This window comes from Streptomyces sp. NPDC033180, assembly GCF_055577645.1.
The window spans coordinates 37,309-94,979 of sequence record NZ_JBVIPU010000017.1; the positions used below are offsets into that span (position 1 = coordinate 37,309).

Genomic DNA, 57,671 nt, shown 5'->3' on the forward strand with positions numbered 1-57,671 from the left:
AAGGCGGGCGCCTCGCTGGAGGCGGGCGCCTCGCTGGAGGCGGGCGCCTCGCTGGAGGCGGGCGCCTCGCTGGAGGCGGGCGCCTCGCTGGAGGCGGGCGCCTCGCTGGAGGCGGGTGCCTCGCTGGTGGCGAAACGCCGCATCACGCGATGCGGTGTTCTCGCCCTCACTGTTTGCCCTCCACAGCCACGCAGGCCATGTCCGAGGCGCCCGAGGGCTGTTGACCCCCATCCGTGGGGCGGAACGCTGTGGAATCCATGGGTGCTGTGAAGTGCTTGCAGAACGGGAGGCCGACGGCGTCTGCGCCACGGAAGTGCGCCAGGAGCAGTTGGCAGTACTCGCGGTCGCGCTCAAGGTGGACGAGGTGGTCAGCTTCGCTGATCGTCACGAACGTTCCTTTGGGGTAGGTGGAAGCCAAGCGGTACCCCTGCGCAGGCGGGGTGAAGGTGTCGTGTTCACCGGTGAAGACCATGGTCGGTACGTCTGAAGCGGCGTCAGTGTGGATCACCTCAGTCGTCCACAGCCTGCGGGTGTTGTGGATGATCTTCTCCCGGGTGTCTGCCGTCGCTTGGGACAGCTGATCGGTCAGCATGCGTCGTACAGTGCGGAGCCGCTGTACCCGGCTACCTTCCTCCGAGCAAGTGAGTCGATCGGTGGCAACCCGTGCGAAATGATGGATATCGCCGCGGGCGAGCGCGGCGGTCATCTCCTGGAGGTCCAGCCTGTCCGTACGAGTCAGGGCAGCCGCGCCACCCAGCGCCATACGAACGATGGCCTGCGACCGGCGTTGCCCCAAGCGGTGGGCGACAAGCGAGCCGTAGGAGCAGCCGACCACGTTCACACGGGCGACTCCGAGGTGGTGGAGTGCGCGCTCCACGGCTTGCGCCAGAAAATCGACGCCAAAGCGATCCGGCAGAGTATCGGCGCGACCCCACCCCGGCAGATCCAGCGTGATCACGCTCGCATGCGGCAGGAACGCCCTCTCGTGTCTCAGCCATGCATGCATGTCCTGGAAGGCGCCCCCAAGGAAGACCACGGGGTCCAGCGATGGGTTTTCCGACATCACTGTGCGGCAGTAGTACGAGAACCCTGCGTAGCGCAGATGATGAAGAATCTCCTGGGGCACGGGACCTCACTGTCGTCTTTCGTCGAAGTCGCATGGGTGCATGGGCGCATGCAGTTCTGGGAGCGGGCCAAACCCGGCAGTTCTGCAACGACATGGCCCACCTGAGGGCACGGCGGATGTGCGCCGGCACGGTGGCGTAGACGAGAGCGCCATCGTGTACGACGTGTGGGCGCAGGTGTTGATCAGCGAGTTCGAAATCGACGCCGACAGGAGGTGGAGGACGTGGAGGTCGCGCACTCGGCCGCCGGCGTTGGCGTATCAGGGACAAATAGGGGGCTCAGAGGCTGGTCAGTGGTTCGAGCCGACGGGATGCTGAGGAGCAGCATCCCAACCAGGGGGACCCATGAAGGCCATCGCCCAGGACTCGTACGGCACCGTCAGCGGTCTGGAACTGCGCGACTTCGACCGCCCCGATCCCCGTGACGACGAAGTGCTGGTCCAGGTGCGGGCCGCTGGGGTGGACCCGAGCATCCTGCACCTCATGACGGGCAAGCCCTACATCGCCCGTCTCGCCCTGGGACTCCGCAAGCCGAGGAACCCGGTGCGCGGCTGGGACCTCGCCGGAGTGGTCGAGGCGGTCGGTGCGAAGGTGACGAGTTTCGAGCCGGGTGAGGAGGTCTTCGGCAGCGGAGACGGTTCGTTGGCCGAGTACGCCAGCGCCAGGGCCGACAAGCTCGCTCCCAAGCCCGACAACCTCACCTTCGAACAAGCCGCGGCACTCCCCGTCTCCGGCGTCACCGCCTATCAGGCCCTCAGTGGCAGGGCACGCCCGAAACGGGGGCAGAAGGTCCTCGTCATCGGCGCCTCCGGCGGCATCGGAACATACGCCATCCAGCTCGCCGTCTCCTACGGAGCCGAGGTCACCGCCGTCTGCGGCCCTGGCAAGGCAGATTTCGTCCGGGTCCTGGGCGCCACCGACATCCTCGACTACACCAGCCAGGAAATCACCGACGGCAAGCAGCTGTTCGACATCATCCTCGACGCCGCCGGCAACCGCCCACTGTCCCTGCTGCGCCGCGCACTCGCCCCGAAAGGTGTTCTGGTCATGGCCGGAGGCGAAGGCGGCGGTGACTTGGTGGGCGGCCTGGGCCGCCAGCTCCGCGGCTACGCACTCTCACCGTTCCTCGGCCAGACGCTGAGCAGCCTGATCGCGACCGTGCGCCACAAGGACCTGCTGATCCTCAAGAAGCTCACCGAGGAGGGCACGATCGCACCGGCCATCGACCGCACCTACCCGCTCTCCGAAGCCGTCGCCGCGATCAGGCACCTGGAGACGGGGCACCCCCGGGGCAAGATCGTCGTGACCATATGAGGTGAGGTGAGGCGAGCGCGGCGAGGGCCGGGCCCCCCGTGGCGCCGCTCGGCACGCCGCCCTTGTCGCTGGACCGTCCGCCTCGCCCCTGCGTCTCTGTGCTCAGGTGGATCGCGCGGCAGCGGACCTACGCATCTTCCACGCTCGCGACAGCACCCGTCCCGTTGTCGGCTGCACACCGGTACACCGCCTTCGGGGGCTCCCTGCGCGGCGACCTGACGGCCCTCAACCTGAGATCCAGCAGTCCTTGGTCGTACAGCCGTTGTTCGCCGTCGCCCTGATGGCAGCCTCGTTCCACTCCGAACAGGCCGTGCGGGGCCGAGCGCAAAGCGCGCCGCGGGCGTCAGCGACCGAACTCTGTGGCGCCGTCCTTGCCCGTGGGCGGATATGTGCCAGAGGTCTTGACAACTTGATTGGTCTGGACCAGCTTTGCGCACAGTAGCGGTGGCCACCGGCTCTCACCTTCGTCCTTCGTTTCTCCCTGGAGGCATTCCGTGGACCGTGTACGTAAGGGCAGATCCGGCGTTCGCCAGAGAATCGGTGCGGCCATCGCCGTCGGTGCGGCCGCCTCGCTCGCCGTCACCTCGCTCGCCGCGCCCGCGCAGTCGGCGGACGCCAGGGCGGCGGACGCCAGGGCGGCGGACGTCAACGTCGCCAAGAACGCAGGGTTCGAGTCGGACCTGAGCAACTGGACATGCACCGCGAACAGCGGCGTCACCGTCACCTCCCCCGTGCACGGCGGCGCGAAGGCGCTCAAGGCCACGCCGGCGGGCCAGAGCAACGCCGAGTGTTCCCAGATCGTCGCAGTCAAGCCCAACTCCGCGTACAAGCTGAGCAGTTGGGTGCAGGGCAGCTACGTCTATCTGGGCGCCCGCGGTACGGGCACCACCGACGTATCGACCTGGACGCCGGGCAACTCGTCCTGGCAGCAGCTCTCCACCAGCTTCACCACTGGCGCGAACACCACGTCGGTCACCGTGTACACACACGGCTGGTACGGGCAGAGCGCGTACTACGTGGACGATGTGAGCGTCCTCGGGCCCGACGGGGGCGGCGGCACCGACCCGGTGGAGATACCCGCTGTGCCGGTCGGCCTCAAGGCAGGCACGACGACGTCCACTTCGCTGGACCTGTCCTGGACCCCGGTGTCCACCGCCACCGGCTACACCGTCTACCGCGACGGTACGAAGGTCGCCGCGGTCGGCGGCGCCTCCACGACCGTCACCGGACTCACGCCGGACACCGCGTACAGCTTCCAGGTGAGTGCCACGAACGCGGCGGGGGAGTCCGCGAAGTCGACGGCGGTCTCCGCACGGACCGCCAAGGACGGCGGGGGAGACGGTGGCACCGTGCCCAAGCACGCGCTGACCGGCTACTGGCAGAACTTCGACAACGGTGCGACCGTGCAGAAGCTGCGGGACGTGTCCTCGCAGTACGACATCATCGCCGTCTCCTTCGCCGACGCCACCACCACGCCGGGCCAGATCACCTTCAACCTCGACCCGGCCGTCGGCTACTCCTCCACCGCCGACTTCAAGGCGGACATCGCCGCGAAACACGCCGCGGGCAAGACCGTGATCCTTTCGGTCGGCGGCGAGAAGGGCACCATCTCGGTCAACAGCGACGCCTCCGCGACGGCATTCGCCAACAGCGCCTACGCGCTGATGCAGGAGTACGGATTCGACGGCGTCGACATCGACCTGGAGAACGGTCTCAACCCCACCTACATGACCAAGGCATTGCGCCAGCTCTCCGCGAAGGCAGGCTCGAAGCTGGTGCTCACGATGGCGCCGCAGACCATCGACATGCAGTCGACATCGGGCGGGTACTTCCAGACGGCGCTCAACGTGAAGGACATCCTCACGGTCGTCAACATGCAGTACTACAACAGTGGTTCGATGCTGGGCTGCGACGGCAAGGTCTACAGCCAGGGCAGCGTGGACTTCCTGACCGCGCTCGCCTGCATCCAGCTGGAGGGCGGTCTCGATCCCTCGCAGGTCGGGATCGGCGTCCCGGCGTCGACGCGCGGCGCGGGCAGCGGTTACGTGGCCCCGTCGGTCGTGAACAACGCCCTCGACTGCCTGACCCGCGGCACCGGCTGCGGCTCCTTCAAGCCGTCGAAGACCTACCCGGGGCTGCGCGGCGCCATGACGTGGTCCACGAACTGGGACGCGACGGCGGGCAACGCGTGGTCGAACTCCGTTGGCCCGAAGGTGCACAGCCTTCCGTAGCGAACGGCCCGGCGGGACGGACAGACCACCCATCCGTCCCGCCCATCGACCACACCGTCTCCCGCGTCCCGCGGTGAACCGCTCCCAGTAGCTCGGGAATCAACTTGCCGCGGCGTGAGGCTGGCCCTCACCAGGTACCGCAGTTCGTGGTGCAGGCTCGTTCCGTGTGTCAGGCCACCGAAAAGCGTCTCGGGCATGGAGGCGTCGGTACCGGCCGGCACGTCCGCGAGCTACAGGGCCAGTACGCTGACGGGGCGAGCGCGGCCAGGAGGTCATTCTTGGTCCTGGGGGCATTCGTACTGACGATCGGGGCCCCAGTGGTCTACCGGGCCTTTGGCGTTCTGTTTGAACGCGCCGCAGTGCAGGACCATCCGTTGCCCCTCTGGCGTGTGGTTGAGCATCACGAGCGCTTTGTCCAAGGGTGGGTTGGAACCGTGCCGCCGAGGAATTCTGATCTCTCCGCTGACACCTTCGAAGCGAATACCCTCGTCGAGCTTTGACTTGACCCCCTCGGCGTCCACAGCGTCCACGCTCGTGTACTGCCTGTCCGCCGCCGATGACAGTGCTTTGAGCGCGTCGTGTGCCAGAGCCACGTGTCCGTCGTTGATCCATGGGTCGCGGTCCGTGTACCGGCGGACGTAGCGCGTGATGAACGCCTTGGCCTCGTTGTTCTCGTCAGCGTGCCCGTTGGGCAGCACATGCACGGTGTGGTACAGCCGCAGCCACTGCTCGTCCAGGTATTGGCCGCCGAGTGCGGCATTGGTGAGTTCGTTGCTGCCTATGACCGTCAGCGGTAGCCCGGCACAACCGGAATCGGGCCCATAGGTGTTGACGAACTTGGTGAAGCTTTCGACGCGAGAGGCCCAGTAGACGACTGTGCGGCGGTCCTTCTTGATGACGTCGCACACGTGCTGGGCGGTGTCCTGGGCGGAGACATCCGTGCCTTCCCCGCCGGGGAACTCCCAGGTCTCCGTGCCCGCGCCGAAGTTGTGGACGAACTTCCCGCCCAGTTCGCGGGTGTAGAGATCGTTGGGGTCCTTGATGACCAGGGCACGCGTGGAGGTGGCGCAGTTCCCTGGCTGTGTCTCGATGATGTTCCCCTTCCGCGCGAACTGCGCGGCGATGGCCGTCTCACGGCTGTTGTCCGGGGACATCGGCCGGTAGTACGCGCCGGCCTCCTGCATCGCGTCGGCCGTGGCCGTCGTGCCGATCACCGGGACCTTCCCGTTGCTGAGGATCCGCGCGGCCTGCTTTGTCAGCTCCCGGCTCTCCCTGAACCCGATCACACCTACGATCGTCCGGCTGTCCTGCCGCTCCTCGTTCGCCTCGGTATCCCGAACGACGTCGTGTGCGTGCCGGACGACGTTCTTGAACTTCCTTCCGGTATCCCTGACTTCGACATACAGCCGCACCCGGTCCTCGTCCTGCGACGCCAGACGGTTCAGCTCTTCCTGGGCCAAGAGGATCCCCCGTAGCTCGGGGATCATGCCGTTCATGACCACCTGATCCGGGTCGGGGTCCACTCCCGCCCCCAGGAAGACCACCCTGCGCACCGGCTTGTGGAACTTCCTCTCGGCGGTCAGCGCCTTGGCGTTGAGGGCTTTGATCGCGCCGAGGACCTCCTCGTACTGCTCCTGAGGCGTCTTGCCCTCGTCCGCGGCCTCGGGCACCGCACCGGGTGCGCCTTGCCCCGGCACAATCTCTCCGTCCAGGCATGCCTGGGCCGCCGGCGGAGTGATCCCGCAGTACACGGCCGTGGACAGCATGGCGAGTACCACGCTGCCGATCGCCAGTTCGCCGGTCAGCTCCGTCCGCGGTCCCCAGCGGAACTTCTTCACCGGCGCCGGATGCAGACGTTCTCCTTGTTCGGGCTCGGCCCCGGTGGCGGAGTACGGCCGTCGCGCCGACACCAGTAGCGGCAGCGGGGGGTGCGCACGATCGGCGGGCGGGGAGAGCCTGTCCGCCGCTTCGTTCAGGTTCCGGCACTTCGGCCAGCCCTCGTCCGCGTAGGCGGCGGCATGCCCCGCGCCGACAAGGAGCAGCGAGGCACTGCCCGCCTCGGCCGCCACCTTCAGATACGTACTGAGGAACCGTCGGGTCAGCTCCGTGCCGGGCGAGCCCTCCGCGGGCAGGTCGAACAGCACCACATGCCGCGACCTGCGGCGGCGTGCCCAGGCGCCGAACCAGCCCGGCCCGGCGCGGGCCAGGTCCGCGAGCAGGGCGCGAAACATGAGTTCCTCGAAGATCTCCAACTGTCCCTGGTCGCCGTCCCGCAGTGTGAGCAGGTTGCTCACTCGCTCGAAGAGCCGGCCCGAAGAATCAATCCCTCGCCAGGATACGAACCAGCTGTTCTTGGTCCTGATGAGCCGTCGGCTCCACCAACTCGCCCAGCACCACCGTGGGAAGGTATGGAGAAGCGGCCCGGCCACCAGCCATACCTTGTCGACCCAACCACCCACCTGTGCGGATTCCGCACAGCTCAGCTTCGTCAGCACGCCAAGAAAACCGCTCTTGGCACGCAGCGAGTAGATGTGGTCGCGCAGCGGCTTCTCATCGAGGACCCTCTGGCCTGCCGGGGTCTGCTGTGTTTGGGCCAGCTCTGCCCGAGCCTGCTCCGTCTGGGTCCGCTCCACGAGCTCCTTCATCAGCTGGAAAGTCCGCAGCCGCAGCTTCCCGACTCGGGGAGGACTGGCTCCGTTGAGGCCGTTGCCTGCCCGTAGGGTCAAAGAGACCTGCGGTGCCTGATGGGCAGGGGCAACCGGCAGGCGGCGTACCCTGGCGTATGCGACCAGTTTCTCCTCGGGGCCCAGAATGAAGGCGAATTTGTTCAGGAGCTCGTCCGAGAAGCCTTCATCGCCCGTGTCCAGCAGCATCGCCGGTAGGACCGTGTCCCGCAGACATTTCCACTCGGCCCGGGGAGGGACCACCGCCTTCCTGAAGGCGGGCAGGAAATCACGTGAACCGGGAAAGGCCGGAAACCTCTCCTCATGCCTTGGACGATCTGTGTGCACGAGCGTGGGATCGTGCCGGTTCGGCGGTACTGGATGGTTCATGGAAAGCCTCCAGCTCTCCTCCATGAGCAATGAGTTGCGGGTCGCGTTGCGGCTTCGTGCGGCTGGCTGAGCGCGACTCGACGTAGTGCGCCTGGTTCAGCGCAGTTCGATACCGCGGGTCTCGGGAAGCCCCAGCAGCGAGACGTAGGCCAGCGCATAGCCGGCGGCGGCGAAGCCGAGCGCACCGCCCACGCCCCAGCTGTCGGACAGGAACCCGACGAGGGTGGGGAAGACGGCTCCCACGGCCCGGCCAGTGTTGTACGTGAACCCCTGTCCGGATCCGCGCACTTCGGTGGGGTAGAGCTCGGCGAGGAAGGAGCCGAAGCTGGAGAAGATCGCCGACATGCAGAACCCGAGCGGGAAGCCGAGCAGCAGAGAGGCCGCCTCCCAGCCTGCGGGGACCTGGGAATAGCACAGCACGCACAGGGCCGAAAGGACGGCGAAGATCTGAATGGTGAGCCGACGTCCCAGCCGGTCGGCCAGGTGAGCGCCCGTCACGTAACCGGAGAACGCACCGATGATCTGCACGACGAGGAACCCACCGACACCGGTGACCGAGAGGCCCCGCTCGTCATTGAGATACTTGGGAATCCAGGTGGCCAGCGTGTAGTAACCACCCTGCACCCCCGTGGACAGCAGGCAGGCCAGCAGGGTCGTACGCAGCAGAGGCCCACGGAAGATGTCCGCGAACGAGCGCGAGCGTGCTGCGGCCTTCAACCGCTTGGTCGCGGCGGGCGCGTCCTGCACATTGCGCCGGACGTAGAACACGAGCAGGGCGGGCAGCGCGCCGGTGAAGAACAGTACTCGCCATGCGATGTCATCGTCGACGAGGTTGTACACGAGGGTGTACGTGACGACCGCCAGTCCCCAGCCGACGGCCCAGGCCGACTGGATCCATCCGAGGGTGCGCCCGCGGTGACGACTGGCGGCGTATTCGGCCACCAGGACCGCGCCGACCGCCCACTCCCCGCCGAACCCCACTCCCTGCAGCGCCCGGAAGGCCAACAGGGTGCCGAAGTTGGGTGCGAAGCCGCAGGCGACCGTGAAGATGGCGTACACACTCACGGTCCACATGAGCGCGCGTACGCGGCCGATACGGTCGGCGAGGACTCCGGCCAAGGCACCGCCCACAGCGGACATCAGCAGAGTCACCGTGGCCAGCAGGCCCGTCTGACCGTTGTCGAGCCCGAAGTAGACGCCGATGGCGGCCAGGCTCAGCGGTAGCACGTAGAAGTCGTAGGAGTCCAGGCCGTAGCCGCCGTACGCGCCGAGGAAGGCGCGGCGCCCATCAGGGCCGAGCTCGTGGAACCAGGCGAACCGGCGTTCGCCGTGCGGCGCCGGCCCCGCTTCCTGCGGTCGTGAGGTCCGCCGATCCGTCGCGGTGGCCTGGTCCGGGGCGGTGGTCGCGTCCGTGGAGGTGGCCTTGTCCGGTGAGGGAGAACTCATGCTCATGGCCGTGCACCTCTCAAGGGGCTTGCTGGGGCCGCGAGTTGGTGGATCGTCACCGTAGGGGATTAGTGAACAATCCGACAAGAGGATGCGTCATTGTTCCGCTCCGAGGGGTGTCATATGGTCAGCCCTGAGGTCTGAGGAAGGAGCATCCATGAGCCGTCAAGCGGATCAACTCGCAGGTGACAAATACCTGTTGGGGCGCTCGAGCATCTCCGAACGGGTCGCGGATCTGCTGCGCATACGCATCGGTGAGGGCCAGTTCAAGCCTGGCGCGAAACTGTCCGAGGACGAGATCTGCACGGCCCTCGCAGTCTCCCGCAACACCCTGCGCGAAGCCTTCCGCCTGCTGACCCATGAACGTCTGCTGGTCCACGAGCTCAATCGGGGGGTCTTCGTGCGCAGGCCAAGCGCCGCGGACGTCGCGGACATCTACCGAGTGCGGCTCTTGGTGGAGTGTGCCGTGGTCCGCTCACTCGGCCGGCCGCCATACCCACTGGAGGGCCTGGCGGCGGCCGTTGCCGACGGCGAGCGGGCCACCGCGGCGGAGGACTGGGACGCGCTGGGGACGGCGAACTTCCACTTCCACCGAGAACTCGTCGCCCTGGCCGACAGCCCCCGCATCGACGAATGCATGCGCACTGTCCTGGCCGAACTCCGGCTGGCCTTCCATGCGTTGAAAGATCCGCAGGCTCTGCACTCGCCGTACCTGGAACGGAATCGCGCCCTGCTCGATACGCTGAGGAAGGGCGACACGGCCCTGGCAGAGCAACTGCTCCAGGGCTACCTCGCCCACTCCAGCGAAAACTTGACGCGCGCCACGAGCGGCCACGAGTAGAGCGCCCGCTCGGACCGCGGTGTCATTCGCCGTGTGTGGACGTGCCGGGCATCGGTCAGGCCTGTTCGAAGTGGAACGCCTTGATGAAGCAGTCGCGGGGCTGGGCGACGGCGAAGAGTACGCACTCCACGAGTGACTGCGCGGTGAGGGCGTCCTGGGCCTCGCGCGGTGTGGTCTCCCACTCCTCGGAGAGCGGGTCGGGGTTGTCGAAGTCGGGCGGGTAGAGGGATATCACCCGAACCCCCTGGGGCCGCAGGCGCTTGGAGAGGATCTCGGCGAACCCTGCCTGGGCGCTCTTGGCCGCGTAGAAGGCGTCGTGCGCGTCCGAGCGGTGATGACCGGCCGTACCGCAGGCGGAGACCATGGTCACCACATCCGGCTTGTCCGAGTTGAGCAGGAGGGGGAGGAAGTTCTTCACGGTCAGGACGGTGCCGGTGGCGCCGGATGCGATGGTGTCGACGACGTCGGCGTCGGAGACGGATTGGAGGTCTGGTCCTTCGAGGTAGCGGGAGCCGTTGTTGATCAGCACGTCGATGCGGTCGGTGTGCCGGGCGACGCCGGCAGCGAAGTCGCGGATCGAGGCCGGATCCGTCAGGTCGCAGGCGAAGGCGTGGACCCGCTGGTGCCCTCGGTCGCGGACCTCGTCGCGGACGCGCTCCGCGGCGGCGAGAGTGCGCGCGGAGAGGAAGACCTCGGCGCCGAGGTCCGCGAGACGGATGGCCAAAGTGCGTCCGAAATCGCGGCCGGCTGCGGTAATGACGACGCGGTGATCGTCGAGTCTCATGTCGGTGCTCCTGGTTCGCAGGCGGAGATTGGGTGAAGTGCGGCGGCTTACCTCGGCGTGGGCGGCCCGGTCTCCAGCGGCGGCTCGCCGCCTTTGGGGTCCGGACTGCCTGCGTCGTCCCGGTCGGGCGTCAGCAGGGCGGCCGGCCCATCGGACGGGTGGGGGGCCGACGCCGCGGTTCGTCGGCGACGGGAGGCAGTTGCGGGTGCGCAGGCGGCGGCTACGAGCATCAGCAGCAGGACAGGAACCATCGCGGAGCGCAGCCCATGGCGCTCGCCGAGAAATCCCAGGGCGGGCGGCCCGGCCAGGAGAGCGACGTAGCCGATCCGGGAGGTCAGCGCGACGCGGCCGGTCGTGTCCGGTCCGGACTCGCCTGCCGCGGAGAGAGCCAGCGGAAAGCCGAGGGAAGTGCCGAGCCCCCACAGCAGCACGGCACAGCTGGCCGCGACGGGAGAGTCCACGAAGGAGACGAGGGCGATACCGGCGGTCGATATCAGCGCACCGCCGCCGAGCATCGCGGGCCGGCCGATCCGGGTGACCAGGCGGCCCCCGGCGAAGCGGCCAACCGCCATGGCCGCGGCGAAGGCGCCGTACACCAATGAGCCAAGACTGGTGGGCATGTGGTGGCCGTCGACCATGAGGAGGGGTAGCCAGTCGGTGGCCGAGCCCTCGGCCAGCGCCATGCCCAGCACCACGCCACCGATCAGCAACAGCCGCGGGTCGAGGTACAGGCGTCGTTCCCGGACCTGGTCGCCGGTGTCGTCGGCGTCGGCCCCGGTGCCGGAGTATCCGACGCTGCGGCCGACACCGGTCCGCAGTCTCGGCACCACGAAGGCGAACAACGCGACCACGAGGACCAGCACCACCGTGAGATGCCAGGACACCGGGAAACCGGCAGCGGCGCCGACCACACCAAGGCCTGCCCCGACCACCGTGCCGAGGCTGTAGCAACCGTGCAGGGCCGGGAGCACGGGTCGCCCGAGCTCCTGCTCCACCCCGGCGCCGTCCACATTGCTGGCCACCTCGGAGAGACCCATCCCGGCGCCCAGAAGAAGCAGGCCGAAGGTCACCACCGGCGCCGAGGACGCGGCCGTGCCAAGGGCCATCGTGGCCACGCTGGCCAGCACGAGGGACATGCCGCAGAGAATCACGGGCCGGGTGGAAAACCGCGCCACCAGGGCACCGGCCACCAGGATGCCCATCATCGACCCGACCGACATGCCGAAGAGCACCAACCCCATCTCAGCGGTGGAGGCATCGAGCTCGTCCCGGACATCGGGGGTCCGGGTGACCCATGTCGCGAGCGACAGGCCAGGGATGGCAAAGCACAGCTGCAGTGCGACTCGGTGACGGCGGATCACCGGGCCCAGACTGTTGAGGTCCATGAAGGCGCGGGTCTTTCGGAGCGGGATGGCGGGCGGTATCCACGTACCCTAACCTCGCCCCGGAACCGTCCGGTTGGTGTGATCCCCGGGCCGGCGGCGCAGGGATCGGACTTGTCCGTATCGGCGTGATTGCGTCTGTGCGCGTGGCCGGGTGGACGGGGCAGCCACGCTGTTTCTTCGAGAAGTCCGCCCGCAACCTCAACCCCTTGGCCGCCATGACCGGTCGCCTGACCATCGCCGAGGTCGAGGAACTCGTGGAACCGGGCGCACTGAGTCAAGACGAGATCGACCTGCCCGGCGTGGTCGTCCAGCGAGTTGTGGCTCTCAGCTCTCACCCCGCAACAGGCGGCTGACAAACACATCGAGACGAGGACGGTGTTCCGGCTGATGTCCTGGACCAGGATCGAGATGGCCTCCCGGGCGGCAGCGGAACTCAGTGAGCCTTTTCAGCGTGGCCACCGATCGGGTGTCGATGGCAGGGTGAGGGTGAGTCCGCAACGGACAAGCCCCCCGGCGCCATTGAGCTGTCCGGCAGAACGCGGAGGCTGTTCAGCCACTACGGCAGCGTGCTGGGCCAGCATCTTTCCGGCCGACCACGGCGGCGGATCTCACGGGTCACCGGTCTCCCAGCGGCTTCTACTGTGGCCTTCAGCGGGCGGCCAGTTCCGTGAAAGCCAGCAGGTCCGGTCCAGGTGGCGGACGGAGGGTGTCGCCTACCAGCGGGTGCAGCAGCGTGACCGGCAACGAGTCCAGCCCGGCCGGAGTGCCAGGTCAACTCGACACTTCCTCCCGTCAGCGGTTGTGGCCCGCAGTGGCGGGGAGAGCGTTGTCGATGAGGACGGCGGCGATGGCGGCGGCGGTGGGGAAGGCATCGGCATCGAGGACCCAGGTGCGGGCCGCGGCGCCATCGATGAGTAGCGCGAGCTGCTCGCCGAGCTGCTCGGGGTCGGCGGCGCCAGCCTCGCGGGCGGTGTCGGCGAGCCGCGCGGCAACGGCCTTCTTGTAGTCACGTGCGCACTGGGACGCGGGGTGCTGCGGGTCGTGGAGCTCCACGGCGGCAGCGATGTACGGGCACAGGGGAGTGGTGGGGGAGACGTCGAAGGCGGCGAGGAGCCGTTCGCGGGGCGTGAGGTCGGCGCGGTCGAACACGCCCGACAGAACGGAGGGGTCGAATCTGCGCAGGTACTCGGCGACGAGCTCGTCCTTGCCGTGTCCTCACCTGGTTACCCGTCGGGAACGCGGCCATCGGAGCCTTCCATGTTCGGCTCGGCACGTCACTTCAGGAAGGTAAATGGGTACGCGCGAACATCGCTTGGCCTTTCGATTCGGGTCTCCCGACGAGTGCTCTCCGCGGGTGGGCCCCGGGCTCGTATTCGGTTAGGTGATCACTGAGCGTTCTCGACGAGGCCACTGATTGGACGAGACTGACAGCATCGACCGGAAGGCCGCAACGGGCAGGGCTCCCGTGCCGTTGGAGGACGTGTTCGAAGTCCCAACTCATCAGCAGAAGAGCCCTGTTGGTCCCCTACCCTGCCGCACTCGACCTTCCGCATGCCCTGGTCGAGTGGGTCGCGATGCTCATCGTCACCCGCGAGGGTGACCGGTGGTGCAAACTCCCGGCCGACAACTGGCGTTCCTCGACCCGCTGTTCCTGTCGATACACAAACCACTTAAGGAAAGCGGCATGCACCAGCATCCGTTTCTCCGGTCCGAAGCGAAGCCACGGTCACGGTCACGGTTGGCAGTTGGCCGGCATACTGAGGCTACGTGTCAGGACGGCGGTCTCCAGCCCAAGTGCCTTCTCGTATTTGTGCGCTTGTCGCAAGGGTGGAGAGTTGTGCCGGCGACACGTACCGATAGCCCGTGATCTAATCGCTGCGGCCATCGCGAGAAGGGCGGTTCGTGTCTACACGTGATGCACGCGAAGGCGTGACGCCGGCTGAGAACAGGAGGGCACAAAACTCTCCCGGCTTATGGGCCAATACCAACTACCGGATATTCCTGGTCATCCAGACGCTCTCGGCACTCGGGGATTCCTTCTCATACGTAGCGATCCCGCTCCTGGTCCTGCAAAGCACCGGCTCGGTCGTGCAGATGGGCCTCGTCACCGGCTTGACCGGCGTGGCCTCAATCGCCACCGGAGTGTTCGCCGGCGTGATCGTCGACCGGGTTGACCGGCGCAGACTCCTCATGACGGCCGACTGGGCGCGATGTCTGCTGTTCGCTCTGATTCCGCTGGTCTGGCTCTTTGCTACGCCGATGTGGCTGATCTACGCGGTAGTCCCGGCCGCAGGCGCGTTCATGATGCTGTTCCGGGTGACCTATGTGACCGTCGTCCCCGCCATCGTCGAGTCCAGTCAGATCACCAAGGCCAACGGTCATCTGTTCGGTACTTACGCGGCTGCCAGCGCGGGAGGCCCAGCGTTGGCAGGCTTCATAGCCTCTGCCTTCAGCCCAGCCGCGGCCATTGGCTTCGACTCTGCCACCTTCGCCTTGTCCGCCATCGGCATTCTCTTCGTAAAGATCCGGTCTGCCCAGCAGAACACCACCTCTGGCGGGACCGCACGAGCCAGTGTGCCTGGCGAATTCCTCGCCGGAGTACGGTTTTTGTGGGCCCACCCGGTACTGCGCCCGTTGACTGCGCTGCTCTCACTGCTGACCTTTCTCACGTACGGGCTCACCGACCTCATCATCTTCCTCATCAAGGAAGATCTTGGGCACCCCGACAGCACCGTCGGCTTCGTTCTGAGCGCCGGCACTCTCGGCAGCTGTCTGGCGTCCTTCGCCGTCGCGCGAGTTCGCGAGCGCTTTGGCTTCGGCGTCAGCTGGATCGGGGCCTTCGTGCTGTGCGGTACCGCCGTGCTGTGCCTGGGCCTGTCGGAGAGCGTCGTCGTGGTCGGCGTGCTCGCTGCCGCGATGCTGTTCTGCACCAGCATCGCGGGCACTTGCTCCATGTCCCTGCGCCAGGAGGTCACCCCCGGCCACCTCCTGGGACGGGTGACTGCTGCGTTCTGGACGACCCACTCCGCACTCGGCCCGCTGGGGGCTGCCACAGCCACCGCCGCGGCAGCCGGGGTAGGTGTCACCGCAACGTGCCTGGGTATCGGCGTCACCGTGGTGTGTGTCGCTCTGTCCGGAGGCCTGACGGGAATCGGGAAGAGTCGTCCGGGCTACTCGGCTGTGCAGCACGCGTGACATCGGCAGGCCACCGTGGCGTGGCCGTTTCGCGAGCCTTCAAGCCAATACCCGCACCAAACGGATGCCTGCTGCAGAGTGCGCGGACGATGAGGGCGGAGAGGATCGGCCGCCGCTGCAAGCTCCTGCATTCTGGTGATGAGGCGCGTGTCGGGCGACCAGTCGCGTCGTATTCCCGGTGCCAGTTCTATGTTGCCCGCACAGCGCAGAAGTTCGGGCTCCTTCGACAAGCCCGGCGCGTCACCAAGGAGAAGCGAAATCATGGTTCGTAGTGCTGTGAGCGGATGTGCGATGGTGGCTCTCGCCTCTGTGGCGTTCACTGGTGTCGCGCCGGCATCGGCGTCTGATGCTTCGAGAGCGGAGCCGAGGGTCACGGTCACCCCGGCCTCGGTCAAGCAGAGGGCTGCGGTGACGGTGCGGGTTGTGGGCGTTCCCAAGACATGCCGTTCGGTGCAGGCGAAGTCCGACGCCTTCGCCAAACCGGTGGTGCTGACGAAGAAGACCAAGCCGCTGGTGTACACGGGTCGGGCCGCGGTGAAGGCGAACGCCACTCCTGGCGGTCACCAGGTCGTGGTGGGGGGAATCGGTTGCGGCAAGTGGGTGGCGAAGGGCCAGTTCACTGTGCCTGCGGCGCCCAACTCGAAGGTGGTCAAGGGAACCGTCACCTCGAAGGCCGGGCTGTTCGTGCGCCGGCAGCCGACCTCCAACTCGACTGCAACCGGGACCTACCGCTACCGGCAGACCATCGCCTTGACCTGCAAGAAGGCCGGTCAGTCGGTCGGCGGTAACCGGACCTGGTACCGGGTCAACGTGCCCCAGGGATGGGTCACCGCTCGCTACGTCAAGGCGCAGGGCTTCGTACCCAACTGCAAGTAAATCCAAGGGGCTTGGGCCTCGGGAGAGCCTTGCAGAGTCCGGCCACCGCGCGAGTGCGCGGTGGCCGGAGCTGTGATGTGAAGGTCTGCGCCCCAGGGGCTGGGGGACGCCGCAGCCCTGGCTGCGGCAACTCGTCGAGCACTGGCTGCATCGCTGTGAATGGCGCCGCACCGAGGCGGAACTGAAGGCCCGCGCTCTATCCACGGGAGAGGACCCGGGCTCCGCGCCGGTGGAGCGAACGCCAGTGGAACGTGGTGCACTGGGCGGAACAGCCCCGCGGCGGGCATTTCGCCGCCTTCGAGCAGCCCGACCTCTTCACCGCCGACCTGCGGGACTCCACCCGAAAGCTGCGCAGACGCCTGCGCGCCGACAGGTCAGCAGACGCTGTCGGTCGGCTTCGGGTTGCCCAGGCCGAACAGCGGACGCAGGCGCAGGCCGGCCCAGGTGCCAAGGATCGCTACGGCGGCCCAGATCCAGCCGTGCAGCGACCCGGAAGCGATGCCGGCCAGGTAGGCGCCGATGTTGCAGCCGCCGGCGAGACGGGCGCCGACACCCATCAGGATGCCGCCGATGACGGCGGCGAGCGCGGTGCGGGCCGGGATGTTGCGGTGTAGCTGCCATACGCCGCCGGCGGCCGCGGCGACGGCGGCGCCGACCATGATGCCGATGTCGGTGAGGCTGGTCTTGTCGGCCAGTACCGGTCCCGACAACTGGGCCGCGCTGCCGGGCTGTTGCCAGAACGCCCAGGTCTCCGGTGCGCCGCCGAGTGCGCCCACGACCTTCGAGCCCCACAGGGCGAACGCGCTGGTGACGCCCCAGGCGCCGCCCGAGACGAGCAGTACGCCGGCGCCGAGCAACGCGAGGACCACGGCGCCCGCGGCCAGCGGCCAGGAGCCCCGCACCGTACGGCGAAGGACGCCGCGCGCGGAGGGCGGGGTGCCGACCGGCGGGGGAGTGCGGCGGGCCTGCACGGTACGGGCGATGAACCAGATCCCGGCGAGCACCGCGATCGTCGCGGCCCAGGAGCCGAACCAGCCGATGTGGTCGGACAGCACATACGGGTCGAGTGCGGGCAGGTCGCTCCAGAGGCCGAACTGCCAGGCGGCGAGGGTGGAGCCGGTGATGAAGCCGAAGAGAGTGAGCACGATGGTGCCCTGGCCGGAACCGACGGCGAAAAGAGTCCCGGAGGCGCAGGCGCCGCCGAGCTGCATGCCGATGGCAAAGAGGAAGGCGCCGACGAGCAGTGCCACTCCGATCGGCCCGGCGCTGGGGGCGGGCACTGAACCGAACAGGCCGCTGCCGGTGCCGATGACCAGGGCGAAAAGCGTCGCGGTGGTGCCGAGCAGCAGGGTGTGGGCCCGTAACCCGGTGCCGTTGCCGACAGCCACCAGCTGCCGCCAGGCGGAGGTGAAGCCGAAGCGGGAGTGGAAAAGGGCGAACCCCAGCCCGAGGCCGAGCAGCAGCAGGACGCCCGGCTTGGCCCCGTGCTCCGCGAAGACGTAACCGGCGAGTGCGACACCGATGGTGCCGGCGACCGTCAGCGGCACCCGCCGGACCGGCGGCGCGGCCTCGGCCGGAGGGACGGGGGAGGAGGTGGGGGCAGGAGTGAGCAAGGCGGTCCGGGGCGGCGCCCCGGCATCGGCAGCGGTGGTCAAGGGGGTCTCCGGGAACGGGAGGGGGATCGGACGGGCGGGGCTCGCGCGAGCGCGGAGCGAGGCGTCAGCGGTGACAGAGCGCGTCGTCGACGCTCCACGGCGTGGCCGCGAAGAGCGCGAGAGCGAGCTGACGGGCGGGTCCGAACATGCGCACCACCATAAGCATCCTGCGGAGATCCCGAAATGCCGTCTCACATAGAGAACACCTGAATGAGACGGGTGGGATGGATCGGCTCTCGCAGATCAGAACCTGTGCAAGGCCCAGCCTTACCGAATGCCCGGCGAGGACGGCGTGGTCGTGCTACTCCGCGCAGCGGTTGGACTCGTCTCCGGGACGGCCGGACCCTGCCCATGGACAGAGTCCTCGGCGGAGCCTGGCCAGGGCGCTCTGGGCCGCAGAGGGACGGGCACGCGAGTGCCGCCCTACCGGGCGACGGTTTCGCGCGAAACGCTGTCTGAGGGGCCGTATCGGGGGAAACCGTGGGGCATGGCTGTTCTCAGGAAATTCGCACGCCCCTTGCTCGCCTCCGTCTTCCTGTCGGGAGGCCTCAGTGCCCTCCGGGATCCCAAGCGCGTGGCGTCCACCGCGGAGCCCGTCGCGGTTCCGCTGAGTTCCCGGATTCCCCGTCTGACGGAGGACCCCGAACGCCTGGTCCGCCTCAACGGTGCGGTGCAGGTGGGGGCCGGGGTGATGCTCGCCACTGGGCGGGTTCCGCGTTTCGCCGCGCTCGCGCTGGCCGGCTCCCTTGTGCCGACGACCCTGGCCGGCCACGCCTGGTGGAAGGAGGAGGACCCGGATCGCCGAGCCGCGCAGCGTACCCAGTTCATCAAGAATCTCTCGCTGCTCGGTGGCCTGCTCATCGCGGCGGCCGACACGCACGGCAAGCCGTCCCTGACCTACCGCGGCCGCACCACCGCCACCCGCGGTCGTGCCGCCGCCAAGTCCAGTGCGACCCGCGGTCGTGCCGCCGTGAAGTCCGGCGCTCACCGGGGCCGTACTGCCGCGAGGTCCGGTGGCCGGACAGCCCGCCTTGCCGGGCGCGATGCAGCGGGCGCGCTGAGCAGAGCGGCAGGGTCCGTCCGGTAGCCACGGGTCTCGGTGAGTCCACAGGGTCTGATCGGCACCGTTGGAACCCCGAATGGAACCCCCCGTACGCAGACGGGCACAGTCAGGCTCCCGAGCCCCTTCCCGGAACCAGCCCGGATCCGCGGTGAACGAGTAAATCCTGTGAGTTTCCTGACGGATGAGGAAGGACCCGGAAGACTGGGACCGGCAACTCGTCGAGGAAAGGGCGGTCCGTGGGATCCACCATCGAGATCGTCGGCGGGCGGTTGTCGCCCGCCGATCTGAAAGACGCGCTGACCCCTCTCATCGACGGTGTTGAGATACGGCTCGACGTCGACGAACGTGCCAGCCCGCATCGCGGCGGGCCCGGGACGGAGTTACTGGTGGCGTACATCGGGGGCGGGGCGGCGGCTTTCTCCGCCCTGATCACCGGGGTGTTCGCGCTGCTGACCGCGCGGCAGGGCCAGGACGCCACGGCTGACGCCAATGGCGACGGCGCGAAGATCGTTCTCCATGGCGCCGACGGCAGCAGCATCGAGTGTCCGGCCGACGCCACGCGCGAGGAACTCGACCACCTGGTTGAGCTGACCCGCAGGCTCGGCAGTTCGACCATCGAACTCCCGTGACCGGCGTCGCGCCCAGCCCGCTCTGGGCCGACGAGGCGGCTGTACGCCGTTCTGCGCCCCGCCTCGATCCGGTGCTCGGGCAGGCCGAGTGTCCGGCAGACCCACCGGATCCCGGGCAGATCCGCCAGTTGTTGGACCGCCTTTTCGCCGCGCGGGACGGCGAGACGCTGGAGCTGCTCGGTGACCGGCTGACGGAGTGGCTGCACCGGACCGAAGTCCTGCGCGAACGTCCGGGCGAACGGCGCGAGTTTGCGTCCCTGACCCAGTCCGCGTACATGGAGGCATGCCTGTGCCGGGAGGACCTCCTGTCCCGGGTGGGACCCAAGGTGTTGGCTCTGGGGGTTCTGTGGGGGAAGCTCGACGAGTCGGAAACAGGAGCGGCTGAGACGGGACGCACTGAGACCGACACCGCCCGCGATGCGCCCGATCCCGCGGCCATGACCGAGGCCAAGACCGAGGCCATGGCCGACTCCGTGGTCGACGAGCTGGTCCCGCTGTTGGCCGGGCCCGCCCTGCTGCGACAGCCGGACGGGTCGATGCTGCTTCACCTGGGGCTATTGGTGCCCCGGTTGCTCGACCTCGTCGATGCGTCTTTGACGCGGAACACCCATCTCGCGCTGGCCGTGACCGACTGGGTGGGCCGGCAACTCCGGCAGCCCGACCGGCCGGAGCCGCCCGAGGCGCTGCGGTCCCGTGCCCGGGACCTGGAGGAGCGGTGCGAGCGCCGGATGGCGGAGGTCGAGGACCGGCTCGGCCTGACCGCGGCCGCCCTGGACGCCGCCGAGCGGGCCGCGTACCGGACGATGTACGTCCTGCACCGGCCCGAGGACGCCCGACGGCACGCCCACCGTTGTCTGCAGACGGCGGACCGGCTGCTGACCGTGCCGGACGACACCGGCACCTCCGACGAGCAACTGGACCTCCTCAGCCGTCTCTACAAGGTGAGCCGCCTGACCGGCGACGTGGCCGTGGTGATGGAACGGTCCGAGCGGCTGCAACGGCACGTCCGCGCGCGGGGTCTGCGGCACGAGCGTGCGGAGCGCTGGGTGGACGCGGCCGACTCCTACTCCAACCTCGGCTACCGCTACTTCACGGCCGCCGAGTACACAGGGGTGTCGCGGATGTACCAACTCGCCGTCTACTTCTTTGACAAGGCGGACGTACTGCGCGCCCGGGCTCCTGACCCGGTGCCGGGCACCGGAGCCGGAGTGGAACCGGGCTATCGGCTCTACGAGAGTGAAGGCTTCGTCTATGGGGCGTCCGCGCGGCTCGCCGGATCGGACACGGCCGCGGAGCTGTACGACCGGGCCGCGTCGGCGCACGAGCGGGCGGCCCGGATGACGTTCCAGTCACCAGGCCTGTTCAGCCTGTACTCGGCGGCTGGCCACTTCTTCAACGCCCATGCTGCGCTGGCCCGTTGCGCCCGTTCCGCGGACTTCCCGACCTGCCTTGACCTGCTCGGCGGGGCGGCGGAGAACCTGCGCAGCGCCATGGATGTCACGCAGAACGTGTTCCCCCTCTACGAGGCCACGGTCGCCCGTCTGGCCCGGGGGGAGGCGGACCCCTGCACCGCGGACATGGTGCGCGGACTCGGCCACACCCTGCACCCCGACGGCGAGCGGGTCGCGGCCACCGCACGTACCGCCGCCACCGCCCTCGCCGAGGGCGACCTGCCCGCGTTCCGTGACGCGGTGCGGGAGCTTTCCCGCCTCTTCGGCTTCCTGCACGCACTGGGATGAGGGACCTATGCACCAAGAGCCGTTGTTCGCCCGCCTGTTCCTGCACGAGGACGTCTCACCCGTTCCGCTGCTGGCGGCGCCGAACCAGCTCGGTATGCCCGACTCGGACCTCCCGGTCCGTATCGGGGACCTCCGCGCCACTTTCGACGGTCCGGACCTGACACCCCGTATTGAGTGGGGGGACAGCTGGACGACCTTGAAGGGGTCGGTCGAGGAGTCGTTTCGGACGGAGTTCGTCCGCGTCCTGGAGTACGTCCGCCCGCTCGCGGCCCAGGTCCGCGTCGCCGCCCGCGACACCTCCGACATCCCCGGCGCGGATGTGACCTTCGAGCGACCGCGCATCGCCTCCAGCCGGGAGGGAGCCTCGCGGGCGGGTGGTAACCGGCTGCGCAGCGCCCTCGCGGACGCCGTGCGCGCCTCCGGTCGTCAGCCCAGTCCGTTCGGTTCGCAGGTCACCGACCTGGAGCACTGGTCGGTGACCGTTGACGGGCTCTTCTCCGGGCTGCCGCCTGCCTCCGACGAAGCCCTGGTGGTGACGTACGACTTCCTGCCGGTGTTTGCCGAGTGGCTGCGGGCGGACGCGGTTGCCTCCGGCGGCGGGCGGCACCTGATCCGCGCCGATCTCGGCCTGCCCGCCGAGGCGGATGCCTTCCGTGGGGCGGCCGCGCTCCTGCCGTCCGCCGTCCGGAATACGCTCGGCCGGCTCGCCGGGAGCCGGAGCGGGGGTCAGGACCGGCTGGCCGGGCAGCGCAATGTGATACGTGCCGTGTCCGCCCTCCAGGACGACTTCCCGCGCGGAGCGGGACGGGTCGAGTTGGGCGTCGTGTTCGCCGAGCACCCGAGCGGGGCCGACTACGTCGTACCGGCGGTCGGACTGCGAGTTCCGCCGCCCCGCGACGGCCATCCCCTCCGGCTGACGGACGGCACCGTGGCCCACCTGCCCGCGCCGCCGTGGACCATGGGCTGGAGCTGGGATCCGCGGGGTGGGAAGAAGCAGCGCCGTGGCTGGTGGCGTCGCCGTGGCTGACCTGTGGGCGCGGGCCCATGAACGGATCGGCGCTGGGGACCATGCCGCCGCGGCCCGGCTGCTGGAACACCTTGACGAGCTCGGGACGGACCTTGTCGACGTGGTCAACATCGACCTGGCCCGCTGCCGGCTGGCCGCTGTCTCCACGGACCACCGCGCCCTCTTCGCGCCGGCGCTGGCCCGGATCGCGGAGCGTACCGACGTCGACGGCGACCCCATGCTCGCCCCCGCCTGGCACTTCTACCGCGTCACCGGCGACCTCCTGACCTACGGCGCGACGACGGCCGAGCACGTCGGGGAGTGCGCCGAGGCGATCGGGCGCCTGGGGGTCGAGGCGGAGAACGTCGAGATTCTCACGAAGCTGCTGGTGAACCTGCACGCCCACGGCCAGGAAAGCCTGGCGGGCCCGCTCCACCGGTGGGCGGCGCCTCTGGAGGTACCCGGGCACACGGGCTGGGACATCTGGCACGAGCTGGCGTTCGCACTGCGGACCACCGGCGCCGGGGCCGAGGCCGAACGGATCTGCACAGCCATCCTCGACGCCGCGGACGACGACCGTACGCGCGTCGGAGCAGCCGTCACCCTGAGCCTCCACCTGGCAGCAGAGCGGCGCCACGACGAGGCCCGAGTGCTGCTTGTCGAGGCACTGGGAACAGCCGTGCGCGAAGGGTGGACCGACCTCGCGGACGTCGCCCGAAGCAACCTGATGGCGACCCACTTCGAATCCGGCCGGACCGAGCAGCTGGAGAGTGACGTACGCGCGTGGCTCGCCGACATCGACGCGGGCCGCGGCCTGCCGCCCGCCGTCCAGGTGGCCCTCAGAACCTCGCGTGCCCTGCGCGCCGCGGGCCGGGAGATGCTTGCCCTCGACGTGCTCGCCCTGTACGCGGACCGGGACTGGTCGACGGAGTCGGACACCGACCAACTCGCCTGGCTGGAAGCCATCGTGGACGTCTTCCGGGTCCTGTCCGACGATGCCGCGGCGGCGGACCTCAGCCTGCGCGCGATCGGCATCGACGAGCGTCTGTCCCGGTCGGCGGTCGCCCGGTTCGACCAGCACGACTACGACCGGATCGGCCGGGCCTACGACCTTCTGTTGACGTTCCACGCCGACTTGGAGCGGTTCGACGCCTTCGCCGGATCCCGGGCGCTCTTCTACGCCGAAGCTGCGAAGGAGGCGGCATTCTCCCGCGCCCTGCCGGGCATGGCGGGGGCCCCGATGCGGGCTGACGACGCGAGGGAGGAGAGGGCCCTGGTGACAGAGCTTGCCCACTTGGAGACGGCGGCCGAGACCCGCCTGCGGAGAGACCTGGCCACGACGGCGACCGGCGGGCGGCGGCGCGAGCCGGCGGCCACGGCCGACACCCGGGCCGGTCACATCCCGCACCCCTACTCCTGGCACGAGCCGGCGGGCGACGGCACTCACGCGGCCGGGCGGGGTGCGCAGGACAGCGGCACCACACCGGGACGTGACTCGCGGAACCACGACGCCCGAGGCACCGGGCACGGACGCGCGCACGCCGATGCCCGGGGCGCAGGCCGCCCGTCGGACCGGATCCGGATCACTCCTCCCTATGCCAACGAACAGGTCCGTGAGCGTCGGGGCGCCGTGATCCGGCAGAGGCTGCGGGAGTTGCGCCGGACGCCGGGCGGGCCCGCTCCGCGCGTCGGCTCGTTCCTCAGCGCCGAGCCGCGGGATCTGGCCGGGGCACCGTGGCCCGAGGGCACCGTAGGCCTCGCGCAGCGGCTCGATCGCGCCGAGAGCGAGCTGGTGACGTATCTCGTGGGCGCCCACGGCTTCGCCCATCGCACTGGCGCGGACGTCAATCCGGCCGTGCTCGACGCCTTGTTGGCCGTCCTCAGCCAGACACCGGAGGACGAGATCGACTACATCACCGGGCGGCTGGCAGATCTGCTGCTGCCCGCCGCCGTCCGGGACGCGCTCCACGCCCAAGGCGCCGACACACTGATCGTCTCCGGCGACGCAACGGCGCAGACCGTGCCCTGGGAGGCGCTCGGCACCGGGGACGACCGGCTCGGGTTGCGGTTCTCACTGTGCCGGACGCCTTCCCTGCTGCGCGGTGCGGCCCGTCTCGACGCCCCGGTGAACCCGGCCGTCGAGCGGGCTCTCGTGGTCGCCGACCCGACCGGCGACCTTCCGTCGGCGGCAGCGGAGGGCGCGATGCTGCACCATCTGCTCACGGCGCGCGGTGTGGAGACGACGTTGTTGTCCGCGTGCACGCGCGACGCGTTCCTCGCCGAGGTGCCCCACCACACCCTGGTCCACTTCGCCGGCCACACGAACTACCTCCGCACCGACCCGGCCTCCAGCCACTTCCTCCTGGCCGACGGGCCGCTCACGGCCGACGAACTCGCGCGGTTCCCCGTGCACCCTGACGCGTTGTTCGTCCTGGGTTCGTGCGAGTCGGCGCAGTCCGGGCAGGAGTCCGGCTTCGGGAACTCCTTCGGGATCGGTGCGATGCTCCTGCTCAAGGGCGCTGCCGCCGTCGTCGGCAGCAACTGGTCGGCCGACGACGCCCGCAGCCTCGCCCAGAACGAGTGCCTGTACGCGCATCTGCTTGCCGGGCGGACGGTGAGCGAAGCGCTGAGAAGCGCGCGCCGGGACCTCCACGGACGGGGTGACCCGACCTCGTCCTGGGCGCTGTTCACGGCGATGGGGGACCCGTTCGCCCGGCTGCGTGCCGCGCCGAGCGGCGCCGCTCTCTGAGCCAGCACGGCCTGCGCAGTCCCCCACCACCGCTCGTTCTCGTTCGGCCGTACACCTCGCTGTTCCGCCGCTACCGTGATCAGCAGTGCTGGACGCCGGTTCGGAGGTCCACGATGGCTGTCCTGCTCTACTACCCGTTGGTGAACCCGCCGACCGAAGTGGTGCACCAGTCGCTGCTGTACTGGGACGGCATCGCTTCCGTGGTCCCCCTCGATCCGGAGATTCGCGAAGCCGCCGTCGCGCAGCCGCTGAAGGAGCTGGAGCAGATGCAGCTCTACACGCCTGTCACCTACGCTCGGGATGGCTTGTCGGGCCTCTCCGCTCCCGGCGCCACGCCCCTCGCTGATCCCTTCGATCACCTCAGTACGGTTCTGGCCGAAGAACTCCGGCGCCTCGCAGCCAGCGCGGAGCCGCCACGTCCCGCCTCGCCACCTGACGCGTTCCTTTATCTGACGAAGATCAACCTGTGGCTTCGGACGCAGCTTCTCTCGACAGGCCTGGCCACCCGCTGTCCAGGCGAACAAGGGCGTCTGGCAGTGGCGAAGGAGGTCCAGGAGCTGGTGGTCGGGGTGACCGTACGAGAGATTGCCCGGCATGCTACGGAACGACGACTGTTTCCGTATACGGACAGTGCGCGTGCACAGCGACTGGCCTTGCGGCCCGCCGCACAAAGCCGGGCCCTTGCCTGGGAGATGGAACTGGGCAAGCTGCTGCCGGTGCCTGCTGCACACACCAGGCTCGGCGATGTGCTCGCCTTCCGGGAGAAGTACGCGGACGAACGCCTACGGCTGATGCGCGCTCTGCACCGCCTACTGGGCGACCTGCGGCGCGACTACGAACATCCCGCCGAAGTCGTCGCCCAACTGCGGGTGGAACTGGAACGAGCACTGGCGGACTACCGGTCCGCGGCGCGAGACAGCCGGCTCGTGTGGATGCACCGGTCGATGACGGTGACCGTGGCCCTTGCCGCGTCGGCCGGCGGCTCCCTGCTGCTGCCCAACCTGAGCTGGTTCCTCGGCGCAGTCGGCGGCTACGCCCTGAACGTCGCGACCCGCGAGATCAGGCCGGTGCGGCAGCGCCATCACGACCACGACTTCAGCTACCTGCACCGAGTCCACACCGAACTGTCCTAGAGGGAGTGACCTGTGCCGCATTCACACGGCATCGCCCGGTTGCGGGCCGGCAGGCCCTGGCGGATCGAGCTCTCTTTCCACGACGAGGAACGCCCCCGGACGCCCATCAGGCTATTGCCTGGAGGGCAGGCGCCCCCTCACCACGAGGGCCGGTCTCTGCCTGCGCCATCTCCTGCCGACGTCGACCGCGCCCTCGGACAGGATCATTGCCTACGAACCGGGCCCCTGCCCGCCGACCGGGTCGTCGACGGAACGGAACTGCCGGTGCTCACGTGGTTTCCCACAGACGACCCCTTGCCCGGACAGGCAGCCGTCGATCTGGCGCTCGCCCGCGGAACCTCCGCCGCTGTGGTGCCACTGCCCGCCGTGGAAGCAGCCGAACTGCACGCTGCCTTGACGGACCTGGCCCTGACTCTGCCTCCATCACAGGCAGCCTTCCTTCATGACCTGCGGCAACGCCTGACTGCGGCCCAGGTGATGGTGCGCCTCCCGCTCAACGACCTGCGTGTCCTCGGTGTTCTGGCCGAAGCATGGGCCAGACCGGGAAGGGACGACGACTCGGCCTTGGGCGCGCTCCAGCACTTCCTTCAGCACGGGGGCCAAGGCTGGTTCACCACCGGGACCTGGCCGGCCCTGCGTGATGCCCTGGCGGATGCCTTGCGCCTGGCGTTGAACCAGCCCGGGGAGGAAGGACTGAACTCCCGCGATGACCTGATTGCCACTATCACCCAGTTCGCAGAAGCCCACCGCACGGCCGCCAATGCCGACGACGCCGAGCAGCAGCGCCTGCAAGCCCTGCGCCAGAACGACTGACCGAACAGCGCGAGCACGCCGTCACCGGCCATCCAGCCCGGCCACCCAGCCCGGCGATCAATGCCTTTCCGCCGGACCTCACCTGAAGTGATCGGTTAATCGGCGTACACCGGCGTGAGGTCGATGTAGATGCGCCAGTCCTGCGCCTTGTCGCCGCGGAAGGTGAGGATGTCGGCATTGGGTACGGTGACCTGCTTGCCGTCGATCCGGGTGTAGGTGACCTCGGCCTGGACGATGACGGTGTCGCCCATCTCCCAGGTGTGCAGCAGGTGGTGTGAGAGTCCCGCGATGGCGGTGAAGAAGTCGGCGACGCCCTGCCGTACCGCTTGGCGGCCGGTCAGTTCGGGGCTGTTGGCGAAGCGGAACACCACGTCCTCGGTGAGGTGGGCGACGAACTTGTCCGGGTCGAAGGTGTCGATGTCCCGGAAGATGCGTGCGACGTCACGGTGTTTATGCGCTGCCCGGGCGGAAGGCACGGCGAGCGCCGCAGCGCCGCCGTCCGGCTTCCCGGAGGTGATGTCGCTGCCGGGGCTCGGTGTCAAGGGATGGTCGCCGGTGCGGCCCACGGTGTTCTCCTCTGGCCGGGGCGTGGCTGCCTGCCCACCGCGGACGACGCCGTATGCGTACAGCTCGATGGGTGCAACTCCACGTGCGGGTACGGACGTTGTATCAGGATCCCAAGGATGCCCGCGACGGCGCGACCTCAGCGGCCTCTGGACAAAGACTGCCCCGCCGGCAGGGCGCCGAGAGATGGCGACACGGCCAGGACAGTGGCCCCGACGCAGCAGTGTCCATCAGTAGACGATGGACACGATCTGGCAGGCGGCTTCGGCGATCTGGCGCTCTCCGCTGATGCGGGCTCGGGCGAGGGCGGTGTCGGGATCGATGCCGCGGGTGCAGAGTCTCCAGGCGGTCTCTGGGTCCAGCCGTACTGATGCGGCAGGCGGGCCGGTGGGTGTTTCGGCCAGTGACCATCGGCCCGCGGTGGCGGTCACGGTCCAGGTGCCGACGGCTGGCTCATCGATGACCACCTCGAGTTGCGTCCCGAAGGGTGCGGGTGTGTGACGCAGTGTGTGCGGCAAAGCCCGCATGAAGGTGTCCAGGACCGCGGACAGAGCGTTGGGCTCCGGATCGGTGTCCCGGCCGGTGGAGTGGCGGATCTGCTGGCGGTGCGTCCAGTACTCGGTGAACTCCCGGGCGATGTCCAGCCACTTGGGCGCCGGGTCGGCCCCTGCCCAGGACACTCCCAGACCCGTTGCGCCGAGGTCGGATTCCTCGAATTGACGGGCGACCTGGGGCCCGGCCAGTTCCAGGGCGTCGATGAGCTCGGCGGGACTGTGATCGACGTGAAGGTCGATCCATTCCTGGTTGACCCGGTGGATGAACGCTTCCAGGGTCTCTTCAGCCGCCACGGCGCGTTGATGGCTCACCGTGCTCCAGCCGAGACGGCCGTGGAAGTCGCCCAGGATGTGGGCGGCAAGATCGTGGACAGTCCAGGCCGGGACCGCGGCCCTGTTCCACTCGTTGCGCCGCAGGCCGCCTAACAGGTCGAGGAGCGACGCCAGCTCGGGCGCGAACAGCGGGCGAGCGTCGATCGGCGTGCCCAGCCAGGAGGTGTCGGATACGTCGTTGGGCTGGAGGCTCATGCTCAAAGCCTGTCAGCCGGGAGGCTCGGTCTTCCATCGAATACCCCCTCACCTCACGGGGGTATGTCGGTTCGTCCACCCCAACACCTTCCGCTACCGCGTCCGCCGGGTCTCCGAGGACGTCGAGACGCCTGAGTGCGGGCCGGCCTCCACTGGCGGGAGGTCCCTTGTAGAGGTCTCCCGCCAGCGGGCCGCCTCCCCCGAGGATCCGTTGCGCGGCGGTCCTTGTGGGGCCATCGGGCAGCGGACATTTGTGGTGGCCGCATTGGGACAGAGGGTCAGAGTCTGACGCCGGGCGGGACAGCAAGGTCTGGGGTTGCCTCATGGAGGGCGTTGGCGCGTTCGATGGTGCGTACCCAGTCGTAGAAGAGTTCCTTGGTGGACAGGGTCTCGATGCCTGAGGCGGCGAGACGGCGCAGGCCGGCCTCGTGGGCCTGGCCCGGTGAGAAGCTCGCGTCGTTGATGACCACGACGCGCCTGCCCGCCTCGTGGAGCTGGATGGCGGAGTGCGCGACGCAGATGTCCGTCTCAAGGCCGACGAGTACCGTGGTGCCCCGCCCGGTCGCCTCGATGCCCGCGGCGATGTCGGGGTTGTCCCAGACGGCGAAGGCGTTCTTCGGGAAGGTCACCGCGTCGGCCGGAAGGGCGGTACGGACGGCGTCCTCGGTGTGGTCGTTGTAGTCGGGCTCCTCCTCGGTGACGACGACCGGGATCTTCAGTTCGCCCGCGAGGGCGGCGAGCCAGGCGATGCGCTGCACCGTCTCGTTCAGGTGGAGGCGGTCCACATCCAGCCGCTTGGGCGGGTAGAAGTTTTTCTGTACATCGATGACGACCAGGGCGCAGTCGTCAACTTCGAGCAAGGGCATGTTCGTTTCCCCCAGGGAGCCCGAGAGCGGTCATTCGCACGAGAAGGCAGGCGCACCGCGCACCGGGTGACCAGTGGAGCCGCCGACGATGACTCCACCCTAGGCGGGTGGCACGGACGCGAAATCGTCGTCGGTTACGAGCCGCGGCATCGGTCTTCGTGCGGAGCTCCCATCCTGTCCGCCCAGGGCACCTCACCGCCGCGGCCCGCCCGGCCGTGCGTCGACCAGATCGACCAGGCGATCCTGAGCGAACTGCGGTGCAACAGCCGCATCTTGGATCGGGCCTTGGCGGAGGGGTCCTGGTGCGCGCTCCGGACAACACGGCGCTGCGCAATGTGGTGCTCAGCGAGATCCAGCGCCTTCCGGGTGCGCGCCATACGCGTACGTGGCTGGTGCTGGAGGAAGCGGAGGGGTGCCGTCCGGACGTCGTGCGGTGAGGGGCGGACAGCTCCCCGTCACGATCGGGCGCTCTTCGTCTTGCTGTACGAATCATGGCCGGCCCTTTCGTCTGCCTGGCCATGAGGAGCGCAGAGATACAGCCATAGTGTGGCGTTCTCGCCGCTCCCCCTTCGCTCAAGGATGGATCCGTGACTTCCTGTGTTGATGTTGGCCAGTGGCACAGCCGTCTGGCCGCGCTGGCCCTCGAGTTCGACATACCTGGCGCTTCCTTGGCCTTCTCCCATCAAGGAGGCGAGACGTTCGCATGCGCCACTGGGGTGCTCAACCGGTCCACCGCGATGCCGGCGAGCGTGGACTCGCTGTTCCAGATCGGTTCCATCACCAAGGTGTGGACCACCACGCAGCTGATGCTGCTCATCGAGCAGGGACAGCTCGATCTGGACACTCCGGTGGCACAAGTGCTGCCCGAGTTTCGCGTGCGGGATGCCCAGGCCACGCGCATCGTCACGGTTCGCCATCTCCTGACCCACACGTCGGGGATCGACGGCGACTTGTTCGTGGACACGGGGCGCGGTGAGAACTGCCTGCGGAAGTACGTGGATGCCTGTGCCGGGCTGGGACAGCTGTTCGCGCCCGGAGCCGGACAGTCGTACTGCAACGCGGGATTCGTTGTCGCCGGCCGGATAGTGGAGCGCCTCACCGGGTCGGGGTGGGACGCGGCGCTGAAGGCTCAGATCATCGAGCCGCTGGGGCTGTCCCACACCTGCACCCTCCCCGAGGACGCGCTGCTCTTCGCCACGGCCCTGGGGCATGGCGACGACGGGGCGCCGGTCGACGTGTGGGGGCTGCCGCGTTCCATCGGTCCGGCGGGATTGGTGTGTGCCCGTGCCAAGGATGTCGTGGCGTTCGGCCGCGCCCACCTGGCCCCGGGGGAGCTGCTCGCCGATCCTCAGGCGCTGCGCACCCCGCAGGTAAAGGTGCCCAACCCGCATGTCGACGCCGAGCAGTGGGGCCTGGGCTGGGGGCTGACGACGTGGGACGGACAGCAGGTCGCCTTTCACGGCGGAGACACCATCGGGCAGCACGCCATGCTGTGGGTGCTGCCGTCCACCGACACCGTGGTCGCGCTGCTCACCAATGGCGGCCGCGCCTTCGAGTTCCAGCACGCTGTGGCCAAAGAGCTGTTCCAGGAGTTGGCGGGAGTGGTTGTGCCCTTGCCTCTCGCCCCGCCCGCACAACCCGTCACGGTGGACGCGACACGGTTCGCCGGGGTGTACGAGAGGGCCGGCAGCCGCATCACCGCGACAGCGCACGAGGGCACACTGCGGTTGCGCACCGAACCGACCGGCGCCCTCGAAGGACTCGCCCCCTCACGGGAGTTCGAGCTGACCGCGGTCGACGAGCGCACCTTCCTCGGCCGCCACGACGAGGCGTGCCTGTGGGATGCCGTGGTCTTCGAGACAACCCCGGACGGCACATCTTTCCTTCACTACAGCGGCCGGGCCACGCCCAAGGTGCGCTGACCGAGCCCCAGTCCCTCACCCTCCCGTGGAGTACCTGTGACCGCCCCGTCCCACCCCCACGACACCGCACCGGCTGATCGCATTGCCACGCTCTTCAAGGACGCCGAAGCCGACGGCTACGTCCACGTGCGTGACGTGGACAGCGGGGCAGAGGTCTCCTACCGAGCCGACGCACCGGTGATCCTGGCATCCGTTCGCAAGATCGCGATCGCGCTGGAGTACGCCCGCCAGGCCGCGGCGGGCACGCTCGACCGCGCCGGACGGCACACCGTGGCCGTGGCCGAGAAGGAGGGCGGCGGCATCGGCACCGACGGCTGCCTCGACGATGTCGTGCTCGCGGCCCGGGACTTGGCCTACTTCATGATGGCGATGAGCGACAACGCCGCCACCGACAAGCTCCTCGGCCTCGTCGGCGCCGACAACGTACGGGCGACGCTTGCCGGGCTCGGCTGCACCGGCTTCCCCATCGGTACCGCCCGTGAACTGTACGGCGGTGAGTGGGCCGAACTCGGCATCGATCCCGAAGGCGATATCGACGCCCAGCTCGAGCACATCAGCGACGACCAGATCCGTGCCCTGTCAGTGCTCGACCCGCAACGCGCCCAGGCCGGAACGCCACGAGAAGTCACCGGTCTGCTCACGGCGATCTGGCGTGATGAGGCCGGCTCCGCCGAAGCCTGCGCCGAGGTGCGTGACCTCATGGGCCGCCAGCTCTCGACGCACCGACTGCTCGCCGCCTTCGAGGACGGCATCACCGTCGCGGCCAAGAACGGCTTCATGTGGAACCTGCGCAACGAGGCCGGTGTCGTCACCTACCCCGACGGCAGGCGCTACGCCGTCGCTGTCTTCGCGCGCACGCATTCGCCGGCCACGCGGCAGCCCAAGGCGGACGCCGTGGTCGGCAGGACTGCACGTACCGCCATCGATTTCCTCCGTCGTTAGTACCCGCACCCGGCGCAAGGAGCAGCGCATGAGCACCGACCGGAGCACGACCGTCCCTGTGGTGGCACCAGCCCTGGCCGCGATCTTCACCGAAGCACAGGCAGACGGCTTCGTCCACGCCCGTGATCTCGACGGCCCCGGGGAGGTGTCCTTCCGCGCCGACGAGCGGGTGGTCCTGGCCTCCGTCTTCAAGATCCCGATCCTCCTCGAGTACGCCCGCCAGGCACACGCCGGAGTCCTGGACCGCCGCGCGCGGCACACGGTCACCGCCGAGTACCGCGTCGGCGGTTCGGGCAGTGACGGTTGCCAGTACGACATCGAGCTGAGCGCCCGCGATCTCGCCTACCTGATGATGTCCATCAGCGACAACGCGGCCACCGACGTGCTCCTTGACGTCGTCGGCAAGGCCAACGTCCGCGCCACGCTGGACGACCTGGGCTTTTCAGGCTTCGGGGTGTCCGGCTGCCGGGAACTGGACATTCCCGTCCGCCGCGAGCTGGGCATGCCGGACGGCGCGGACTTCGGCACCTGCGTGGCCAACGCCAGGGAGGAGGAGATCCGGCGGCTCAGCGTGCGTGACCCGGCCCGCGTGCCCTCCAGCACCCCGCGCGAAGTGACCGGTCTGCTGGCCGCGATCTGGCACGACCGGGCAGGGCCCGCCGAGGCATGTGCGCAAGTGCGCGCTGTCATGGGCCGACAAGTGTGGCAGCACCGCCTCACCTCAGGCTTCGAGGACGGCGTACGCATCGCGGGCAAGACCGGCACCGAGTTCGGCATCCGCAACGAGGCCGGTGTCGTCACCTATCCCGATGGCCGGCGCTATGCCGTGGCCGTCTTCCTGCGCACCTACTCCATGGCCGAGCGCCATCCCCGCGCCGACGCGGCGATCGGGCGAGCCGCCCGTGTGGCCGTCGAGGGCCTGCGCGGCTGAGCACCGCTTCCGCTGACCGGACCCTGCCCGTGTGCCTGTCACTGCCCCTCCCCAGCCTCCGGTAAGACGCAGGCGAGGGCCCCCCAACTTCCCCCTTTGGAGCCCACGATGACACGCGCGCGAGTCATGGCCTGGTGTACCGCGGCGTCGCTGCTGGCCGCCGGATGCGGCACCGCCCAGCCGGCCGGTTCGACAGGCGGCGACACTTTCAGCTTCGCCGTCAGAGGCGACCCGGGCCTGCTGGATCCGGCCCAGGTGCGCAACACCACCACCTACACGGCGCTGTCCCTGGCGTACGACACCCTCATCCACGTCACGCCCGACGGGGAAGTCGTCTCCGGTCTCGCCAGGAAGTGGGACGTCCGCCCCTCGTCGGTCACCTTCGCCCTGCGCCGCGATGTCACCTGCGCCGACGGCAGTCGGGTAACTCCCGAGACCGTCGCCGAGAACGTCAGGCACGTGACCGACCCGGCCACCAAGTCACCGACGCTGGGCGTCACCGTCCCCGAGGGCCTCAAGGCCACGACCGACAGGTCCGCGAACACGGTCACGCTGTCCACGCCCAAGGCCTTCGGGTTCATCCTGGAGAGCACCCGCTTCATGTTCATGGTGTGCGGCAAGGGGCTGAAGGACCGCTCCGTCTTCGCGCGAGCCACCTCGGGATCCGGACCGTTCCAGCTCACCTCCGCCAAGCCCAACCAGAGCTACACCTTCACCCTGCGCAAGCACTACGCGTGGGGGCCCGGAGGGGCGGGTACCGACGGTCGGGCCCCTGGGCGGGTGGTCCTCAAAGTGGTTCCCAGCGAGCAGACCGCCGCCAACATGATGATCTCCGACCAGCTCAACGGCGTGATGCTGAACGGGCCCGACCGGGCCCGCATGCAGAAGATCCCCGGCGTGACGACCACCGAACAGTCCATCGGCCCCTCGGAGTTCTTCTTCCATCAGGGCACAGGACACCCCGGGCACGATCCGGCACTCCGCCGCGCGCTGCTGCAGGCCGTGGATCTACGGCAGTTGGGGGCCATCGCTTCCAGCGGCACTGGACGCAAGGCCACCGGCCTCATCCAAATTCCTCGCCCCTGCCCCGGCGACACCGTGTCCGGCAACCTGCCCGCATTCGACAAGGTGGCAGCCGAGAAAGGTCTGGACGCCGCGGGCTGGCATCGCAGCGGTTCCGGCATACGCACCAAGGATGGCAAGCGCCTGAGCATCCGCATGGTCTACGGCGCCTCCTCCGGCGAGGCCGCCACCGCCGCGGCCGAGTACCTGGACAAGGCGTGGCAGGACGTGGGCGTCGACATACGCATGCGGGGTGTAGTCGATGCGGCCTACGCGGAAGTGGAATCGGTGACCCAGGACTGGGACGTGATCTGGGAGCCCCTCGGCGTCACCCTCCCCACCCAACTGCTCGGCATGCTGTCCGGGCCCTTCACCCCTGACGGCGGGAACTTCGCGCACCTGAGCAACAAACGCTACGAGGACCAGACCGCGCGGGCCGGAAAACAGCCCGGCACGGCCGGCTGCGAGCTGTGGCGTGCCTCCGAAGTGTCCCTGCTGCGAAGCGGCGACATCGTGCCCGTCGTGGACCGCACCGCCACCGTCGCGGCCCGCAACTCCACCTTCCAGTTGACCTCCGGCCTGTTCGAGCCCACCTCGATCCACATGACCGGAGGCCCACGATGAGCTCCCACGCACATCTCGACGACGCTCCCGCCGCCCCGCAGCGGGAGGCCCGCACCCGGATCCTGACACCGCGATTCTGCGCCAAGCACCTGGTGCGTTTCGCGATCTCCCTGACGGCCCTGCTCGTGGCGTCGTTCGCGATGATCCACCTGATTCCGGGTGACCCGCTGCGCAAGATGCTCGGCCCCACGGCGCCGAAGGAACTCATCGACCAGCGCCGCCATGAACTCGGACTCGACGACTCGATTCCCGTCCAGTTCATCCAGTACGTGCGTGGCGTGCTCAGCGGGGACTTGGGGACCTCCTTCATCTCGGCGCAGCCGGTGTCCCAGGTCATCAAGGACGGACTGCCCAACACGATCGCGCTCGCCACGCTGGCGACGCTCGTGGCGTTGCTGCTCGCGGTCCCGCTGGGCATGTGGGGTGCCATCCGCACCGAGAACGGCCGCAACCAGCGCACCGAGACCGTCTTCGGGGCCCTCACCGGGGCGGCGGTGGCCGTGCCTGAATACCTGTACGCGCTGGTCCTCGTTATCGTGTTCGCGCTGACTCTGGGTTGGTTGCCGCCCGCAGGACTGACCGGTGGTGCCTCCTACATCCTGCCCGTGGTCGCCCTGGCCATCGGGCCGGCCGCCATGATCGCCCGGGTCGCCCGGGTGGAGACGCTGCGCGAACTCGGCTCGGACTACATGCGCCTGGCCCGAGCCAAGCGCCTGCCCACCGGCCGTCTCCATCTCCGCCATCTGCTGCCCAACACCCTCACCGCGACCCTCACCATGGGCGGGCTCCTGCTGAGCGGCCTGATCACCGGCAGCGTGCTGGTGGAGAACGTGTTCGCCTGGCCGGGGCTCGGTCTGCGCACCGTCGAAGCGATCACGCAGAAGGACTATCCCGTCGCGCAAGCAGTGATCCTCGTCTACGGCGCGATCGTGCTCAGCGTGAACCTCGTGGTCGACATCGCGCTGGGCGCCCTGGATCCCAAGTCCACCCTGACCGCCCGCAAGGAGAGCTGATGCGACGCCTACTCAGGAACCCTTCCGCGCTCACCGGCGCGGTGATCGTCATCGCTCTGCTCACCCTGGCCGTCGTGGCACCGATAATCTGGGGCCCTACGGCCTCCCGCTTCGACCCCGATGCGATCAACGCCGGATCGTCCGGTGCCCACCCGCTCGGCACCGACGCGCTCGGCCGCGACCTGCTGGCCCGCACCTTCGTGGCCACCCGCCTTTCCCTGGAACTGGCGGCGCTGGCGACACTGATCGGCTCCGCGCTCGGCATCCTGCTCGGCGTGCTGCCGACCGTGCTGCCGCAAAAGCCCGGGCGGCTCGTCATCGGCGTGGTGGACGCGCTCGTCGCCTTTCCCTCCCTGCTTCTGGCGATGTTCACCGCGGTCATCGTGGGGCTCGGCGCGCGCGGCGCGGTGCTCGGCATCGGCGTGGCCCTCGCCCCCACCTTCGCCCGCATCACCCACACCCTGACGTCCTCCATCGCGCAGGCCGACTACATCGCGGCCGCCCGCATGCTGCGCGTGACGCGCCTTCGCATCCTGACCCGGCACGTGCTGCCGAACATCGCCGAACCGCTCATCCTCAACCTCACCCAGGCGATGGGCGGCGCCCTGGTCGGCCTGTCCGCCATGTCCTTCCTGGGACTCGGCGTGCAACCCCCCTCTTACGACTGGGGACGCCTGCTGTTCGAAGCCTTCGGGCACGTCTACGTCACCCCGGTCGTCATCGTCGGCCCGGCCCTCGCCGTGACACTCGCGGGCATCGGCTTCTCCCTGCTCGGCGACGCGTTCGCCAAGGCTGCCGCCCGCACCACCCAGGCCACCGGCGCCGTCTGGGCACCGAAACCCGCCCCGGTTGCCTCCGACGCCCCCGTGCCGGACGCGGTCTTGGAGGTACGCGACCTGACCGTCACCTTCCCCGGCGACATCCGGCCCGTCCGAGACCTGTCCCTCACCATCCGCGCGAGCGAAATCGTCGGCCTGCTGGGCGAATCCGGCAGTGGCAAGAGCATGACCGCCGCGGCCATCGGTCAACTCGTCCCCTACCCGGGGCACGTCGCGGCCGCCCGCTACCGGCTGTGCGGCACGGACGTCGACACTCTCGACGCCCGCGAGCGCCGCGCGCTCCTGGGCTCCTCCCTGGCCATGGTCTTCCAGGACCCCACCGCCTCGCTCAACCCCGCGCTGCGGATCGGCAGCCAGCTCGCCGAGGTCGCCACCGTGCACGCCGGATCCACCAAGACCGAAGCACGGCAGCGGGCCATCGAACGCCTCACCCAGGTCCGCATCCGCGAACCGGAGCACACCGCCGCCCAGCACCCCCACGAACTGTCCGGCGGCATGCGCCAGCGAGCCGTCATCGCCATGGGCCTGATGGGCACCCCTCAGCTGATCATCGCTGACGAGCCCACCACCGCACTCGACGTGACGGTGCAACGTGAGGTGCTGCGCCTGCTGCGGGAGGTCGTCGACGACAGCGGCGCGGGCGCCCTGTTCATCTCGCACGACATCGCCGTCGTCAGCGAACTCTGCGACCGCGTGGTCGTCATGTACGCGGGCCGCGTCGTCGAGGAACTGTCCGTGCACAAACTCGCCGACCAGGCCGCCCACCCCTACACCCGGGCCCTCATCGGCTCCCTGCCCGACATGGACACCGACCGCACCAGGCCCCTGGACACCATCCCCGGCCGCCAGCCCGCCCCCGCCGAAGTGGGGTCCGGATGCACTTTCGCCGACCGGTGCGCCCTGGCCACCGATCGCTGCCAGGTACGTCCCGCCCTGGTGGAACTGCGCCCGGGGCACAAGGCCGCCTGCTGGGAGGCACAGTGAAGATCAACGAACTGACCGTGCGATACGGCAAGTTCACCGCCGTCGACCACGTCACCCTGGACGTGCCGCCCGGAACCGCGCTCGGCCTGGTCGGTGAGTCCGGCTCGGGCAAGTCCACCCTGGCCCGCGCCGTCGCCGGCCTCACACCCCACCAAGGCACCATCACCGGCATCGACAGGGCCCGGGTACAGATGGTCTTCCAGGACCCGTATTCCTCGCTCAACCCCCGTATGAGCGTGGGCCGTTCCATCGCCGAGGGCATCGGTCCCCGCACCCGGCCCGCCTCGAGGCAAGCAGAGATCGAACGTCTCCTGGACCTGGTGGCGCTGCCCGCCGCGGCAGCCCGGAAGTACCCCCGAGAGCTGTCCGGCGGGCAGCGCCAGCGGGTCGCGGTGGCCCGCGCCCTGGCCGCGAAGCCGGGCCTGCTCATCGCCGATGAGATCACCTCGGCACTCGACGTATCCGTTCAGGGCGCCGTCCTGAACCTGATCCGCGAACTCCGCGCCGAACTGGGCCTGTCCATGCTGTTCATCTCGCACAACTTGGCCGTGGTGCGCTACGTCACCGACTCCGTCGCGGTGATGCGCGCGGGCCATCTGGTGGAAGCGGGCACGGTGGACGAGATCATCGGCTCACCCCGGCACGCCTACACCCGCACCCTTCTGGAGGCCGTGCCCCGCTTGATGCACCGCTGAACTCACCTCACCGTCTGTGCGCCCCGGCCGTCACGGGGCGCACTCGCATGTACTGCGTGTCTCGTCGCGCTGCCGAGGCCGGTGCGCTGCCCGGGACACACGGCGGCCCCTGGGACGGGTCCGCGAAGGACCTGCCCCAGGGGCCGTCTCACAACTGTCCGGCGGATCGCCGCTACAGCTGGATCCACTCCTTGCCTTGATCACTGTGGGGACCGCGGTGATGTGCCAGACGTCGCGGGCCTCGACGTCGGCCTGGCCGGCGAGCGAGGCCAGAGCGGCCGATGCCTCCCGTACGAGGGCGGCGCCGAACGTCGACCGCAGGTGCGTGACGCTGTCGCTGCCCAGGCGCTCGGGCTCGGTACCGAGATGGCGGGCTCCATGGGCGGCCACGACTTCCGCACTGCGGGCCACGGCAGCCGGGGTCGGCGGAGAACGACTCGCACACCACAGGCTCCTCAAGGTCCGCGAGCATCGGGAAGATGAAGCGACGGCTGCCCAGGCGTCGCGCCGCTCAGCGCGCCCTGCCCAGCTGCTCGCGGAAGAGCCGCTGCACGTTGCCGCCCAGGACCGCACGGATGGTGTCCTCGTCAAGCCCTCGCCTGAACAGGGCCTTTGTCAGCGCGGGCAACTCGGCGGGCCCGTCAAGACCCGGCAGTGAGGCATCGAGGGCGACCCCGGTGTAGTCGCCGCCGTCGCAGCAGGGCGGGGTGATGTCCGCGGCGACCTCCCGCAGGAAGTCCGGGCCGATGCCGACATGGTCGCTGCCGACCAGGTCGATGACGTACTCGATGTGATCGACGATCCGGTCGATCGTCTGCTGTTCTCGCTCCGCAGCCAGGAAGTCGGGGACGAAGTTGACGCAGACGACACCGCCGGTGGCCGCGACACCCCGGATCTGCTCGTCGGTCAGGTTGCGGTGGTGATCGCACAGTGCGCGGACCGCGGAGTGCGAGGCGATCAACGGCCGTTCCGCGAACTCCAGCACGTGCGCCACACCGGCCGCTCCCAGATGGGAGATGTCGAACACGACGCCCAGGCGCTCCAGCTCACGCAGTGCCTCGACACCGTCGCTGGTGAGCCTGGACCCGGTGGCGTCCTCACCGCTGCCGTCGCCGAGCGCCGAGCGCCCCCAGTGAGCGATCGAGGCCATCCGTAGCCCGAGCCGGTGCAGCGTCCGGAACAGCTCCACGTCCGCGTCCACGCCGGGCGCGCTCTCCAGAGCGAGCACCAGCGCGATCCGACCCTCCGCAATGGCGGCATCGATGTCATCGCCGTCCAGGCACAGGCGTACGTGATCGGGGTTCCCCTCGGCGAGAACGTGCGCGCACTCGATCATCCTCAGGGTGCGGCGCAGCGCCCCCTCGGGGCGGAACTGGTCGTCCACGAACACCGGCAGGACCTGAATGTCCACCCCGCCCTCGCGCAGCTGCGGAAGCCACCGCTCGCGGAAGAACTCCGCCCACCGGTGCGGGGGCCGCTCCACCACCGACATCAGCAGATCATTGTGCGTGTCGGCGACGACCGCGCGGCTGTGCAGATCTTCGGTCACCTTCGACTCCTCCTCAGATACATGCCTGCGACGCTAAGCGAGTGCGGTGGGCCAGAGTTCGTCGTGAAATCCCAACATCAGGGAAGCTCTCCGTACCCCTGAACGACCCGTCGACCCGACGCCTGCCATTGGCGCCGCAACCGTGCCGGATGGGACGCCGGCACAGGTCGGCCGCCGAGTCTTCGGACCCTCTGACGAAGCGCGCAGCGCCCTGGTAGCCCAAGACTTCTCCGCATGCAAACGGCATTGAAGAGCACCGCCGGAGCGGCACCGCACACTATGGGTGCAGAGCGCACCCGGGCCGAACCGGCCACGGCAGTGCCAGGAGCCGTGCGCCCGTTGCTCGGCATCCTCGGCGGCATGGGCCCGATGGCCACCGCCCACTTCTACCGCCGCCTCATCGAACGCACACCGGCTCAGCGGGACCAGGAACACCTCCCCGTCGTGATCTGGGCCGACCCCACGGTGCCCGATCGCACGGAGGCTCTGCTGGGACGTGGCCCTTGCCCCCTCGGCGCCATGCTCACCGGCGTGTCCTGGCTCAACCAGGCCCGCGCCACATGCCTCGCCATCCCCTGCAACACCGCCCACGCCTACCGGGACACACTGCGCAGCCACACCGACATACCCATCCTCGACATGGTTTCCGCCGCCCTCAGAGCCTGCTGCACCCTCCAGCCCTCCCTGGAACGGGTCGGTGTCCTTGCCACCGAGGGAACCCGCGTCGCGCGCCTGTACGACGTGGCGGGCGAACGGCTGGGCCTTCAGATCGTCCATGTCGTCCCGGACACGCAGACGCGCCGGGTCAACCGTGCCATCGCCGACGTCAAAGAGGGTGGTGACACCGGTCGGGCGCGGGATGACATCGCAGCCGCTGTCAGCGAACTTCAGGAGGCAGGAGCGGAGATGGCCATCGCCGCCTGCACTGAGATCCCGCTGGTCGCAGGCGAGGCGCAGCGCATCATGCCCGTCCTCGACTCCACGGCCGCACTCGCCGACCAGGCGCTCGGCATGCTGCTGCCCCGTCCGTGAGGTTCAGACGAGCCCCGAGGCCGTGCCAAGCCGACTACAGAAGGCGTGCGTTCCGGGGCTCTGCATCGGCGGCGTCTGACTGGCACGTCAGTGCTGTGCGACCACCACGTCGCCGCCGTTGCTGCGCGCCTTGACCTTGTGCACCGAGCCCTTGTCGGTCTTCACGCCGACGGTGCGGTCTCCACCCTTGGCCTGGGTCTGCACCGCGTACTCTCCGGCCGGCAGATCAATGCCGACGTCGCCGCCCGCGCTGAAGGCATCGATGTCAGTCGGAGCCTTGGCGAACGCGAGATCCACATCACCGCCGTTCGTCTCGGCGACCGTGTCCCCGGTCAGACCCGCCCCGGTGATGTCGCCGCCCCCGCTGGAAACCTTGGAGGCCAAGCGTTCGGGAACCTCGATCCGGTAGCTGACCGAGCAGCTCCCCGACCGGCAGTCGTGATCCTTGAGTGTGATCTTTCCGCCACGTGAACTGTGGGATGTCCTCGGCTTGTCAGCCGAATACGTGATCTTCTCGGTCACCCTCAAGCCAGAGCGGTCCGAGGCGACGACGTGGACGTCACCGGCCGTCGTGTCCACGCTGAGCTCAGAGGCAGGGCCGCGCACCTCGAACGTGCTGCTGGACGACTTCTTGTGCTGCGTGTCCGCCGGAGTCTTCGAGGCAGCGGAGTCGCCCTGCGAGCACCCCGTCAGGAGCACTGCGCCGGTGACCGTGGCCAGGGAGCAGGTAGTCAGAGTCTGCAGTTTCATGATGCTTCGCATTTCGTTGTGGAACATGTACTCGCCGGTCACCGCGCATATCTCGGGCCTGTTGACCAGCGTGACGAACGGGTGGCCACGACGCGGGTCTCGATCCTCCGCTGCCAGTATCCGGATCACCCGGGCTGGTGTGTTCGTCGTCCGGTACGCCCATGAGGCGGCGCGTTCGGCGGACAGTACGAAACCAAGCGGGCAGACTACGACCTCTCAGCGGACATCGCGAAGGTTTACGAGCCTGCCCCGGCAGGCATCGCGTCGTGGTGGCCGCTTGGTGGTTTCAGGTGAGTCTTGGACCGGTTGGCTACCGGGAGTTCGGGCCAGCATCAGTTATCAGCGCGTTGCAGAGAGGCAGATGTACGCCCGATGAAGTCCCGCGCGGTACGCGCGAGGTGGGCCTGGTCGGCGAAGCCCGCGGTGGCTGCGGCCCGGGCGGCAGTCGAGTCCGGCAAATCGGCGATCGCGGCGCGGAGTCGGCCCCAACGGCGCAGGCGGGCAAGCGTTATGCCCACGTCCTGCCGGACCAGGGTGCGCAGCCGCGGGGCCGACAGGCCGACCTCGGTGGCGACGGAGGTGATGGGCATGTCCGGATCGCGCACCATGCACAGGTGGACAGCGTGGGCGACTCTCGCATCGAGTAGGGAGGGGCGCCCAGCGAGTGTCCGCAGCTCGGCGTATCCGGCGGCCAGGTCCACGCAGGTGCCGGGGCTGTCGGAATCGGTGATGCCGAGCGCGGCGAGCAAGCGGCGGACCTCGCCTGCACCGAGCCGTATCGGCCCCTGGCTCGAGGGCAGCAGCCAGGAGTCGATGAACAGGGCGATGTAGGCAGAGGTCGACGCACAGGTGTGGGCCAGCTGGGGCGGAACGATCAGCCCGGGCGCCGCCACCACGGGCCGTCCCGGCTGGAGGAGTTCGGCGTGGCCGCCGATCGGCAGCACGGCTTTCCAAGCGGGCAGCCGGTGTTGAGCGACGCGGAAGGGGCGGGACTCCGCGAACATCGTCGCCTCGGGGCCCGAGGCGAAGACGATGCGGCGATCGTTTTGTTCAAGCGCCCAGGCACGAGGTGATTCGATCATGGTGCCATGCACGCTATCGCTTCCGTTGCCCTGGCGGTGTTCCTGATCGCCACGGGAGTCGCACACTTTCTGGCCCCCGGCTATTTCCGCACGCTGGTACCCGCATGGCTCGGCCGGGAGCGGCTCCTCGTTGCCGCCAGTGGGGCGGCGGAGGTCATGGTGGGTGCGCTGATGCTGGTGCCGTGCGGCAGGCAGTCCGGGGGTTGGGGCGCCGCCGTCCTGATCACCTGTTACTTGGTGTCCCACCTGGACGCGCTGCGCCGCGCGCGCCCGGACCGGCCCCGGCTGCTGGAGCGGCCGGTCGGTGCGGTGGCTCGGCTGGTGACCAACATCCTGTACATCACCTGGGCGGTTGCGGTGGCCAGGTCCGCTGCCTGACACCGACGCACGGCGCCCGATTGTCCGCGGTGGCACCGAGGCCGCCCGTAGTCACAGAGGAAGTCAAGCCATGAGTCATCGCCTCGTCGTCGTGGGCGCCGGTTACGCCGGTCTGCTGGCGGCCAAGCACCTTGCCCGCAAGCTGCGCCGCAGCGATGTCACCATCACGCTGGTCAACCCCTCGGACCGGTTCGTCGAACGGGTCCGGCTCCATCAGCTGGCCGCTGGGCAGCGACTGGCGGCACTGTCGTTGCGTCAACAGCTCAGTGCCGCATCGGTCCAGCTGGTCGTCGGACGCGTGACCGCGATCGACACCCCCGGCCGGGGCGTGTGGATGGACACCGTGCCCGAGGCTATCGGCTACGACACCCTGGTGTACGCGGTGGGCAGCCGGGCGCGGCTCGACGATGTCCCGGGGGTGGTCGAGCACGCGTACGCAGTCGCCGATCCTGAGCAGGCAACACGGTTGCGGCACAGGGTTGCCGAGATCGCGTCGGGCGGCACTGTCGCGGTGGTCGGCGCAGGGCTGACCGGACTGGAAACAGCCTCGGAACTGGCCGAGAGTTACCCAGAGTTGCGAGTCAGGCTGTTCACCGGTTCCGATGACGTGGGGTCCGGGCTCGCGCCGCGCGCCCGGACTCACCTGCGGCGCGCTCTCGACCGGCTGGGCGTCTCGGTTCATCCGAAGACCCTGGTCACGGCGGTGCGGGAGGACGGCTTGGACACGCGCGACGGCGCGTCGTTCGCCGCCGATGCCGTCGTGTGGACCACCGGGTTCCAGGCGCCGGAGCTGGCACGCGCGGCAGGATTCGCGACGGATGAGAGCGGCCGGATGCTCGTCGACGCCACCCTGCGCTCGATCTCGCACCCTGAGGTGTACGCCGTCGGCGACGCGGCTGCTGCGGTGTCGGTGGGCGGAGCACCGAGCCGCATGTCCTGCCAGGCGGCCCTGCCCATGGGCCGGGGTGTGGCCGACGTCGTTGCGGCCCGCCTGGCGGGCCGGGAACCCGGGCCCGTCCGGATCGGTTACACCTTCACCAACATCAGCCTTGGCCGACGTGACGGTGTCGTCCAGTTCACGCGCGCCGACGACCGCCCGCGCGGGCTCGTCCTGACAGGTCGCGCCGCGGCGGCCTTCAAGGAGGTTGTCGTGCGCAGCACGGTACGGTGCGGGCCGCGCAGCGAGCCGGGCGGCGACGAGTCGGACTCCTGAACCAATTCACCTGCTCAGCGACGACGTTGTGGCCTCACAGGGGGTGCGCTCCTCACAGGGGGTGCGCTGAGGAACGCGTACCGACACCTGGGGACGTCCACCTGCACGCGGTTGGGGGGTTGGAGGGGGGAGGGACTGTCCGGCGCCCCCACCCCGAGCAGGCCTCGAGCCGCTTGCTGAGGCGGGAGCGCACGGAAAGATCCCTTCGTGCGAGCGTTCGTCAGCGCCGCCGTCCGCTGCCCTCCCGCGCCAGAGGCCTGAACGAGTCATCGCGTGGCGAGTACACCTCCGTCGTCGCGGACTCAGCCCTGTGGAACAGGGCACGGAGTCGAAGACGCCCACTGTTCTGGCCGGATTCGAGGCCGGGGTACTGGGCCAGGTGCGCGAGCTGGATGAGGAGATGTGCCCGGGCTGCGCGGTCCAGAGCGTCTTTGCCCATGGCGCCTGATGCCCGCCCGCCGGCGGCGTCTTGGCAGGCCGCTCGTGAACTACCGACGACCAGCCACCGGCTCAGGGCGGGCGAGGCGCTGTGCTCCTGGTTGAGCAGCACTGCCACGGCGCCACAGCCTGAATGCCCCGCGATCACTACGTCACGCAGGTTGGTGAGCGAAAGGGCGTAGTCGATGGTGGCGATCGCGCCAGAGACGACCTTGGGGTTGTACGGAGGCACGATGTTCCCGATGTTCCGCAGTTCGAACAGCTGCTCAGGGCGTGAGACGAACCGTGTGGGAGCGATCTGGGTTTCGGTGCAGGAAATGAACAGGGTCTGGGGCAGGCTCTCGCCTGCGCGGCGGGTTCCTTCGAGCCGATGCGGGCGTTCAGGTGAGGGGCGGGTTATCAGACCGTTCGCAGAACGCATGGTGCTGCCTTTCTGACATGACGAAGCTCGAGTCGACGTGCTGTGCGCATCGGGGACTCGGTCGTGTCAGATCAGCCAGCTCTGCAGCGTGGGACGAAATGGCGCCGGAAGGGCCGGCTTGGTGGCCTGCGTGAGTGCGTCCGGGCCCCTGGGCGAGGCCGTCCCTGCCATCGCTGCGGATTCCGCAAAGGGCGACGGCGTCAGAGAAGGCGGATCGGCCGTTGCCGGCGTGTGCGGGCCCCGGTCGAGTGCCGCCGTACCGGGCGTCTCCTCGCAGCAGACGGCGTCGCCTGGCCGGCCGTGGTCTGCGCCGTCGTCGTCGGCGGCTTGGTACACGCCCGTCACCGACGCGGCAGCGGGCGCGGCCAGTTGCTCCGCGGTAGGGCGCGGGGCGACCTGCCCGAACAGGGCGTGCCCCAACAGGAGGCAGGGCAACAAGCCCTTGATCAAGGCCTTCAGTAAACGAAGGCATACGTGTGCCATGTACCGACCTTCCCCCGTCGATATACAAGCTTCTGGCTCAGGTGCTGTGAAGGTGCGGTCAACCACCTCTGTTCGTGTACTCGTTCGACACTGTAGGCGGATCAGCTGGCTCGTGCGGCGTTGTCAGCAGACTCACGGGGCTGCGGCCGAGTGAGAGTCTGCACAAGGGCATGGCGCTCGCGGAGGTGATAAGGGCGACCAGCACGAGGAGCGAGAACGTCTTCTGGTTGATGATGCCTTCGGCCAGACCCACGTTGACGAAGATGAGGATCATGAGGCCGCGGGCGTTCATCAACGCCCCCATGGCCGATCCCTCGCGCCAGCTGAAACCGTTCGCGCGCATCGCTGCCAGGCTGCCGCTGAACTTGCCGACGAAAGCCGCCAACAGCAGGGCCGCCAGAGGCAGGAGTGTGCCTGCGTCGGTGATGCCGCCCATCTCGGTGTTGAGGCCTGAGAAAGCGAAGAAGACCGGCACGAGCAGCACCTGCACGGTGTCCAGGAGCCGCTGCCGGACCGCTTGTTGAAACGTCTTCTCGCGCGGCATGGCCAGTCCGACGACGAAGCCACCGAAGACCGCGTAGACGCCTATCTCCTCGGTGAACCACCCGGCAGCCAGCACCACCATGAGTACGAGATGGAACTGTCCGGTGGTCAAGTCGCCCCGCGCACGTGTCTTCTCGCCCAGCTTGCGCAGGAGTCTGCGTCCGACGGTCAGCATCAGCACGGTGAAGATGGCGGACAGGACGACGACGCGAACGCTCTGCGACAGTCCGCCGTTGCTGTGAAAGGCGACGATGAATGCCAGGAAGCACCAGGCCACGGCGTCGTCCACGGCTGCTGCGAGAAGAGCGAGAACTCCGAGCGGGGAGCGCTCGAGCCCTTGGTCGTAGAGCATGCGCGCAAGCATCGGAAACGCCGTGACCGCCAAGGCGCCGCCCACGAACAAGGAGAACATGCCCGGGCTGACGTCGGACCGGGACAGCTCCTGATGGAAGAGCAGCCCCGCGCCGCAGCCCAGGAGGAGGGCCGGCACGATGCTGGAGATGGCCAGCGTCGCCGCGGTGCGCTGATATCCGCGTGGCGCCTTCTCGTGATCGAGCCCCAGGCCGACGAGGAACATGAACAGCGTGAGACCGATCGTGCTCAGTACATACAGCACCGGCTTCACCGAGGGGGTGAACAAGGACTGCTGGGCGTCGGGGAAGATCCGGCCGAAGAGGGTGGGCCCCAGGGCGATGCCGGCGACCATCTCTCCGACCACGCGGGGCTGGCCCAAGGCGACGGCAAGCTTCCCGCAGAGGGCGGACACGATCAGGATGACCAGGAGTGCGGGCAGAACGTCTATGACCAGCTGCACGTTGGGATCCTGGGCGGCGGCGATGGTGCTCGTCGTCATCGTCATCTCCTACGGCCGGGTGAGGACGAGCACGGCGTTCTGACCGCCGAATCCGAAGGAATTGCTCAGCGCCGCTTCCATGGTCACGGGACGGGACGTGCCCGCCACGATGTCGAGGTCGACAGCAGGGTCTTGATGTGTGAGTCCAGCGGTCATCGGGACAATCTGGTGCTTCAGTGACAGAGCGGTGATCGCGGCCTCGACCGCACCGGCGGCGCCGAGCGAATGCCCCAGCACCCCCTTGACCGAGGTGGTGATGGGGTGACCTCCGAGGACTCTGCGGATCATGCGGCCTTCGGCTGCGTCGTTGAGCGGTGTGGAGGTCCCATGGGCGTTGACGTGGGTGACGTCGGTGGGGGAGAAGTCCGCGTCTTCCAGAGCGGCCCGCACCGCCCTCTCGGCGCCCGTCCCTTCCGGGTCGGGACGGGTCTCATGTCCGGCGTCGGCGGACGCGCCGTATCCACTGACATACGCGTACGCCTGCGCGCCGCGCGCCTCTGCGTGTTCAGGGCGTTCCAGGACGAGTACGGCCGAGGCCTCGGCGATGACGAAGCCGTCGCGTGCGGTGTCGAAGGGGCGGGACGCCTTTGAAGGGTCGTCCTTGTAGTGCGACAGGGCGCCCGCTTTGGCGAAGGCGGCTACGACCGAGTGCACGAGGCTGGACTCCGCGCCCCCCGCGAGCACGATGTCGCAGGCCCCGGACCGGAGTAGCTCGCGGGCCGTGCCGATGGCCGTGGCGCCTGATGCGCACGCCGAGCTCGTCACGAAGCTGGGGCCACCGGCCCTGAGGTCCGTGGCGAGCCGTCCCGCCATTATGTTGGTCAGCGACATGGGAACGGTCAGCGGCGATATGCGCTGGGCACCGAGCTCGATGAGCCTGCGGTGCTCACGCTCCCACGTGCCGATTCCGCCGAACGCCGTTCCCAGGATGGTGCCGACGCGGGGGCCGTCCCAGACGTCCGGAGCCAGGCCTGCGTCCTCGACGGCTGCCCCTCCGGCCGCCAGGGCCAGCTGGGTGCAACGGTCCAGCCGCCATGCGGCGCGGCGCCCGAGCGCCGCGTCGCCGTCGAACTCCGCCGCACGGCAGGAGAGTTCGACGGGCAGCCCGGCCAGTGCCGGGTCCGGTTCCGCGGTGGGACGTCCGGCCAGGACGGACTTCCAGGTCTCATCCGCGGTCGCTCCTGCGGGGGTGACCATGCCGATCCCGGTGATCGCCGCATGGAAAGGGCTGCGCATCATGCCTTCTTCCCTATGCGCTCCGGTTCGTTGAGCTTGGCCTGGACGAGGGCGGCGGCTTCGCCGATCGTCTGTTCGGCGCCGAGGTCGTCATCGGCGATGGGCACTTCGAAGAGTTCCTGCAGGACGTCGGAGAGTTCCACGAGCGCGAGTGAGTCCAGTTCGAGTGCGTTGAAGGTGACGTCGGGGGTGGCAGTGGCAGCGTCGACACCGAACCGGGTCTCGAGCAGCGAGCTGATCTGCTCCTCGAGGGAGCGGGCGGAAGGGGTCAGGGAGGGCATGGCGAGTCCTTACGTTGGGTGGGTGGTGACCAGGTGCTCAGCGGGCCGCAGCGCATGAGGCGATCCGCGCCGTGCGAGGAGGAGGAAGCGTGGTTGGCCGCTCAGGTGCGTTCCGGGACGAGGTCCGGCCAGGTCAGGGCGGCGGCGCCCCAGGTGGCGCCGCCGCCGAAGGCGGCCAGCAGTGCGCGGTGTCCGGGCCTGAGCAGTCCGCTCGCTGCGGCGTCGGCGAGCGCCAGCGGAATGGAGGCGGCGGCGGTGTTGCCGACGTGTGCGAGGTTGATGGCGCACCGCTCCATGGGGATGCCGAGCTTGTCCGCGACTGCTTGCAGGATGCGGTAGTTGGCCTGGTGCGCGACAAAGGCGTCCACCTCCGATGCGGACCAGCCGGCCTGGTGGCGTACCTCCGTCGCAGCTCCCACCATCCGGGCCACCGCATGACGAAAGACGGTCTTGCCCTGCATGGTGAAGTAGCGCCCGGGGTCGGGGTTCGAGTGCTCCAGAGGGCCGGCCGGGAGACGCGAACCGCCTGCCGGGACGGTGATCAGTTCACGCAAGGAGCCGTCACTGCCCAGGGAGGAGGGCCCCAGAGCGCCAGGCTCGTCGGGCTCTCCGGCACGTAGGACGACGGCACCCGCGCCGTCGCCGAAAATCGGGCGGGTGGTGCGGTCGTTCGGAGCCAGGATGGTCGAGAAGGCGTCGGCGCCGATGAGCAGAACGCGGTTGGCTGTACCGGCCGCGATGAACCCCCTGGCAGCGGCCAGTCCGTAGAGGAAGCCGCTGCAGACGGCTGACAGGTCCCAGGCGGCGACATCGATGAGGCCCAGCCGGTGCGCCACGGCGGGTGCGGTGGCCGGGCACGGGTGGTCGGGCGTGGTCGTTGCCAGGATGACCAGATCCACCGGCTCGCCGCCCGCGGACTTCAGGGCACGCCTGCCGGCCTCGACTGCGAGGTCTCCCGTAGACATGCCCGGATCGACGATGTGGCGCTGGCGGATGCCTGTTCTGGTGCGGATCCACTCATCGTCTGTTTCCAGCTGCTCGGACAGGTCGTCATTGGTCACCACCTTCGGGGGTAACCATGTGCCTATCCCGCAGAGTACGGCGGATTTCTTCACGATCACTTCCTTTCTGAGTGTCCAATCCGGTGATGTAAGTGGAATACCTCATTCCCGTGCGGCCTGCTTTGAGTGATGGAACCTAACACGCCACATCCGCTATTTCAAAGGGTTCCCAGCTCGTTTGCCAATTGTCTGGAAACGGTTTTCATGCCACCCGCCAGATGAAAATGAATTCTGTATCTCAAAGCTAAAAGTGCAGGTGAGAAGGTGCAAGTGGTCGAAATGTCGGGACCTGCCGATAAACATGGTTGATTTCCACCGGCGTGGACGGTTGAATCCGAGATCGATCGGCCCGTGAGAGATGGAAAAAGTTCAGCCAACTCCTCAAGCCGACTTTCGCTTATTCCGGGCTTCCGGTCGTCGAGGGGGAGGAAGACCTTGTGCTGTCAGTAATTCCTGTGCGTGGTCACCAGATGGTGGACCGTTTCGTTTCCTTTGCGGCGGACCTTTACAGGGGAGATGACCGGTGGGTCCCACCGCTTTCCTCCGACGTGCAACGGTTCATGGATCCTGATACCAACCCGTACTTCTCCGAGGCGGAGATCGAGCACTTCCTGGCCATCGACTCGAGCGGCCGGACCGTGGGGCGCATCTCCACGACGATCGACCCCGCCTACGTGGAACGTTTTGGCAAGACCGGCTTCTTCGGCTGGTTCGAGACCGTCGACGACCCCCAGGTCGCCTCCGCACTGCTGACCGCCGCCGAAGAGTGGCTGGGCAACCGCGGCATGGAGCACATCGCAGGCCCCTACTCCTACTGCGCCACGCAGGAGTTCGGACTTCTCGTAGCCGGGTTCGACAACCAGCCCGCGGTGTTCCAGCCGCACAACCCCCCGCACTATGCCGAACTCCTCTCCCAGGCCGGCTACCAGCGCGACTTCCACACCGACACCTTCAGCTGGCGGGCTGACCACGACGCTGACGCCATGGCCCGCCTGGCACGCCGCGGAGAGGCAGTGTCCGAGCGGCTCGGTCTCCGCATCCGCGATCTGGACCCCGAGCGCTGGGAGAGCGAGATCGATCTCGTCCAGGAGCTGCTGGCCGCCTCGTTCGCCGACAACCACGACATGGTCGCCATCAGCAAGCCGGTCCTGCGATTTCAGCTCGGCGAGCTGCGCGAGCTCCTTGACCCCCGGCTCACCCGGTTCGTGGAGTACCAGGGGCAGACCATCGCCTTCAGCATGCTGGCCGCCGACGGCAACGAGCTGCTGAAAGTAGCCAACGGTGAAGCCACCGACGCCTTCATGGAGCGCTATCCAGAGCTCAAGGCCAACATTCGGGGCACCGTCGTCCTGATGATCGGCGTACGGCCCGAACACGAGGGCCTCGGAGTCGGGCGCGTCCTGGTCGGCGAGATCGCCAAGGTGGCCCTGGGGCAGATCGGCTCCTACCGCGACGTACACACCACCTGGATCCACGAGCACAACTGGCAGAGCCGCTCCTACATGGCGCAGACCGGCACCGACCCCGTCCGCACCTATGCCGTCTACGGAAAGGACCTGGTCCTGTGACCCGAGTGATGATCACCGGAGCATCCGGGAGCCTTGGCTCCGCCTTCGCGCGCCACCTCATCGACGACGGAGCAGACGTCGTCGTCCTCCTCCAGCCGGGCGAGGGCCCCGGCGGCCTGGAACACCACCTGCACCGTTGCCAGGTCCGGCGCGGCGACGTCACCGATCCGGCCTCACTCGAGGAAGCGCTGCAAGGCATCGACGAGGTCTACCACTTCGCCGGCATCGCCGTGACCCTCAACAAGCTGCACCCCCTCATGGAACAGGTCAACGTGCAGGGCTGCGCCAACCTCATCAAGGCGGCACGGGCCGCGGAGGTGCGCCGCATCGTGCACGCCTCCTCGATCTCCGCGATCGGCTACCCGGCCATCGGTGAACTCGCCGACGAGGACTTCGACATCTCCCGGTCCGCCTGCAGCAACAGCTACATGATCACGAAACGGGCCGGGGAGCGCGAACTGCTCCGCGGCTGGCGGGCCGACGGCCCCGAAGTGGTGATCGTCAACCTCAGCGCATGTATCGCTCCCTACAGCGACCGGCGCTACGGCTGGGCGATGCTGGTGGAGGCCGCACGCCAGGGGAAGCTGACGGCCTACCCGCTGGGAGGGGCCGCGTTCACCTCTGTCGAGGACATGAACCAGGGCCTGCGAGCAGCCATGCAGCGGGGAAAGCCGGGACGCCGCTACATCATCTCCTCGGTCAACCTCACCTACCGCGAACTGTTCACACAGGTGGCCCGCGTCATCGGATGCCCGCCGCCCAAGCGCGCGATCCCCAACTTCGCCGTGACGGCAGCCGGCCGGGTCGGTGCGTTGGTCGCCGCCTTCCGCAAGGACCCGCTCAAATCCCCCTTCCTGGTCCCCGAGAACGCCCAGCTCACCGTCAACCAACTCTTCTACGACACGAGCCGCGCGCAGCGCGAACTCGGCTTCCGCCCCACGCCCTTGGACGACTCCATCGCGGCGGTCGACCGCTGGCTCACGGAGATCGCTGTGGACGGAATGATCGATGCCCTCGGGGACGAGGGGAGGCCTGATGCCACCCGTCATACACCGGCCCCCCGTGTCTGACCGCCAGACCCTGGCCCACGCCCTGGCGGCGCACGCCGAGAGGCGCGGCGACACCGCGGCCATCTCCTACACGACGCCGCAGAGCGGCGAACAGTCCCTGACCTACGCGCAGTTGTGCGGCTACGCCGCCTCCCTGGGGGCGGCCCTGGCAGACCTCCCGTCGCGGACACACAACCGGCCCTTCGTCCTGATCGCCCTGCCCAACGGCCTGGACTACGTGGCCTCCTTCTTCGCCTGCGCCTTTGCTGATGCTGTGGCCGTCACCTTCCACCCGCCGACGCTGTCGACGGCGCGGGCCGGCCGGGCCTACGACCATCGGCTCGAACAGATCCTCCGGGACTGCGAGCCCTCGGCGATCATCGCGGAACCGGACCTGCACGCGAGGCTCCGTGAGGTGAGCCGGGCAGCGGGGCTGAACCCCGTGGTGCTGGATCCGCAGGCAGCCGACCGCTCGAGGACGGGGCCGGGTTTCCCCGGACCGCAGTCACGGCCGGAGCACCTTGCGCTGCTGCAGTACACCTCGGGCTCGACGTCGAACCCGAAGGGGGTGATGGTCTCGCACGCCAACCTCGTGCACAACGTCACGCACATGAGCGCCAACCTGGGAACGGGGCCGGGACAGGCGGCGGCAGGATGGCTGCCCCTCTTCCACGACATGGGACTCATCGGCATGGTCTGCCACCCGCTGTGGGCAGGGATGAGCCTGCACATGGCGACCCCCGCGGGTTTCCTGCGCAACCCGCTGCGGTGGCTGCAGACCCTCAGCCGCACCCGGGCCACTTTCACGATCGCACCCGACTTCGGATACGCGACGGCCGTACAGAAGATCACTGAAGAACGCCGCGAGGGCCTGGACCTGTCGGCCCTGCGCCATGCACTCAACGGAGCCGAACCGGTACGCCCGCGCACCATCGAGCAGTTCGCCAAGGCCTACGCCCCCTACGGCTTCGACCCGCACGCCATGATGCCCGCCTACGGGCTCGCTGAGGCCACCTTGGTGGTGAGCTGCCTGGGCCAGAAGGCGGCCCCAGCTCTGTCCGAGGTCTCCGCGGACGCCCTGGGCGGGCAGCAGCGGGTGGCAGCAGGCGAAGGAACACGGAACACCGTCCTGGTCGGATGCGGCCAGGCCCTCGCCAGGGACACCGAGATCGCGATGGTCGATCCCGTTACCCGGGTCCGCAAGCAGCAGGGCGAGGTCGGCGAGATCTGGGTACACGGGCCCAGCGTGGCGGGCGGCTACTGGGGCCGCCCGAAGGAGTCGGACCACACCTTTCGCGCACGGCTGGCGCGGTCCGCCCACCAGGACAGCGAGCGGACCTACCTGCGCACAGGAGATCTAGGTGTCTGGCACGACCACCAAGTCTGTGTGGTGGGCCGCATCAAGGACGTCATCGTCCACCGGGGCACCAATCACTATCCCCACGACATCGAGGGCACCGTCGAGGACAGCCACCCTCTGGCCGCGCGCGCCGCGGCGCTGAGCGTGCCGCAGGGCCACGGCGGCCCCGAGGCGGGGCAGACCGAACAGGTCGTGCTGGTCTGCGAACTGACCGACTACGGCGATCACGTCGACTACGACGCTGTCATAGCCGCGGCGCGTAACTCCGTGCTGGAGGAGCACGGCATCCCGGTGGCCGCGGTCGGCCTGCTGCGCGCCGGAGCGGTACCCCGGACCACCAGCGGAAAGGTCCGGCGCCAGGAGGCCGTCCGGCGGTGGAGCGCGGACGAGCTGAGGCCCGTCGCTCTGTGGCGCCGGGGGCCCATATCTGAGGGAGGACAGCGGTGAACACCGAATCTGTGGTGAACGGGAACGAGCTCGAGATCGCGGCCATGCTGGAGGACGCGATATCCGCGGACCTTGAACTTCCCGATGGGCAACGCGTCGACTGGCACATGACGTTCGTCGAACTCGGGCTCGACTCGGCTGCGGTGGTGGCCGTTTCGGGTGCTGCCGGCGAGCGGCTGGGGCTCGAAGTGCCGCCGGAATGGCTCTTCGACCACCCGACCATCCACGACCTCGCACAGTTCCTTGGCCGCAAGACCTTGCGGGAGGACGACCGTGGCTGACACGGCCCCCGAAGCCGCCCACATCGCGGTCGTCGGGCTCGGCTGCCGGGTCCCCGGCGCGGACAGCCCGACAGCTCTGTGGCAGCTGCTGCTCGAGGGACGCGACGAGATCACCCCAGTGCCCGAGGATCGCACCCAGTTCACCGCCGCCGTACGGGCGGCCGGCGAGCACCTCGCCGGCGCCCAGTGGGGCGGATTCCTCGAAGACATCGGCCGATGGGACCCGGCGTTCTTCGGGATCTCCCCGGCCGAGGCAGCCGTGATGGATCCACAGCAGGCACTCGCCCTCGAAGTGTCCTGGCGTGCCCTGGAGAACGCGGGCGTGGTCCCCGGCGACCTGGCAGGAAGCCGTACCGGAGTCTTCTTCGGCCAGGCCACGCACGACCACGCCATACTTCTGGGAGCTCAGCCTCAGGCGGCCGCAGCCGGACCGTTCACGAACCCCGGACTCGCCCACGCGATCACCGCGAACCGCCTGTCCTATCTGTGGGACCTGCGAGGCCCCTCACTGACGGTGGACACCGCCTGTTCCTCCTCGCTCGTCGCCGTGCACCTGGCGGCCCAGAGCCTGCTCTCAGGCGAGTGCGACCTGGCGCTGGCCGGGGGAGTGAACGCGTTGCTCTCGCCGGTGGCGCAACTGGGCGCGGCCGCTCTGACCGCCCTTGCTCCCGACGGCCGCTGCCGCACCTTCGACGCGGCAGGCAAGGGATACGTACGATCCGAGGGCGCCGGGGCCGTCGTCCTGCGACGCCTGGACGACGCGCTCGCAGACGGCGACCACATCCACGCCGTCATCCGCGCGACCGCCGTCAACCAAGACGGCCGCACCAACGGCCTGACAGCCCCGAGCGGACGCGCCCAGACCGAGCTGATCGTCGATGCCCTGCAGCGCGCGGGCGTCACCTCCGCCGACCAGCTCGGATTCGTGGAGCTGCACGGGACGGGAACTCCGCTGGGGGACCCCATCGAGGCGCGCGCCCTGGCCACGGCCCTGGCCGGCGCGCTCGGCGAGGACCGGCCCCAGCTGGCCGTCGGCTCGATCAAGGCGAACATCGGGCACCTGGAGGCAGCCGCAGGGATCCTCGGTCTGATCAAGACCGCCCTGATCCTCAGCAAGGGCGTCATCCCGCGCAACCCGCACTTCACCGACGTCAACCCGCGCATCGATCTGGACGCATTCCGTCTGCGCGTCCCTGCAACGGAGCTGCCCTGGCCGGATCAGGCGCACTGCGCGGCTGTGAGCTCCTTCGGTTTCGGAGGCACCAACGCCTCCGCCATAATCGCCCGCACGCCAGACCGTTCCCCCGTACGGCATGGTGTGCGGGCGGCCTTCGGGCCTGCCCTGTTGCCGCTGTCCGCGCGCAACGAAGATGCGCTGGTCGCCCTGGCGGGCTCGTGGGCCGAGCACGTACGGACAGCCGACAGCTGGGCTGAGATCCACGAGGCCGCCCGTGCCGCAGCGGTCCACCGCACCCACTTCACGTGGCGTGCCGGGCTGGTCGCAGCCGACCAGGAAGAACTCCTCGGGCAGCTGGAGAAGGTGGCTGCGCGGGGCCGGCCGATCTCACCGACCGCCCAGATTCCCCTCGCGCGACTGGGCTTCGTGTACTCCGGCCACGGCTCGCAGTGGGACGGCATGGGCAGGGAGCTCCTGCGCACAAGCCCGGCGTTCGCACGCCGTGTTGAGGACATCGACGCGGCGTTCGCCCCCCTGCTGGGATGGAGCCCGCTGCGGGCGCTGCAGGGTGAGGAGAGCGCGGACCTCGACGACATCTCCGTCGCCCAACCACTGATCATGACCGTCCAGCTGGCACTCACCGCCGGCCTCGCCGAGCTGGGAATCCGGCCCGACGCAGTGGTCGGCCACAGCATGGGGGAGGTGAGCGCGGCCGTCGCCGGCGGGAAGCTCGACCTCGCGACGGCCTGCCGGGTCCTTCGGGCCCGCAACGACGCGGTGGAGGCCGCACGGGGCAGGGGCGGCATGGCCGTGGTCGAGGCGGGTGCGGACGAGGCGAGGGCCATCCTGCTGAGCGTGGGCAGCCCCGTGACCGTTGCCGCTGACAACAGCCCCCGCACCTGTGTGCTCTCGGGAGCAGGCGCCGACCTGGCCGACGCCATGGCGGAGTTCGAACGTCTGGGGCGCGACGCACGGCTGGTCAAGGTGGACTATCCCTCGCACGGCCCACTGATGCATGGCCCCGCCGAACAACTCGTCGACACGCTGGGCCACATTGAGCAACCCAGACAGCAACCCACACAGCAACGCGCCGAATCGATCGACTTCTACTCCTCCGTCCAAGGCGCACGCTTCGAGGGCCGGCTGGACACCGCCTACTGGAAGGAGAACCTGACCAGCCCGGTCCGGGCCCAGGAGGCCGTCGTCGCCATGGCCGACCACGGCATCACCCATCTCCTGGAGATCAGCCCTCACCCGGTGCTGCTCGTCGCGCTGCGTGAAAGCCTTGAGAGCCGCAGCCGGCCCGTCGCCGCCCTCGCAACGGCCTACCGGGATCGGCCGATGCCCTACGGCCTGTATGACGTGGCTGCCGAGTTGTACGAGCACGGCCGACGACCAGCCGCAGTGGCCGATGACGTCACCCGTGACTGGGCACCCCGGTTGCCGGGGCATCCTTTCCAGCGGCAGCAGGCCCACCAGCCCCCCGATAACGCCGCCGCCTCCAAGGCCGTTCCGGGAGTCCTGACGGAGGTGGCGCTGCAGCCGGGCACCTTCATCGCCGACCTGACGCTGCCCAGCACCCGCGAGGAGCACCACGTCGCCGGACGGCCCGCCCTCTCGGCCGCGGAGCTGGTCGCACTGGCTGCCTGGGCGGCAGACCGGGCGGGCGTCGGCGAGGTGTGCCGGATACGGGATGTGGACATGCGCCGACGGCTCCCGGCCGACCCCGGGGTACCCCTCCAACTCGCCTTGCTGAGCGGGGGCGACACCGCCCACCCGTCCTCAGCGCTGGTGTCGTTCCTCTTCCACGAATCCGGCCGGTGGATCACCGGCGCCACGTGCACTGTCGCGGCCGGCACCGTACCCGACCCCTTCCCCACCCGATCAGCGATGGCCCAAGTCGAGGTGA

47 protein-coding genes and 3 pseudogenes (1 of these 50 running past the window's edge) are annotated in these 57,671 nt (G+C 68.9%); 31 read left to right on the forward strand and 19 right to left on the reverse strand.

Features of this window, described 5'->3' with window-relative positions; translation table 11 throughout:
* Positions 1-166 precede the first annotated feature (166 nt).
* Positions 167-1,126, reverse strand: a complete 960-nt coding sequence (locus tag ACZ5WE_RS32775; RefSeq protein WP_467694040.1) for an alpha/beta fold hydrolase — start codon at positions 1,124-1,126, stop codon at positions 167-169.
* A gap of 343 nt (positions 1,127-1,469) precedes the next feature.
* Here ACZ5WE_RS32775 and ACZ5WE_RS32780 point away from each other — a divergent pair, with 343 nt between their 5' ends.
* The 3 genes and pseudogenes from ACZ5WE_RS32780 to ACZ5WE_RS32790 all read left to right on the forward strand — a co-directional run bounded on the left by ACZ5WE_RS32780 (position 1,470) and on the right by ACZ5WE_RS32790 (position 4,669).
* On the forward strand, positions 1,470-2,438 hold the full coding sequence (locus ACZ5WE_RS32780; RefSeq protein ID WP_467694042.1) for an NAD(P)-dependent alcohol dehydrogenase: 969 nt from the start codon (positions 1,470-1,472) through the stop codon (positions 2,436-2,438).
* Positions 2,439-2,635: 197 nt separating this feature from the next.
* A pseudogene (locus ACZ5WE_RS32785) lies at positions 2,636-2,766 on the forward strand (TetR family transcriptional regulator); the annotation flags it as partial.
* 166 nt (positions 2,767-2,932) lie between these two features.
* Positions 2,933-4,669 carry a chitinase gene (locus ACZ5WE_RS32790; RefSeq protein WP_467694044.1) on the forward strand — a complete coding sequence of 579 codons (1,737 nt, stop codon included), beginning with the start codon at positions 2,933-2,935 and terminating at the stop codon, positions 4,667-4,669.
* A gap of 272 nt (positions 4,670-4,941) precedes the next feature.
* On the opposite strand, the gene ACZ5WE_RS32795 is transcribed toward ACZ5WE_RS32790, so the two are convergent.
* Both ACZ5WE_RS32795 and ACZ5WE_RS32800 read right to left on the reverse strand, forming a co-directional pair.
* Positions 4,942-7,722: a type 1 periplasmic-binding domain-containing protein gene (locus ACZ5WE_RS32795; protein ID WP_467694046.1), complete on the reverse strand. Its 2,781-nt coding sequence runs from the start codon at positions 7,720-7,722 to the stop codon at positions 4,942-4,944.
* A 96-nt stretch (positions 7,723-7,818) separates the two neighbouring features.
* Positions 7,819-9,168, reverse strand: a complete 1,350-nt coding sequence (locus ACZ5WE_RS32800) for an MFS transporter (protein ID WP_467694272.1) — start codon at positions 9,166-9,168, stop codon at positions 7,819-7,821.
* A 157-nt stretch (positions 9,169-9,325) separates the two neighbouring features.
* Between ACZ5WE_RS32800 and ACZ5WE_RS32805 the strand changes: the two genes are divergently transcribed.
* Complete coding sequence (locus ACZ5WE_RS32805) at positions 9,326-10,009, forward strand: GntR family transcriptional regulator (protein ID WP_467694047.1); 684 nt, start codon at positions 9,326-9,328, stop codon at positions 10,007-10,009.
* Positions 10,010-10,064: 55 nt separating this feature from the next.
* Here the strand turns inward: ACZ5WE_RS32805 and ACZ5WE_RS32810 are convergent, their stop codons facing one another.
* The gene (locus ACZ5WE_RS32810; RefSeq protein WP_467694049.1) at positions 10,065-10,793 is read right to left on the reverse strand and encodes an SDR family oxidoreductase; all 729 of its coding nucleotides are present in this window, start codon (positions 10,791-10,793) and stop codon (positions 10,065-10,067) included.
* Between the two features lie 47 nt (positions 10,794-10,840).
* Positions 10,841-12,178, reverse strand: a complete 1,338-nt coding sequence (locus ACZ5WE_RS32815) for an MFS transporter (protein ID WP_467694051.1) — start codon at positions 12,176-12,178, stop codon at positions 10,841-10,843.
* Between the two features lie 131 nt (positions 12,179-12,309).
* Here ACZ5WE_RS32815 and ACZ5WE_RS32820 point away from each other — a divergent pair.
* A pseudogene (locus tag ACZ5WE_RS32820) lies at positions 12,310-12,556 on the forward strand (CoA-transferase); the annotation flags it as partial.
* Positions 12,557-12,970: 414 nt separating this feature from the next.
* On the opposite strand, the gene ACZ5WE_RS32825 reads toward ACZ5WE_RS32820, so the two are convergent.
* Positions 12,971-13,327: a hypothetical protein gene (locus tag ACZ5WE_RS32825; protein ID WP_467694053.1), complete on the reverse strand. Its 357-nt coding sequence runs from the start codon at positions 13,325-13,327 to the stop codon at positions 12,971-12,973.
* Positions 13,328-13,695: 368 nt separating this feature from the next.
* Here ACZ5WE_RS32825 and ACZ5WE_RS32830 point away from each other — a divergent pair.
* The 3 genes and pseudogenes from ACZ5WE_RS32830 to ACZ5WE_RS32840 form a co-directional block, all read left to right on the forward strand.
* Positions 13,696-13,797, forward strand: a pseudogene (locus ACZ5WE_RS32830) (IS5/IS1182 family transposase); the annotation flags it as partial.
* Between the two features lie 283 nt (positions 13,798-14,080).
* The gene (locus tag ACZ5WE_RS32835; RefSeq protein WP_467694055.1) at positions 14,081-15,373 is read left to right on the forward strand and encodes an MFS transporter; all 1,293 of its coding nucleotides are present in this window, start codon (positions 14,081-14,083) and stop codon (positions 15,371-15,373) included.
* A gap of 291 nt (positions 15,374-15,664) precedes the next feature.
* Positions 15,665-16,249 (forward strand): hypothetical protein, encoded by a 585-nt coding sequence (locus ACZ5WE_RS32840; RefSeq protein ID WP_467694056.1) that lies wholly within the window; start codon positions 15,665-15,667, stop codon positions 16,247-16,249.
* Positions 16,250-16,623: 374 nt separating this feature from the next.
* Here ACZ5WE_RS32840 and ACZ5WE_RS32845 read toward each other — a convergent pair whose 3' ends face one another.
* Positions 16,624-17,904, reverse strand: coding sequence for a YeeE/YedE family protein (locus ACZ5WE_RS32845; RefSeq protein WP_467694058.1), 1,281 nt, complete (start codon positions 17,902-17,904; stop codon positions 16,624-16,626).
* Between the two features lie 487 nt (positions 17,905-18,391).
* Between ACZ5WE_RS32845 and ACZ5WE_RS32850 the strand changes: the two genes are divergently transcribed.
* The 7 genes from ACZ5WE_RS32850 (at position 18,392) to ACZ5WE_RS32880 (ending at position 27,036) form a co-directional block, all read left to right on the forward strand.
* Positions 18,392-18,991: a DoxX family protein gene (locus ACZ5WE_RS32850; RefSeq protein WP_467694059.1), complete on the forward strand. Its 600-nt coding sequence runs from the start codon at positions 18,392-18,394 to the stop codon at positions 18,989-18,991.
* 212 nt (positions 18,992-19,203) lie between these two features.
* Positions 19,204-19,596 (forward strand): hypothetical protein, encoded by a 393-nt coding sequence (locus tag ACZ5WE_RS32855; RefSeq protein WP_467694061.1) that lies wholly within the window; start codon positions 19,204-19,206, stop codon positions 19,594-19,596.
* Entirely contained in the window at positions 19,593-21,335 is a 1,743-nt protein-coding gene (locus ACZ5WE_RS32860; protein WP_467694063.1) for a hypothetical protein, read from the forward strand. The genes ACZ5WE_RS32855 and ACZ5WE_RS32860 overlap by 4 nt, the downstream gene beginning before the upstream one ends.
* Before the next feature lie 7 nt (positions 21,336-21,342).
* On the forward strand, positions 21,343-22,362 hold the full coding sequence (locus tag ACZ5WE_RS32865; RefSeq protein ID WP_467694065.1) for a hypothetical protein: 1,020 nt from the start codon (positions 21,343-21,345) through the stop codon (positions 22,360-22,362).
* On the forward strand, positions 22,337-25,090 hold the full coding sequence (locus tag ACZ5WE_RS32870; protein WP_467694067.1) for a CHAT domain-containing protein: 2,754 nt from the start codon (positions 22,337-22,339) through the stop codon (positions 25,088-25,090). The genes ACZ5WE_RS32865 and ACZ5WE_RS32870 overlap by 26 nt, the downstream gene beginning before the upstream one ends.
* Before the next feature lie 113 nt (positions 25,091-25,203).
* A complete protein-coding gene (locus ACZ5WE_RS32875; RefSeq protein ID WP_467694069.1) occupies positions 25,204-26,223 on the forward strand; it encodes a DUF6236 family protein in 1,020 nt (339 codons plus the stop codon).
* Between the two features lie 294 nt (positions 26,224-26,517).
* Entirely contained in the window at positions 26,518-27,036 is a 519-nt protein-coding gene (locus tag ACZ5WE_RS32880) for a hypothetical protein (protein WP_467694071.1), read from the forward strand.
* Between the two features lie 95 nt (positions 27,037-27,131).
* Here the strand turns inward: ACZ5WE_RS32880 and ACZ5WE_RS32885 are convergent, their stop codons facing one another.
* The 3 genes from ACZ5WE_RS32885 to ACZ5WE_RS32895 form a co-directional block, all read right to left on the reverse strand.
* Positions 27,132-27,602, reverse strand: a complete 471-nt coding sequence (locus ACZ5WE_RS32885) for a nuclear transport factor 2 family protein (RefSeq protein ID WP_467694073.1) — start codon at positions 27,600-27,602, stop codon at positions 27,132-27,134.
* Positions 27,603-27,830: 228 nt separating this feature from the next.
* The gene (locus ACZ5WE_RS32890; RefSeq protein ID WP_467694075.1) at positions 27,831-28,682 is read right to left on the reverse strand and encodes a maleylpyruvate isomerase family mycothiol-dependent enzyme; all 852 of its coding nucleotides are present in this window, start codon (positions 28,680-28,682) and stop codon (positions 27,831-27,833) included.
* Positions 28,683-28,960: 278 nt separating this feature from the next.
* On the reverse strand, positions 28,961-29,548 hold the full coding sequence (locus ACZ5WE_RS32895; RefSeq protein ID WP_467694077.1) for an isochorismatase family protein: 588 nt from the start codon (positions 29,546-29,548) through the stop codon (positions 28,961-28,963).
* 302 nt (positions 29,549-29,850) lie between these two features.
* Between ACZ5WE_RS32895 and ACZ5WE_RS32900 the strand changes: the two genes are divergently transcribed.
* From ACZ5WE_RS32900 to ACZ5WE_RS32935, 8 genes are all read left to right on the forward strand, one after another.
* Positions 29,851-29,985, forward strand: coding sequence for a hypothetical protein (locus ACZ5WE_RS32900; protein ID WP_467694079.1), 135 nt, complete (start codon positions 29,851-29,853; stop codon positions 29,983-29,985).
* A 150-nt stretch (positions 29,986-30,135) separates the two neighbouring features.
* Positions 30,136-31,470, forward strand: a complete 1,335-nt coding sequence (locus tag ACZ5WE_RS32905) for a serine hydrolase domain-containing protein (RefSeq protein WP_467694081.1) — start codon at positions 30,136-30,138, stop codon at positions 31,468-31,470.
* A gap of 36 nt (positions 31,471-31,506) precedes the next feature.
* A complete protein-coding gene (locus tag ACZ5WE_RS32910; RefSeq protein WP_467694082.1) occupies positions 31,507-32,412 on the forward strand; it encodes a serine hydrolase in 906 nt (301 codons plus the stop codon).
* A 28-nt stretch (positions 32,413-32,440) separates the two neighbouring features.
* On the forward strand, positions 32,441-33,343 hold the full coding sequence (locus tag ACZ5WE_RS32915) for a serine hydrolase (RefSeq protein WP_467694083.1): 903 nt from the start codon (positions 32,441-32,443) through the stop codon (positions 33,341-33,343).
* A gap of 108 nt (positions 33,344-33,451) precedes the next feature.
* Positions 33,452-35,029: an ABC transporter substrate-binding protein gene (locus tag ACZ5WE_RS32920; RefSeq protein WP_467694085.1), complete on the forward strand. Its 1,578-nt coding sequence runs from the start codon at positions 33,452-33,454 to the stop codon at positions 35,027-35,029.
* Complete coding sequence (locus tag ACZ5WE_RS32925) at positions 35,026-36,042, forward strand: ABC transporter permease (RefSeq protein ID WP_467694087.1); 1,017 nt, start codon at positions 35,026-35,028, stop codon at positions 36,040-36,042. The genes ACZ5WE_RS32920 and ACZ5WE_RS32925 overlap by 4 nt, the downstream gene beginning before the upstream one ends.
* On the forward strand, positions 36,042-37,865 hold the full coding sequence (locus ACZ5WE_RS32930; protein ID WP_467694089.1) for a dipeptide/oligopeptide/nickel ABC transporter permease/ATP-binding protein: 1,824 nt from the start codon (positions 36,042-36,044) through the stop codon (positions 37,863-37,865). The genes ACZ5WE_RS32925 and ACZ5WE_RS32930 overlap by 1 nt, the downstream gene beginning before the upstream one ends.
* A complete protein-coding gene (locus ACZ5WE_RS32935; RefSeq protein ID WP_467694091.1) occupies positions 37,862-38,560 on the forward strand; it encodes an ABC transporter ATP-binding protein in 699 nt (232 codons plus the stop codon). The genes ACZ5WE_RS32930 and ACZ5WE_RS32935 overlap by 4 nt, the downstream gene beginning before the upstream one ends.
* Before the next feature lie 511 nt (positions 38,561-39,071).
* Here the strand turns inward: ACZ5WE_RS32935 and ACZ5WE_RS32940 are convergent.
* Positions 39,072-40,109 (reverse strand): dipeptidase, encoded by a 1,038-nt coding sequence (locus ACZ5WE_RS32940; RefSeq protein WP_467694093.1) that lies wholly within the window; start codon positions 40,107-40,109, stop codon positions 39,072-39,074.
* A 330-nt stretch (positions 40,110-40,439) separates the two neighbouring features.
* Here ACZ5WE_RS32940 and cuyB point away from each other — a divergent pair, with 330 nt between their 5' ends.
* Positions 40,440-41,141 (forward strand): cysteate racemase, encoded by a 702-nt coding sequence (cuyB, locus tag ACZ5WE_RS32945; RefSeq protein WP_467694094.1) that lies wholly within the window; start codon positions 40,440-40,442, stop codon positions 41,139-41,141.
* 87 nt (positions 41,142-41,228) lie between these two features.
* Here cuyB and ACZ5WE_RS32950 read toward each other — a convergent pair whose 3' ends face one another.
* Both ACZ5WE_RS32950 and ACZ5WE_RS32955 read right to left on the reverse strand, forming a co-directional pair.
* The gene (locus tag ACZ5WE_RS32950; RefSeq protein WP_467694096.1) at positions 41,229-41,891 is read right to left on the reverse strand and encodes a DUF4097 family beta strand repeat-containing protein; all 663 of its coding nucleotides are present in this window, start codon (positions 41,889-41,891) and stop codon (positions 41,229-41,231) included.
* Positions 41,892-42,223: 332 nt separating this feature from the next.
* Positions 42,224-42,973: a helix-turn-helix domain-containing protein gene (locus tag ACZ5WE_RS32955; protein ID WP_467694098.1), complete on the reverse strand. Its 750-nt coding sequence runs from the start codon at positions 42,971-42,973 to the stop codon at positions 42,224-42,226.
* Between the two features lie 6 nt (positions 42,974-42,979).
* Here ACZ5WE_RS32955 and ACZ5WE_RS32960 point away from each other — a divergent pair, with 6 nt between their 5' ends.
* Positions 42,980-43,351: a MauE/DoxX family redox-associated membrane protein gene (locus ACZ5WE_RS32960; RefSeq protein WP_467694100.1), complete on the forward strand. Its 372-nt coding sequence runs from the start codon at positions 42,980-42,982 to the stop codon at positions 43,349-43,351.
* A 70-nt stretch (positions 43,352-43,421) separates the two neighbouring features.
* Positions 43,422-44,564, forward strand: a complete 1,143-nt coding sequence (locus ACZ5WE_RS32965; protein ID WP_467694102.1) for an NAD(P)/FAD-dependent oxidoreductase — start codon at positions 43,422-43,424, stop codon at positions 44,562-44,564.
* A 220-nt stretch (positions 44,565-44,784) separates the two neighbouring features.
* Here the strand turns inward: ACZ5WE_RS32965 and ACZ5WE_RS32970 are convergent, their stop codons facing one another.
* The 6 genes from ACZ5WE_RS32970 to ACZ5WE_RS32995 all read right to left on the reverse strand — a co-directional run bounded on the left by ACZ5WE_RS32970 (position 44,785) and on the right by ACZ5WE_RS32995 (position 49,934).
* Positions 44,785-45,423: a carbonic anhydrase gene (locus ACZ5WE_RS32970; protein ID WP_467694104.1), complete on the reverse strand. Its 639-nt coding sequence runs from the start codon at positions 45,421-45,423 to the stop codon at positions 44,785-44,787.
* A gap of 66 nt (positions 45,424-45,489) precedes the next feature.
* A complete protein-coding gene (locus ACZ5WE_RS32975) occupies positions 45,490-45,873 on the reverse strand; it encodes a hypothetical protein (RefSeq protein ID WP_469157310.1) in 384 nt (127 codons plus the stop codon).
* Between the two features lie 91 nt (positions 45,874-45,964).
* Positions 45,965-47,302, reverse strand: a complete 1,338-nt coding sequence (locus ACZ5WE_RS32980) for a cation:proton antiporter (protein WP_467694108.1) — start codon at positions 47,300-47,302, stop codon at positions 45,965-45,967.
* A gap of 9 nt (positions 47,303-47,311) precedes the next feature.
* Positions 47,312-48,541, reverse strand: a complete 1,230-nt coding sequence (locus tag ACZ5WE_RS32985; RefSeq protein WP_467694109.1) for a beta-ketoacyl-[acyl-carrier-protein] synthase family protein — start codon at positions 48,539-48,541, stop codon at positions 47,312-47,314.
* Complete coding sequence (locus ACZ5WE_RS32990) at positions 48,538-48,819, reverse strand: acyl carrier protein (protein WP_467694110.1); 282 nt, start codon at positions 48,817-48,819, stop codon at positions 48,538-48,540. Before ACZ5WE_RS32990 ends, ACZ5WE_RS32985 begins: the two co-directional genes overlap by 4 nt.
* Positions 48,820-48,920: 101 nt before the next feature.
* Positions 48,921-49,934: a beta-ketoacyl-ACP synthase III gene (locus tag ACZ5WE_RS32995; RefSeq protein WP_467694111.1), complete on the reverse strand. Its 1,014-nt coding sequence runs from the start codon at positions 49,932-49,934 to the stop codon at positions 48,921-48,923.
* A 506-nt stretch (positions 49,935-50,440) separates the two neighbouring features.
* On the opposite strand from ACZ5WE_RS32995, the gene ACZ5WE_RS33000 reads away from it, so the two are divergent.
* The 5 genes in view from ACZ5WE_RS33000 to ACZ5WE_RS33020 are tightly spaced (each overlapping or abutting the next) and all read left to right on the forward strand, a layout consistent with a single transcriptional unit that may run on beyond the window.
* Positions 50,441-51,448 (forward strand): hypothetical protein, encoded by a 1,008-nt coding sequence (locus tag ACZ5WE_RS33000; RefSeq protein ID WP_467694113.1) that lies wholly within the window; start codon positions 50,441-50,443, stop codon positions 51,446-51,448.
* The gene (locus ACZ5WE_RS33005; RefSeq protein WP_467694115.1) at positions 51,445-52,518 is read left to right on the forward strand and encodes an SDR family NAD(P)-dependent oxidoreductase; all 1,074 of its coding nucleotides are present in this window, start codon (positions 51,445-51,447) and stop codon (positions 52,516-52,518) included. The genes ACZ5WE_RS33000 and ACZ5WE_RS33005 overlap by 4 nt, the downstream gene beginning before the upstream one ends.
* Positions 52,511-54,304 (forward strand): fatty acyl-AMP ligase, encoded by a 1,794-nt coding sequence (locus tag ACZ5WE_RS33010; protein ID WP_467694117.1) that lies wholly within the window; start codon positions 52,511-52,513, stop codon positions 54,302-54,304. The genes ACZ5WE_RS33005 and ACZ5WE_RS33010 overlap by 8 nt, the downstream gene beginning before the upstream one ends.
* On the forward strand, positions 54,301-54,585 hold the full coding sequence (locus ACZ5WE_RS33015) for an acyl carrier protein (protein ID WP_467694118.1): 285 nt from the start codon (positions 54,301-54,303) through the stop codon (positions 54,583-54,585). The genes ACZ5WE_RS33010 and ACZ5WE_RS33015 overlap by 4 nt, the downstream gene beginning before the upstream one ends.
* On the forward strand, positions 54,578-57,671 hold the 5' portion of the coding sequence (locus ACZ5WE_RS33020; protein WP_467694120.1) for a type I polyketide synthase. Its footprint extends 827 nt past the window's final position; 3,094 of the gene's 3,921 nt are visible here — the first part of the coding sequence; its start codon is at positions 54,578-54,580; the stop codon falls past the right edge of the window. Before ACZ5WE_RS33015 ends, ACZ5WE_RS33020 begins: the two co-directional genes overlap by 8 nt.

What these genes read in the sequence shown, in the direction of transcription:
- ACZ5WE_RS32780 (WP_467694042.1), top strand. Translation starts at nt 1,470, where the DNA reads ATGAAGGCCATCGCCCAGGACTCGTACGGCACCGTCAGCGGTCTGGAA.
- ACZ5WE_RS32795 (WP_467694046.1), bottom strand. Translation starts at nt 7,722, where the DNA reads ATGAACCATCCAGTACCGCCGAACCGGCACGATCCCACGCTCGTGCAC.
- ACZ5WE_RS32800 (WP_467694272.1), bottom strand. Translation starts at nt 9,168, where the DNA reads ATGAGTTCTCCCTCACCGGACAAGGCCACCTCCACGGACGCGACCACC.
- ACZ5WE_RS32805 (WP_467694047.1), top strand. Translation starts at nt 9,326, where the DNA reads ATGAGCCGTCAAGCGGATCAACTCGCAGGTGACAAATACCTGTTGGGG.
- ACZ5WE_RS32810 (WP_467694049.1), bottom strand. Translation starts at nt 10,793, where the DNA reads ATGAGACTCGACGATCACCGCGTCGTCATTACCGCAGCCGGCCGCGAT.
- ACZ5WE_RS32815 (WP_467694051.1), bottom strand. Translation starts at nt 12,178, where the DNA reads ATGGACCTCAACAGTCTGGGCCCGGTGATCCGCCGTCACCGAGTCGCA.
- ACZ5WE_RS32840 (WP_467694056.1), top strand. Translation starts at nt 15,665, where the DNA reads ATGGTGGCTCTCGCCTCTGTGGCGTTCACTGGTGTCGCGCCGGCATCG.
- ACZ5WE_RS32850 (WP_467694059.1), top strand. Translation starts at nt 18,392, where the DNA reads ATGGCTGTTCTCAGGAAATTCGCACGCCCCTTGCTCGCCTCCGTCTTC.
- ACZ5WE_RS32865 (WP_467694065.1), top strand. Translation starts at nt 21,343, where the DNA reads ATGCACCAAGAGCCGTTGTTCGCCCGCCTGTTCCTGCACGAGGACGTC.
- ACZ5WE_RS32875 (WP_467694069.1), top strand. Translation starts at nt 25,204, where the DNA reads ATGGCTGTCCTGCTCTACTACCCGTTGGTGAACCCGCCGACCGAAGTG.
- ACZ5WE_RS32890 (WP_467694075.1), bottom strand. Translation starts at nt 28,682, where the DNA reads ATGAGCCTCCAGCCCAACGACGTATCCGACACCTCCTGGCTGGGCACG.
- ACZ5WE_RS32895 (WP_467694077.1), bottom strand. Translation starts at nt 29,548, where the DNA reads ATGCCCTTGCTCGAAGTTGACGACTGCGCCCTGGTCGTCATCGATGTA.
- ACZ5WE_RS32915 (WP_467694083.1), top strand. Translation starts at nt 32,441, where the DNA reads ATGAGCACCGACCGGAGCACGACCGTCCCTGTGGTGGCACCAGCCCTG.
- ACZ5WE_RS32920 (WP_467694085.1), top strand. Translation starts at nt 33,452, where the DNA reads ATGACACGCGCGCGAGTCATGGCCTGGTGTACCGCGGCGTCGCTGCTG.
- ACZ5WE_RS32925 (WP_467694087.1), top strand. Translation starts at nt 35,026, where the DNA reads ATGAGCTCCCACGCACATCTCGACGACGCTCCCGCCGCCCCGCAGCGG.
- ACZ5WE_RS32930 (WP_467694089.1), top strand. Translation starts at nt 36,042, where the DNA reads ATGCGACGCCTACTCAGGAACCCTTCCGCGCTCACCGGCGCGGTGATC.
- ACZ5WE_RS32950 (WP_467694096.1), bottom strand. Translation starts at nt 41,891, where the DNA reads ATGAAACTGCAGACTCTGACTACCTGCTCCCTGGCCACGGTCACCGGC.
- ACZ5WE_RS32955 (WP_467694098.1), bottom strand. Translation starts at nt 42,973, where the DNA reads ATGATCGAATCACCTCGTGCCTGGGCGCTTGAACAAAACGATCGCCGC.
- ACZ5WE_RS32960 (WP_467694100.1), top strand. Translation starts at nt 42,980, where the DNA reads ATGCACGCTATCGCTTCCGTTGCCCTGGCGGTGTTCCTGATCGCCACG.
- ACZ5WE_RS32965 (WP_467694102.1), top strand. Translation starts at nt 43,422, where the DNA reads ATGAGTCATCGCCTCGTCGTCGTGGGCGCCGGTTACGCCGGTCTGCTG.
- ACZ5WE_RS32970 (WP_467694104.1), bottom strand. Translation starts at nt 45,423, where the DNA reads ATGCGTTCTGCGAACGGTCTGATAACCCGCCCCTCACCTGAACGCCCG.
- ACZ5WE_RS32980 (WP_467694108.1), bottom strand. Translation starts at nt 47,302, where the DNA reads ATGACGACGAGCACCATCGCCGCCGCCCAGGATCCCAACGTGCAGCTG.
- ACZ5WE_RS32985 (WP_467694109.1), bottom strand. Translation starts at nt 48,541, where the DNA reads ATGATGCGCAGCCCTTTCCATGCGGCGATCACCGGGATCGGCATGGTC.
- ACZ5WE_RS32990 (WP_467694110.1), bottom strand. Translation starts at nt 48,819, where the DNA reads ATGCCCTCCCTGACCCCTTCCGCCCGCTCCCTCGAGGAGCAGATCAGC.
- ACZ5WE_RS33000 (WP_467694113.1), top strand. Translation starts at nt 50,441, where the DNA reads ATGGATCCTGATACCAACCCGTACTTCTCCGAGGCGGAGATCGAGCAC.